Source organism: Kitasatospora sp. NPDC088779, from assembly GCF_040685395.1.
Classification (GTDB): domain Bacteria; phylum Actinomycetota; class Actinomycetes; order Streptomycetales; family Streptomycetaceae; genus Kitasatospora.
Genome location: NZ_JBFBHW010000056.1, coordinates 1 through 55499 on the forward strand (window position 1 = coordinate 1; position 55499 = coordinate 55499).

The window sequence follows — 55499 nt, forward strand, 5'->3', positions numbered from 1 at the left end:
GATGGTACTGCAGGGGGGACCCTGTGGGAGAGTAGGACGCCGCCGAACAATTATTCCGAAAAGACCCCCTCCCGTCCGGGAGGGGGTCTTTTTGCGTTTCCGCGGCTTTGGAACTTCAAGGCCTCAGAGCTGGAGCTTGAATCCGACGTGCGACGGGACGAAGCCGAGCTTCTCGTAGAAGCGGTGGGCGTCGGTGCGGGTCGCGTCGGAGGTGAGCTGGACGAGGTCGGCGCCGAGTTCGCGGGAACGCTCGATCGCCCACTGGATCAGTTCGGTGCCGAGGCCGCTGCCCCGCTCGTCGGCGTGGATGCGGACGGCCTCGATGACGGTCCGGGTGGAGCCCTTCCGGGAGATGCCGGGGATCACGGTCAGCTGCAGGGTGCCGACGGTCCGGCCGGCGCGCTCGGCGGCGACCAGGTGCTGGTGCGGGTCGCCGTCGACGCGGGCGAAGGCGGCACGGTACGGGGTGAGGTCGTCGGGGCTCTCGCGGGTGGCACCCAGGGCGTCGTCGGCGAGCATGGCCACTAGCGCCGGCAGGTCCTCTGCGGTGGCCCGGCGGATCGTCAGGTCAGTCATTGATCAGAGGATAGGCGCGCCCTGTTTCCCCGCACCTCCGCCGCCACTGCCCGTAGAGCCCCCTCAGGCCCCTTCTCGGGGGTGATTTGCCGTCACTCCCCGGGCTTGGCACTGGTGATGACGGCGAAGACGGCGCCGTGCGGGTCGTGGAACTGGGCGAGGCGGCCCACGCCGTGGACGTCCATGGCGCGAATCCGCACGGTGGCCCCGAGCTTGTCGGCGATGGCGAGGCTGGCGTCCACGTTGGGAACCTCGAAGTAGGGGAGCCAGTGCGAGGTGGTGCCGCGGGCGGTCTGTTCGGGGCCGAGCTGCATGATGCCGCCGTGGGCGTCGTCGCTGCCGGCGCCGGCGGGGGTGAGGACGGTGTAGGAGGTGCCTTCGAGCGGCACGTCCTGTTCCTGCCAGCTGAAGACGGTCCGGTAGAAGGTCTTGGCGCGTTCGGCGTCGACGCTGTAGCACTCGGCCCAGCAGAGGCTGCCCTCCTCGTTGACGACCTCCAGGCCGTGGGTGTCGTGCGGCTGCCAGACGGCGAACTCGGCGCCGGTCGGGTCGGTGTAGCCGGCCATCCGGCCCGCGGTGAAGACGTCGAAGGGGGTGAACCGGACGTGCCCGCCGGCCTGTTCGACGAGTTCGGTGGTGCGGTCGGCGTCGAGGGTGGCGAAGTACAGCGTCCAGGCGGGCAGGGAGCCCTCCTCGGCGAGCGGCCCGAGGGCGGCGACCGTCCGGCCGTCGAGCTGGAAGAAGCCGTACCCGCCGGCTTCGGGGCCGGCCGGGTCGAAGGTCCAGCCGAACAGGGCGGTGTAGAAGTCGACGGAAGCCCGGGTGTCGGGACTGCCCAGGTCGAGCCAGTCGGGGGAGCCGGGGCGGAAGGAGGTGTTGAGCATGGGCACTGCTCCTCGGACGGGGCCCGTACGGGCGCGATCGTGCCCCCCTGCCCGTCCCAGCCTGGCACCTCGGCGGGGGCGCTGCACGGCGGGGCGCTGCTCGGCAGGGGCCCGGAGGCGGTCCCGCCGCGGGGGTGGTCCGGCGCGGGTGCGGGCTTGTCGTGGCCGGGCGGTACGGTGCGTAACGAAAGGTCCACCCGTACCGGTCGAAGGGGGTTCCGGTGGCCAGGCAGGCGCAGTCGGGGCAGGAGGCGCCGCGCCAGCTCGCGCAGGTCGAGGGCGTGCTGGAGCGGATCACGTACGCCAACGAGGACACCGGTTACACGGTGGCCCGGGTGGACACCGGCAGGGGTGGGAACGACCTGCTGACGGTGGTGGGCGCGCTGCTGGGAGCCCAGGTGGGGGAGTCGCTGCGGCTGCACGGGCGGTGGGGCTCGCATCCGCAGTACGGACGGCAGTTCACGGTGGAGAACTACACGACGGTGCTGCCGGCGACGGTGCAGGGCATCCAGCGGTACCTGGGTTCGGGGCTGATCAAGGGGATCGGGCCGCGGTTCGCCGAGCGGATCGTGGAGCGCTTCGGGGTGGACACCCTGGAGGTGATCGAGAACGAGCCGGGCCGGCTGATCGAGGTGCCGGGGCTGGGGCCGAAGCGGACGAAGAAGATCGCGGCGGCCTGGGAGGAGCAGAAGGCCATCAAGGAGGTGATGGTCTTCCTCCAGGGGGTCGGGGTGTCGACCTCGCTCGCGGTGCGGATCTACAAGCAGTACGGCGACGCCTCGATCGGAGTGGTGAGGAACGAGCCGTACCGGCTGGCGTCGGACGTGTGGGGGATCGGCTTCCTGACGGCGGACCGGATCGCCCAGGCGGTGGGGATCCCGCACGACAGCCCGGAGCGGGTGAAGGCGGGGTTGCAGTACGCGCTGTCGCAGAGCAGCGACCAGGGGCACTGCTACCTGCCGGAGGAGCGGCTGATCGCGGACGGCGTGAAGCTGCTGCAGGTGGACGTGGGCCTGGTGATCGACTGCCTGGCGGAGCTGGTCGCGGCGGAGGGGGTGGTGCGGGAGTCGGTGCCGGGGGAGGCGGGCGAGGCGATCACCGCGGTGTACCTGGTGCCGTTCCACCGGGCGGAGATCTCGCTGGCCAACCAGCTGCTGCGGTTGCTGCGTTCGGATTCCGACCGGATGCCGTGGTTCGGCGGGGTGGACTGGCCGGTGGCGCTGGAGTGGCTGGCGAAGCGCACCGGGGCCGATCTCGCGCCGGAGCAGGAGCAAGCGGTGCGCCTGGCGCTGACCGAGCGGGTCGCGGTGCTGACGGGTGGTCCGGGCTGCGGCAAGTCGTTCACGGTGAAGTCGATCGTGACGCTGGCGCTGGCCAAGCGGGCGAAGGTGGTGCTGGCGGCGCCGACCGGGCGGGCGGCGAAGCGGCTGGCGGAGCTGACCGGGGCGGAGGCCTCGACGGTGCACCGGCTGCTGGAGCTGAAACCGGGCGGGGACGCCGCGTACGACCGGGACCGGCCGCTGGACGCCGATCTGGTGGTGGTGGACGAGGCCTCGATGCTGGATCTGATCCTGGCGAACAAGCTGGTCAAGGCGGTGCCGCCGGGGGCGCACCTGTTGTTCGTGGGGGACGTGGACCAGCTGCCGTCGGTGGGCGCCGGCGAGGTGTTGCGGGACCTGCTGGCGGAGGGCGGCCCGATCCCGTCGGTGCGGCTGACCAGGATCTTCCGGCAGGCCCAGCAGTCGGGGGTGGTGACGAACGCGCACCGGATCAACGAGGGGAGGCCGCCGCTGACGGACGGTCTGCCGGACTTCTTCCTGTTCGCGGAGGACGACGCGGAGCTGGCGGCCGGCCTGACGGTGGACGTGGTGGCGCGGCGGATCCCGCAGCGGTTCGGCTTCGACCCGCGGCGGGACGTCCAGGTGCTGGCGCCGATGCACCGGGGTCCGGCCGGGGCGGGGAACCTGAACACGCTGCTCCAGGGGGCGGTGACGCCGGCCCGGGAGGGGCTGGCGGAGCGGCGGTTCGGCGGGCGCACGTTCCGGGTGGGGGACAAGGTCACGCAGGTGCGCAACAACTACGACAAGGGGCGCAACGGGGTCTTCAACGGCACAGTGGGAGTGGTGACCGCCCTCAGCGTGGACGACCAGCGGTTGACGGTGCTCACCGACGAGGACGAGGAGGTGCCGTACGACTTCGACGAACTGGACGAGCTGGCCCACGCGTACGCGGTCACGATCCACCGCTCGCAGGGCAGCGAGTACCCGGTCGTGGTGATTCCGGTCACCATGTCCGCTTGGATGATGCTCCAGCGAAACCTGCTCTACACCGCTGTGACCAGGGCCAGGAAACTGGTGGTACTGGTGGGGTCACGGAAGGCGATCGCCCAGGCCGTGCGAACCGTCAGTGCAGGTCGACGGCATGCGGCGCTCGATCATCGACTGGCAACTGGATGATTATCCAACAGGATGGTTGCCTCTAATGTTCTCTTGACGTGAAGAGATTTACGGCAGAGCCTAGGGTGGTGCCGATCTTGTCCGGTTCGTACCGGCTGCGGCAGCAGGTTTTGTAGGGGCGGGCCCTTTCGGGCCACCCCGGGTGCGCGGCTGTCCTCCAGATGGGGGATGGTAGAGACAGTCAGGGCACCTTGGAAGAGGATTCATTTCGTCGGTGAGGAAGACGTGAGCGACAACTCGGTAGTACTGCGGTACCAGGACGGCGAGTACGAGTACCCCGTCGTCGAGAGCACTGCGGGCAACGCCGGCTTCGACATCTCGAAGCTGCTCCCGCAGACCGGCCTGGTCACCCTGGACAACGGCTTCGGTAACACCGCCGCGTACAAGTCCGCGATCACCTTCGTGGACGGTGACAACGGCATCCTGCGGTACCGCGGCTACCCGATCGAGCAGCTCGCAGGGCAGGGCGGCTTCATCGAGACCGCGTACCTCCTGATCAACGGTGAGCTGCCCAACGCGGTCCAGCTGGCCGAGTTCAACCGCGAGATCACCCAGCACACCCTGCTGCACGAGGACGTCAAGCGCTTCTTCCAGGGCTTCCCGCGGGACGCCCACCCGATGGCCATGCTGTCCTCGGTGGTCGGCGCGCTCTCCACGTTCTACCCGGAGAGCCACAACCCGTTCGACGCCGGCCAGCGCCACCTGTCGACCGTCCGCCTGCTCGCCAAGCTGCCGACGATCGCCGCCTACGCGTACAAGAAGGCGATGGGCCAGCCCTTCGTCTACCCGCGCAACGACCTGAGCTACGTCGAGAACCTCCTGCGGATGACCTTCGCCGTCCCCGCCGAGGACTACGAGCTCAACCCGGTGATCGTCAACGCCCTGGACAAGCTGCTCATCCTGCACGCGGACCACGAGCAGAACTGCTCGACCTCCACCGTGCGCCTGGTCGGCTCCAGCCACGCCAACCTGTTCGCCTCGATCTCGGCGGGCATCTCGGCGCTCTGGGGCCCGCTGCACGGCGGCGCCAACCAGGCCGTGCTGGAGATGCTGGAGAGCATCCAGAAGGACGGCGGCGACGTCGACGCGTTCATCACGAAGGTGAAGAACAAGGAAGCCGGCGTCAAGCTGATGGGCTTCGGCCACCGCGTCTACAAGGCCTTCGACCCGCGCGCCGCGCAGGTCAAGCTGCTCGCGCACGAGGTCCTCGGCCAGCTCGGCAAGAACGACGAGCTGCTGAACATCGCGCTCAAGCTGGAGGAGCACGCCCTCAAGGACGACTTCTTCATCTCGCGCAAGCTCTACCCGAACGTGGACTTCTACACCGGCCTGATCTACCGCGCCATGGGCTTCCCGACCAGCATGTTCACCGTGCTGTTCGCCCTCGGCCGGCTGCCGGGCTGGATCGCCCACTGGCACGAGATGATCAACGACCCGACCAGCCGGATCGGCCGTCCGCGCCAGATCTACACCGGCGTCGAGATCCGCGACTACGTCGCCCTCGGCGACCGCTGACGCTGCACCCGGAAGGGCCCGGCCGCCATCTGGCGGCCGGGCCCTTCCGCGTCCCCGTGCGGTGGGCCCGGGTGGGCGCCCGCGCGGGGACGGAACCGTACGGCGCACGACTCCGGGGCCGGGCCGAAGCCGGGGACGGCCGCTCAAAGCGTCCCTGACCCGCCGCAACCCCGGCGTCGTGCGCGAAGGCCGTCAAGGTCGACGACCGTCCCGGGGCCCGCCGGAGCCCCGTCGGCGGCAGTCGGTGGAAGCGCGGGGACGCATTGCCGTTCGTCGCGTCTCCGCCCATCGGAAAACTGCCGCACTACCAACCTAAGACGTATCAGGGTGCGAGAAGTTACGCCCGGGGGGTGTGAGCTGCCTCTCGCCACGCTCCGTGTGCACGTCGTGCCGAGCCCATATCACACGTTCCCGCGCGCGCGACGTCACCCTCCCCGCAGTCACGGCAACCGAGCGTGATAGGAATCGTGGCATTCCGGTACGGACCGTCCCGCACCCTCGCAGCGTGGCGGCGGAGCTGGGGAGGGAGTGCGCAGATGGCCAGGAACGTCGTTGTCACCGGCGGTGGCACGGGAATCGGGTACGAAGTCGCGCGGCGGTTCGCCGAGGCGGGCGAACGGGTCGTGATCGTGGGCCGCCGCCGCGCGGTCCTGGAGAAGGCCGCGGCGGACCTCGGGCCGAACGTCACCCCGCTGGTGTGCGATCTCGCCGACCCCGATGCCGTCGAGGCCGCGCTCGCCGAACTGCCCGAGCGGATCGACGTCCTGGTCAACAACGCCGGCAGCCGGGAGACCGTGATCGGCGCCGGGCCGCACGCCCTGCTGGCCCGCTGGCGCGGTGACTTCGAGCGCAACGTGCTGACCGTGGTGCTGCTCACCGAGTCGATCCGGGACCGGCTCACCCCCGGCGCCGGCCGGGTGGTCACCATCAGCTCGATCGCCGCCCTGCGCGGGGCCGGCTCGTTCGGCGCGGCGAAGGCCTCGCTGCACGCCTGGAACCACTTCCTGGCCGCCCAGTTGGGCACCTCCGGGATCACCGCCAACATCGTCGCGCCCGGGACGGTGGCCGGCACCGAGTTCTTCGGCCCCCGGCTGGACGAGGCCGAGGTCTCCCGCCGGGCGGCCCGCACCCTGCTGGGCCGGATCGGGGAGACCGGTGAGGTCGCGGCCGCGGTCTACTTCCTGGCCTCGCCCGAGGCCGGGTTCATCACCGGCGAGATCCTGCACTGCAACGGCGGCGAGCTGCTCGGGCGCTGACGCGTCGGCGCGTTGGCGCTGGGAAGGGTCCGGACCGGGCGGTCCGGGCCCTTCCGCGTCGCGTGGGCGGGTCAGGCGGGCTGGAAGCGGCGCAGGCGCAGGCTGTTGGTGACCACGAAGACCGAGGAGAAGGCCATCGCGGCCCCCGCGATCATCGGGTTGAGCAGCCCGGCGGCGGCCAGCGGGATCGCTGCCACGTTGTAGCCGAAGGCCCAGCACAGGTTGCCCTTGATGGTGCCGAGCGTGCGGCGGGAGAGCCGGATGGCGTCGGCCGCCGAGCGCAGGTCGCCGCGGACCAGGGTGAGGTCGCCGGCCTCGATCGCGGCGTCGGTGCCGGTGCCCATCGCCAGGCCCAGGTCGGCCTGGGCGAGGGCGGCCGCGTCGTTGACGCCGTCGCCGACCATCGCCACGACCCTGCCTTCGGCCTGGAGCCGCTTGACGGTGGCGACCTTGTCCTCGGGCAGCACCTCGGCGACCACGTCCGCCGGGGCGATGCCGACCTCGGCCGCGACGGCCTCGGCGACCGCCCGGTTGTCGCCGGTCAGCAGCACCGGACGCAGGCCCAGCGCGCGCAGCCGGGCGATCGCCTCGGCGCTGGTCGGCCTGACCGCGTCCGCGACCTCCAGGACGGCCCGGGCCTCGCCGTCCCAGCCCACCGCGATCGCGGTCCGCCCGGCCGCCTCGGCCGCGGCCTTGGCGCGGGCCAGGACGGGCGGCAGGTGCTGGGCCCGGTCGGCGAGCAGGGCCTCGCGCCCGGCCACCACCGCCCGGCCCTCGACGACGCCCTGCACGCCCCTTCCGGGGAGGTTGCGGAAGTCCTCGACCGGCGGCAGCGCGCCGGTCCGCTCCGCGGCGGCGGTGGCGATCGCGGCGGCGATCGGGTGCTCGGAGGCGTGCTCCAGGGCGCCGGCCAGGCGCAGCGCCTCGGTCTCGCCGACGCCCTCGGCGGTGTGCACGGCGAGCAGGGTCATCCGGCCGGTGGTGACGGTGCCGGTCTTGTCCAGGACGACGGTGTCGACCTTGCGGGTGGTCTCCAGTACTTCGGGGCCCTTGATCAGGATGCCCAGCTGGGCGCCGCGGCCGGTGCCGACCATGAGCGCGGTCGGGGTGGCCAGGCCCAGGGCGCACGGGCAGGCGATGATCAGCACGGCCACGGCGGCGGTGAACGCCTCGGTGGGGCTGTCGGCGGCCAGGAGCCAGCCGACCAGGGTGGCGAGCGCGAGCAGGATGACGACCGGGACGAAGACGGCGGAGATCCGGTCGGCGAGGCGCTGGGCGGCGGCCTTGCCGTTCTGGGCCTCTTCGACCAGTCGGGCCATCCGGGACAGCTGGGTGTCCGCGCCGATCCGGGTGGCCTCGACGACCAGCCGGCCGCCGGCGTTGACGGTGGCGCCGGTGACCTGGTCGCCGACGCCGACCTCGACCGGTACGGATTCGCCGGTGAGCATCGAGGCGTCCACCGCCGATCCGCCCTCGACCACCGTGCCGTCGGTGGCGATCTTCTCGCCCGGCCGGACCACGAACCGGTCGCCCACGGCCAGGCCGCCGACCGGGATCCGGACCTCGGCCCCGCCGCGCAGCACGGTGACGTCCTTGGCGCCGAGGTCGAGCAGGGCGTGCAGGGCGGCCCCGGCCCGGCGCTTGGAGCGGGCCTCCAGGTGGCGGCCGAGCAGGATCAGCACGGTGACGGCGGCGGCCGTCTCCAGGTAGAGGGTGGACGAGGCGTCGGTGTCGCCGATCGCCAGTGAGAAGTCGTGGTGCATGCCGGGCAGGCCCGCGTGGCCCCAGAACAGTGCCCAGAAGGACCAGCCGAAGGCGGCCAGGGTGCCGAGCGAGACCAGGGTGTCCATGGTCGCGGCGCCGTGCTTGAGGTTGGTCCAGGCGGCGCGGTGGAACGGCAGGCCGCCGTAGACCACGACCGGGCCGGTGAGGGCGAAGGCGAGCCACTGCCAGTTGGCGAACTGGAGGGCCGGGATCATCGACAGCATGACCACCGGGACGCTGAGGACGGCGCTGATCAGCAGTCGGTCGTACAGCGGGTCGGCGGTGTCGGTACCGGCACCGCTACTGACGTCGGCGTCGGCGCCGGTCGGGAGGGCGGGGGCCGGGGGCGGCGGGAGCTCGGCGGTGTAGCCGGTGCGCTCGACGGTGGCGATCAGGTCCTCGACCGTCACCCCGGGGCCGTAGTCGACCCGGGCCTTCTCGGTGGCGAGGTTGACGGTGGCTTCGACGCCGTCCATCCGGTTGAGCTTCTTCTCGATCCGGGTCGCGCAGGAGGCGCAGGTCATGCCGCCGATCGACAGCTCGACCCGGTCCCGGACCCCGGGGGTGCCCTGGACGCCGGGGGCGGTGGTGACCAGTTCGCTTCGCTCGCTCATGCGGATCGGCTCCTCGGCAGCTCCTCGGTGGGGGTGTACGGCGGGGTCCGCTGCCCGGGCCCCGCCGTACCGGGTGTGCAGGGAGGCCTAGGCGCTGCGGCCGACCAGTTCGTAGCCGGCCTCGTCGACGGCGCTGCGGACCTGGTCGTCGTCCAGCGGGGCGAGGGAGGAGACCGTCACGGTGCCGGCCTTGGAGTCGGCGGCGACCTCGGTGACGCCGGTGAGGGCGGAGAGCTCCTCGCTGATCGCCTTCTCGCAGTGGCCGCAGCTCATGCCGGTCACGGTGTAGGTGGTGGTGCTGGACATCCGGGCCTCCGGGAGGTGTGGCGCCCCGGGCGTCGGCCCGGGCTCTACTCTGACAACACCATACCCCTCAGGGGTATTTCCGGGAGGGGCGGGTGAAGTGGCGCGCGTCACGGACGCGTGCGCCGGTCGAGCGTATGCGCCGGACCGCCTCAGGCCGGGGAGGCCGGGAGCTGAGCCGGGATCGGCGCGCGCTCGCGCCGGATCAGCAGCCGCAGCCAGAGCAGCCCGCCCAAGGAGACCACGAGCAGTCCGGCCGTGTCGTAGAGGGTGTACAGGTGCACCTGCTCGCTGGTGGGATCGGGCATGTGGCCGAGCTCGAACAGCGCGCGCTGCCAGGAGCTCGCGGTGGTCTTGGCGACCAGCCAGACGGCGATGCCGCTCGTGCTGTCCCAGAGCGCGTGCAGCACCGATACGCCCAGGTAGGTGACGACGACCGGGGTGGTGAAGCGGAACCGCCCGCCGCGGCGCTCGCTGAACAGCACCCCGCCGATGATCGCCGTCCACAGGATGTGGCCGACCGGCGCGAGCACCCCGCGCAGGATCTCCGTCTCGACCAGGTCCTCGAGCGAGAGTCCCTGGATGCTCAGCACGGCGTTGAACGCGTACCCGGCGCTCTCGAACGCGGCGAACCCCGCGCCGACGGTGGCGCCGAGCACCAGCCCGTGCCGCAGCCCGCTGACCCGCAGCCGGCGGCTCACCATGACCAGGGCGGCCAGCTTGGCCGCCTCCTCGATCAGGCCGACGGTGACGTACATCCAGGCCGAGGGCGAGACCAGGTAGCTCTCCAGCACCGAGGCGCCCAGGACGCCGATGATGCCGCCGATGCCGAAGCAGGCGAAGAGCCGGTCCGGGCCGAGGTCGCCGGCGTAGCGCTCGTAGGCCCAGATCACCAGGGTGGCCGGGACCAGGAAGCTGCCGAGCAGCACGATCGTCGGGACGAGGTTGCTGTTCCCGGTGAGGAACGTGACGACGACGGTGGCGCCCCAGAGCAGCAGGCCGACGGCGAAGACCTTCAGCCAGTGGTCGGACGTGGCCGTCGTGCGGGCCGGGGCGTCGGAGATGCGGGGGGTGTTGCGGTAGCCGGACACCGGACGGGGCCTCCTCGGGGTAGCCGCTTTGGTCGAACTGTATGACAAATGGGGCATTTGGGGGCGATCGGGGCGCTCGTGCGGCGGGTCGGCGGACGCGGTGGACGGAAACGCGGTAGGCGGGCGGGTGGGCGCCGCGAACGTCCCTTATGTTCGGTATGTGTTCCCGACCCGCCGTGCCCAGTCCCCCTCGGCCCCCAGCGCCGCCGGGCTGCCGCCGGACCGGCGGCGCGGCGCCCTGCTGGCCGCCGACCTCCAGGACGTGCCGTTCTGGCGGCGCGCCAGCCCGGCGCTGCTCGCCGTGCTCCTGGTCGCACTCGCTGACCTCCTCTCCGGCAAGGACCGCTACCTGGCACCGCTGATGACCGTCGTCCCGGCCGCCGCCGCGCTCACCCTCAGACCGGGCGAACTGCTCGCCGTCTGCGCGCTCGGTCTGCTCGCGGTCTTCGGGCTCAGCCACTACGACCAGGTCGACAACATCAACGACGCACGCTTCCTTTACGGTGCGATGGTCAGCTACGCCGTGCTGACGGTCTTCTCCGCCTGGGTCGCCAAGATCCGGATGCGGCGCGCGGCGGCCTTCGCGGCCGTCAGCTCCGTCGCCGAGGCCGCCCAGCGGGCCCTGCTGCGGCTGCCCGGGCCGGCCGTCGGGCCGCTGCGGCTGGCCGTCCGGTACGTGTCGGCGGCCGACGCCTCACGGATCGGCGGGGACCTGTACTCGGTGCTGGAGACACCGCACGGCACCCGGGTCGCGGTCGGGGACGTCCGGGGCAAGGGGCTCTCCGCCGTGCAGACCGCGGCCGTGGTGCTGGGCGCGTTCCGGGAGGCCGCGTACGACGAGGCCGGGCTGCGGGGCGTCGCGGCGCGGATCGAGGCCAGCGTCGAGCGGCACGTCCCGGACGGGGAGTTCACCACCGCGCTGTTCGCGGAGTTCCGCACGCCCGGGGTGATGGAACTGCTGCAGTACGGGCACGTTCCGCCGATCCGGGTCGACGGCGACGGGCGGGCGCACGTGCTGGACGCCCCCGACCCCTGGGTGCCGCTCGGTCTCGGACGGCTGGCGACCGGCGAACCGGCCAGCTGGGACCAGCCGTTCGGGGCGGAGGACGTCCTGGTGCTCTGCACGGACGGGGTGGTCGAGGCGCGGCACCGCAAGAGCGGGGAGTTCTACCCGCTGGCGGAGCGGGTCGGGCCGCTGGTGCGGGGCGCCACACGGTCGGAAGGGGATCTGGAGGCGGCGGTGGGGCGGGTGTACGCGGACCTGCTCGCGCACACGGGCGGGGAACTGCGGGACGACGCCCTGCTGCTGCTGATCACCAGGACGGACGGCTGACGGCCAGGCGGCTGAGGGCCGGACGGCTGAGGGCCAGAGACCCTCTCTCCTCGCGCGGGCGCCCGCGCGAGGAGAGAGGGTCTCTCAGGATGCGGTGACGTCGGCGAGGGCGCGGAAGAGCAGGGCGGTGGAGGTGGCGCCCGGGTCCTGGTGGCCGATGCTGCGCTCGCCGAGGTAGGAGGCGCGGCCCTTGCGGGCCTGGAGGGGAACGGTGTCGCGGGCGCCCTGGTCGGCGGCGTCGGCGGCCGCCGACGCCGCCTCGGGGAGGGCGGCCCCGGCGCCGGCCGCGGCGCGGAAGGCGGCGACTGCCGGGGTGTAGGCGTCGACGATGGTCTTGTCCCCGGGCACGGCCTTGCCGAGGGCGCGGACGGCGTCCAGGCCGGCCGCCAGTGCCTCGGCGACGGCGGCCGGGCCGACGGGGTCGGCGGAGCCGGGCGGGGCGGGATCGGGCAGGGCGGCGCCGATGGCGCGGAAGGCCTTGCCGTAGAGCGGGCCGGAGGCGCCGCCGACCTTGGAGATCAGCGTGCTGCCCACCTTGGTGAGCACGGCGCCCGGGCCGGCCGGCTGGAGGCCGTCGAGGGCTGCCAGGGCGGCGGAGAAGCCGCGCCGGAGGTTGCTGCCGTGGTCGCCGTCGCCGATCGCCGAGTCCAGCTCGGTGAGCCGGTCCTGCTCCTTCTCGACGGCCGCGGCGATCGCGCGGACCCAGGCCTCGGCGAGGGGGGTGTCGAATTCCATGACGTCTCCCGGCTCAGGCCCGCTTGAGGGCGGGGGTGTCGACGGGCGCGTCCCACAGCTCCAGCAGCTGCGGGTCGACCTTGGTGAGGGTGAGCGAGAAGCCCGCCATGTCCAGGCTGGTGACGTAGTTGCCGACCAGGCTGCGGGCCACCGTGATGCCGCGCTCGGCGAGCCGGGCGGCGACCTCGCCGTAGGCGATGTACAGCTCCAGCAGGGGGGTCGCGCCGAGGCCGTTGAGCAGGGCGATCACCTCGTCACCCGGGGCCAGGTGGTGGTCGGCGAGGACGGTGTCGACCACCTCGGCGGCCAGCGCGCGGGCCGGGCGCAGCTTCTCGCGGCGGCGGCCGGGCTCGCCGTGGATGCCGACGCCGACCTCGATCTCGTCCTCGGGCAGGTCGAAGCCGGGCTTGCCGGCGGCCGGGGTGGTGGCCGCGGTGAGTGCGATGGCGAAGGAGCGGGAGGCGGCGTTGACCCGCTCGCCCAGGGCGGCCACCTCGTCGAGCGGGGCGCCGCGTTCGGCCAGCGCTCCGGTGGCCTTCTCGACCAGGACGGTCGCCCCGGTGCCGCGGCGGCCGGCCGTCCAGGTGGAGTCCTCGACCGCGACGTCGTCATCGATCAGGACGGTGCGGACCGCGAGGCCCTCCTCGGCGGCGAGTTCGGCGGCGAGCTCGAAGTTCATCACGTCGCCGGTGTAGTTCTTCACGATGAAGACGACGCCGGCGCCGCTCTCCACGGCCTTGGCGGCGGCCAGCATCTGGTCCGGTACCGGGGAGGTGAAGACCTCGCCGGGACAGGCGGCGTCCAGCATGCCGGGGCCGACGAAGCCGCCGTGCAGCGGCTCGTGGCCGGAGCCGCCGCCGGAGATCACCGCGACCTTGGGCCCGGCCGGGCGGGTGGCCCGGGTGATCACCCGGTTGGGGATGTCCACCGTCAGCTCGGGGTGGGCGGCGGCCACTCCGGCCAACGCGTCCTCCAGGACGCTCTCCGGGGTGTTGATCAGCTTCTTCAACGCTCTTCGCTCCCTTGTGCGGGTCGTCGGCCGTGGACGCTGCTGCCCCGACGCTACGCCAGACGGGGGCGGCGGGCACGGGGTGCGACACGCGGGATTCGAGTCACTCTCCCGGAGTAGCGGCGTCGGCCGCGGGGTCGGTCGTAGGGTCGGTCGCATGAGCGAACACGTGGGAATCGTCCTGGTCTCGCACAGCGCCCGACTGGCCGCCGGGCTGCGCGAGCTACTCGCCGAACTCGCCTCGGGCGGCGTGCGGGTGGTGTGCGCGGCGGGGACGGAGGACGGCGGGCTCGGCACCAGCTACGACCTGATCGCGCGGGCCGTCGCCGAGGCGGACGGCGGGGCGGGCGTGGTCGTGCTGCCGGATCTCGGCAGCTCGGTGCTGACCGCCGTCACGGTGCTGGAGGACGAGCCGCGCCCGGGCGTGCGGCTGGTGGACGCGCCGTTCGTGGAGGGCGCGGTGGCGGCCGCCGTCACCGCCTCGACCGGGGCGGCGCTGGCGGAGGTGGTCGCGGCGGCCGAGGAGGCCCGCTCGTTCCGGAAGCTGTGAGGCCGCAGCTGTGAGGCCGTTGTGGCGAGGCCGTCATGGTGAAGCCGTCGTGGCGAGGCCGCGGTCGTGAAGGCCACAGCGGTGATGCCGCGGCCGTGACGCCGGGGCGGCTACTTGGCGTCGGCGTAGCAGTCCACCACCGCCGTGGTGAGCGGGAAGCGGACCGGGGTGTCGCCGAACACCAGGCGGCGGGCCTCGTCGGCCGCCTCGGCGACCGCGGCGGCCACCTCGTCGGCGAGGTTGGCCGGGGTGTGCACGATCACCTCGTCGTGCTGGAAGAACACCAGGTGCGGGCGCTCCGCCGGGCCGGCCACCGGAAGCTCGCCCAGCCGGCGGCGCAGGGCGGCGAGCAGGGCGAGCGCCCAGTCGGCGGCGCTGGCCTGGATGACGAAGTTGCGGGTGAAGCGGCCGCGGGCGCGGGCCTGCCGGCCGCCGGCCTCGCCGGCCGTGTCGGGGGACTCGGTGAGGTCGAGGAACTCGGCGGAGGCGGGCGGGCAGACCCGGCCCAGCCGGGAGGCGACCACCCCGCCGTCCTCGCCGGTGCGGGCGGCGGCCTCGACGTAGCCCATCGCGGCGGGGTAGCGGTGGCGCAGGGTGTTCAGCAGCGGGCCGATGTCGCCGCTGGTCTGCCCGTACATGGCGCCGAGCAGGCCGAGCTTGGCCTTGTCGCGGTCGCCCTGGAAGGCGTTGGCGGCCAGCGCCTCGTACAGGTCGCCGCCGGCGGCGGTGCGGGCCAGCCCGGCGTCCTGGGAGAGGGCGGCGAGCACCCGGGGCTCCAGTTGGGCGGCGTCGGCGACGACCAGCAGCCAGCCCGGGTCGGCGACGACGGCGCGGCGCAGGATGCGCGGGATCTGCAGCGCGCCGCCGCCGCGGCTGGCCCAGCGCCCGGAGACCACGCCGCCGACCACGTACTCGGGCCGGAACCGGCCGCCGCGGGCCCAGGCGTCCTGCCAGGCCCAGCCGTGCGCGGCGTGGATGCGGGACAGCTCCTTGTAGCGGATCAGCAGCGCGGCGGCCGGGTGGGTGACGCCCTTGAGCTCCCAGGAGCGGGTGGAGCCGAGCTGGATGCCGTTCTCGGCGAAGGCGCGCAGCACCTGGGTGTGCGAGTCGGGGTTGAAGGGGCGCCCGCCGAGGGCCTGTTGGAGTTCGGCGGCGAGGTCGGCGAGCAGTCTCGGCTGGGCGCCGGGGACGGTCGGGCGGGGGCCGAGGAGTTCGGTGAGCAGCTGGTCGTGGACGTCGGCGCGCCAGGGCAGCCCGTCGTGCGCCATCTCGGCGGCGACCAGCGCGCCGGCGGACTCGGCGGCGACCAGCAGCCGGAACCGGTGCCGGGCGGCCGGGTCGGCGATCGCGGCGATCCGGCGCTGCTGCTCGGCGTGGACGGCGACGACGGCGGTCAGCGGGTCCGCGCCGGGCGGCAGTTGCAGCCGGTCGGGTGCGAACAGGGTGTCCTGCCCGTCGTCGGCCTCGGCGGAGCCGGGCTCGGGCAGGTCGTCCGGGACGGGCAGGCCGCGCAGCCGGGACCAGGCGGCGCCGAGCGAGCGCGGCGCGCCGAACCGGCCCTCGTGCGCCAGCAGCAGGGCCTCGACCAGGCGCAGGTCGTGGCAGCGGGCGAGCCGGTCGGGCAGCCGGGGCAGCAGCGGCGCGTAGGCGCTGTCGGTGGCGGCCCACACCCAGCGGGGCCCCGGCGCACCGCTTCCGGCGGCCTCCCGGGCGGCGACGGCGGCGGCGAGGTCGGGGACCTTCTCGGGCGGGCCGAGCGGGGTGCCGGCGTCGTCGAGCGGCTGGAGCCGGCCGCCGGGGCCGTGCGGGTCGGGGGCGAGGGCCGTCCTGGGTGCCACGGGGGCGTCTCCTCTCCGGCGCGCTGTTCTGGCGTGCGGGTACGGGCACGGGTGTGCGGTCGTTCGGGTGTCCGGGCTCGACGTTAACGGGTGGGTACGACAACGGGGGCGGGGGCGCATAGGCAGGGTGGGTGACACCGCGTAGGGTCGGCGAAATGACCGAGAACCCGTTCTTCAAGCCCAGCCCCCTGGTCTACGAACTGCCGCCCTTCGCCGAGATCCGGCCGGAGCACTTCCTGCCCGCGTACGAGCGCGGGATGGCGGAGCAGCTGGCCGAGATCGCGGCGATCACCGCGGATCCGCGGCCGCCGACGCCGGACAACACCCTGGTCGCCCTGGAGCGTTCCGGGGAGCTGCTGCGCCGGGTGGACGCGGTGTTCCGCAACCAGTCGGCCTCGGACACCAGCGAGCTGGTCGACGAGGTGGAGACCGAGGTGAGCCCGCTGCTGGCCGCGCACCACGACGCGATCCACCTGGACCGCGCCCTGTTCGCGCGGATCGAGGAGCTGTACGGGCGCCGCGCCGAGCTGGGTCTGGACCCGGAGTCGCTGCGGCTGCTGGAGACCCGGCACACCCGTTTCGTCCGCTCCGGCGCCCGGCTGGGCGAGGCCGAGCAGGCCCGGCTGCGCGAGCTGAACGCCGAACTCGCCGCGCTCGGCACGACGTTCCAGCAGAACGTCAACGCCGCCACCAAGGCCGCCGCGCTGGTCGTGGACGCGGCCGAGGAACTGGACGGGCTGTCCGCGGACGAGGTCGCCGCCGCTGCGGAGAACGCCCGGGTGCTCGGGTACGAGGGCCGGTTCGCGCTGTCCCTGAAGAGCACCTCCGGCCAGCCCGAACTGGCCCGGCTGACCGACCGGTCGGTGCGCGAGCGGCTGCTGGCGGCCTCGCTCGACCGGGGCCTGGCGGCCAACGGCCCGCTGGCGATCAGGATGGCCGGGCTGCGCGCCGAGCGGGCCGCGCTGCTGGGGCACCCGAGCCACGCCGCGTACGTGGTGGAGGACGAGACCGCAGGCACGGTGGAGGCGGTGTCCGGGCTGCTGGCCCGGCTGGTGGGTCCGGCGGTGGCCAATGCCCGCCGGGAGGCCGCCGAGCTGGCCAAACTGGCGGCGGCGGACGGGATCGAGGAGATCGCCGCGCACGACTGGGCGTACTACTCGGAGAAGGTCCGGCAGAGCTCCTACCAGGTGGACGCGGCGGTGCTGCGCCCGTACTTCGAGCTGGAGCGGGTGCTCCGGGACGGCGTGTTCTTCGCGGCGGGGCTGGCGTACGGGCTGACCTTCACCGAGCGGCCGGACCTGACGGCCCACCACCCGGACGCGCGGGTCTTCGAGGTGTTCGAGGAGGACGGCGGTTCGCTGGGCCTGTTCATCGGCGACTTCCACGCCCGGGCGTCCAAGCGCGGCGGTGCCTGGATGGACGAGCTGGTGAGCCAGTCGGGGCTGACCGGTCGGCGGCCGGTGGTGCTCAACAACCTGAACATCGCCCGCCCGGCGCCGGGCGAGCCGGTGCTGCTGGCCTGGGACGAGGTGCGCACGCTCTTCCACGAGTTCGGGCACGCGCTGCACGGGCTGTTCTCGGACGTGCGGTACCCGCTGTTCGCGGGCACCTCGGTGCCCCGGGACTTCGTCGAGTTCCCCTCGCAGGTCAACGAGATGTGGATGGTCCGGCCGGAGGTGCTGGCCAACTACGCGCGCCACCACGTGACCGGGGAGCCGCTGCCGGCCGATCTGGTCGAGCGGATGGTGGCGGCCGAGGGCTTCGGGGAGGGCTTCCGGACGGTGGAGTACCTCGCGGCGACGCTGCTGGACTGGGCCTGGCACACCGTGCCGCAGGGCCGGGAGATCGCGGACGCCGAGGAGTTCGAGGCACGGGCGCTGGCGGAGGCCGGGATCGCGGTGCCGGCGATCCCGCCGCGCTACCGGACGGCGTACTTCCAGCACGTCTTCGCCAGCGGCTACAGCGCCGGGTACTACGCGTACATCTGGTCGGAGGTGCTGGACGCCGACACCGTGCAGTGGTTCGAGGGCAACGGGCGCGCGGTGCGGGAGAGCGGCGAGCTGTTCCGGCGCGAGCTGCTGGCGCGCGGCTACGGCCGGGACCCGCTGGAGTCCTTCCGCGCGGTGGTCGGCCGGGCGCCGGAGACCGGTCCGCTGCTGGCGCGGCGGGGCCTGCTCTAGGCGCCTCCCGGGCGGCCCCGGTGGCGGTCAGCGCGGTGTGACCGTGACCGTCACCGGGGTGCCCGGGCGGGCGTGCGGGAGGCGGATCCGGACGGTGCCGGCCCGCCCGCCGGCCGGCTGCTCGACGTCGACGCGGGCGGCGGCGGGGGTGGCGGTGACCTCGGCGCCGTGCGGGAACGCCGCCGGGGGCAGGACGAGTTCGCTGCCGTGCCGGGTGCCGTCGGCGCTCCAGCGGACGGTGGCGGCGTCGGTGCGCACGTCCGTCCCGGCGACGGCCGCCGGGTACGGGCCGAAGGCGGGCTCGTCGCCGGGGGCGGGGCGCCCGGCCGGGTCGAGCGCGCAGTAGCCGCCGGTGCCGCGGCACCAGTACCACATGGTCCAGCCCTCGGCGAAGCCGTCCATCGCGGCGACCTGCCGGCGGACCAGCAGGGTGTTGCCCGGCCTGCGGGAGTCGGGCGGGCCCCATTCGCCGACCAGGACGGGCAGGCGGTGGGCGGCGGGGTAGGCGGTGACGGCGGCGGTGTAGCGCTCGACGAAGCCGTCGGCCGGGTCCCAGTCGGCGCCGTTCTCGACCGCGGTGTCGTAGAAGTGCGGTGCGTAGCCGAGCCGGGGCGGGCCGGGGCGCGGGTCGTCGAAGCCGGGCAGCCGGGTGGGCACGCCCTGGCCGACCAGGACGGTGGGTTCGACGAGCAGCCAGGCGCGATGGTCGACCCGGCGCACGGCGGCGATCAGGCGGCGGTACATGTCGGCGAGCCGGCCCTGTTCGAGGGCGGCGGAGGCGGTGGCGAGCACGGCCGGGTCGCTCGGGTCGCCGTCCACCGGGCCGAACGGCTCGTTGAACAGGTCGTAGCCCAGCAGCGAGCGGTGGCCGCGCAGTTCGAGGGCGAGCCGGGTGTAGAAGTCGGCCTGCCAGGCGCGCAGGTCGGGGTCGTCGTAGAGGTGGCGGAAGGCGGCCTGGACGGCGGGCTGGAAGTAGCCGGCGAACCAGTCGTTCGGGTCGGGGGTGAACGGCAGGCCGTCGTCCCGGGTGGCCCAGGGCGGGATGCCGCGGTCGCCGCCGCCGAACGCCGGCCCGTAGACGTCCTGGTGCAGGTCGATCAGGGCGAGCAGGCCGTACCGGTCGGCCCAGCCGAGGAGTTGGCGCAGCCGGTGCAGTTCGGCCGGGTCGAGGCGGCCGCGGACGGGCTCCAGCCTGTTCCAGGAGACCGCCACCCGGATCAGGGTGAAGCCCTGTGCGGCCAGGGACTTGAGGTCGGCCTCGGTGGTCTCGGCGTACTTGTCGAGGTTGAAGCCGCGCAGTTGGAGGCGGCGGCCCTGGGCGTCGGTGAAGGCGGTGCGGCCGTCGGGGCCGGTGGCCGTCGCGGTGGGGAACCGCGCGGGCGGGCCGGTGTGCGCGGCGGCGGGGGTGGCGGGGGCCGCGGTGAGGGCCGTGGTGGCGGCGAGCAGCAGGGCGGCGGCGGTGCGGCGCAGGCGCATCGGGACCTCGTACGGCGCGGGGGTGGGGGCCCGATGATGCCCGCGGTACCGCGTGTCGCACAAGGGCCTTGCGCGGAAGGGGAGTTCAGTCGGCGTCCGGGGTCGAGGCCGGGGTCGGGGCCGGGGTGGCGGGGGTGGGCAGGTCCGCGGCGGCGGCCAGGCGGCCCCAGAGCAGGTCGGCGAGCGCCTGCACCATGCGGGTGCGTGAGCAGGGTCTGGTCTCCAGCCACCAGTCGCCGGCCGCCAGCACCATGCCGGTGATGCCCCGACCCCAGGCCTCGGCGAGCAGCTCGCGGTCCGCGCCGAGGTCGACCTGGCTCTGCACGGCCCGGGTGATCTCTGCGGCGATCTGCCGCAGCGCGGGGGCGAGCGCGGTGCCGGCGCCGCTCGGGTCGCCCGGTTCGGGGTGGGTGAGCAGCCGGTAGACCTGCGGGCGGGCCTCGATCCCGGCCAGGTAGGTGTCCAGGACGTGTTCGACCCGGTCGCGGCGCTCCAGCGGTGCGGCGAGGGCGGCCCGGACGGCGGCCAGCAGGCCGCCGGTGTGGCGCTCGGTGAGGGCTGTGATCAGGCCGTTCCGGTCGCCGAAGTGGCGGTAGAGGATCGGTTTGGTGATGCCGGCCTCGGCGGCGATGGCGTTCATGCTGGCGGTCGGGCCGTCCCGCTGGATGACCCGGTCGGCGGCGTTGAGCAGCTGCTCGCGGCGGGGCTCTCGGGACATGTGCTGCTCCTCGGGGTCGGGGTCTGACCGGGCGTTGACACCAGTTACCAATCAGTAGCAGACTCCGACGATGTTACCCGAGGTAACCCCCCTGGTCGGCCGTACCCCTTCTTCGGAGGCAAGCACCATGAGCAGCACGTTCTCGCTGGACCCGGGCGCGGACCAGCTCGCCGTACGCGACTGGCTGCACGGCTTCGCCGCCGACGTCGTCCGCCCCGCCGCGGCCGAGTGGGACGAGCGCGAGGAGACCCCCTGGCCGATCATCCAGGAGGCCGCCAAGCTGGGCATCTACTCGCTGGACTTCTACGCCCAGCAGTACTTCGACCCCTCCGGCGTCGGCATCCCGATCGCCATGGAGGAGCTGTTCTGGGGCGACGCGGGCATCGGGCTGTCCATCGTCGGCACCACGCTGGCCGCCGTCGCGGTGCTCGCCAACGGCACCGACGAGCAGATCGGCACCTGGACCCCGCAGATGTTCGGCACCCCGGACGACCTCAAGGTGGCCGCGTTCTGCTCCTCCGAGCCCGACGCCGGCTCCGACGTCTCCGCGCTGCGCACCCGGGCGGTGTACGACGGGGCCAAGGACGAGTGGGTGCTCAACGGCACCAAGACCTGGGCCACCAACGGCGGGATCGCCGCCGTCCACGTCGTCGTCGCCACCGTCGACCCGGAGCTGGGGGCGAAGGGCCAGGCCTCCTTCGTCGTCCCGCCGGGCACCCCCGGACTGAGCCAGGGCCAGAAGTTCAAGAAGCACGGCATCCGCGCCTCGCACACCGCAGAGGTGGTGCTGGACGACGTCCGGGTGCCCGGCAGCTGCCTGCTCGGCGGCAAGGAGAAGCTGGACGAGCGGCTGGCCCGGGCCCGCGAGGGGGTCAAGCGCCCGGGGGGCAGGGGCAACGCGGCGATGGCCACCTTCGAGGCCTCCCGGCCGGCCGTCGGCGCGCAGGCGATCGGCATCGCCCGGGCCGCGTACGAGGTGGCGCTGGACTACGCGAGGACCCGCGAGCAGTTCGGCCGCCCGATCATCGACAACCAGGGCGTGGCCTTCCAGCTCGCCGACATGAAGACCCGGATCGACGCCTCCCGCCTGCTGGTGTGGCGGGCCTCCTGGATGGCGGCCAACAACCAGCCGTTCACCGCGGCCGAGGGCTCGATGTCCAAGCTGTACGCGGGCGAGACGGCCAAGTGGGTCACCGCGCAGGCGATGCAGATCCTCGGCGGCAACGGCTTCACCCGGGAGTACCCGGTGGAGCGGATGCACCGGGACAGCGCGATCTACTCGATCTTCGAGGGGACCAGCGAGATCCAGCGGCTGGTGATCGCGCGGGCGATCTCGGGGATGCCGATCCGCTGAGCCCGTCGAGCCCGTCGAGCCTGCTGAGCCCGCTGGGCTACCGGGCTGTCGGGCCGGCGGCCCGTCGGGCTACCGGGCCGCCCAGAAGGCGAGTCCGGCGGTGAGCGCGCCCACCGCCGCGCCGACGATGGTCTGCGCGGTGGTGTGGTCCCGCAGCACCACCCGGGACCAGCCGATCGCCGCGACCAGCGGGGCGAGCAGCAGCCACAGCGGGCCGAGCGCGATCCCGAGGCAGACCACCGCGCCGGCGGCGACGGCGGTGTGCACGGAGACCTTCCACCAGACGGTGATCACCAGGATCGGGACCAGCGAGGCGAACATCGCCAGCACCATCGCGGTCAGGTCGGCCGGGGCGTCCAGCCAGAGCATCACGGCGAAGCTGGTCGCGACCGAGCCCATGATGAACGGGATGACGGTCAGCCGGCGCTGCCGATGGCCGACGTGGCGGTCCTCCAGGGTGCCCTTGCGGATGCCGCGCTGGATGAACATGGTCGGGATGACGGCCGCGAACAGGGCCGCGAAGGCCGCCCAGCCGAGGCCCGTCCAGCCGTAGCGGATGACGCCCATCAGCGGGAGCATCGCGATGATGACGTTCTTCGGCTCGACGCCGTCGGTGACCCGGCGGGCCCAGGTCGTCCGGCTGGTGGGGGCGGTCGTGGCCTCGGTCGTCATCGGGGTGTGTGCTCCGGGTGCGCAAAGGGGTCGGCGTGAAGGGGCGGTGCGAGGGATCGGCGTGACGGGTCGGCGTGACGGGGGCGTCAGGGCGGGGGCGTCGGGACGGCCCGGCACCGATCGGATGATCGTACGCGAGCCCGTCCTCGCGGCCGGTGCCCGGACCCGGGGCCCGGTCCCGGTCGGAGTCGACGTCCGGTCCCGGTCGAAGTCGACGTCCGGACCTGGCGCCCGGCCCCGGTCAGAACCGCGCCGGGCGGCCCTCCAGGAAAGCGGCCAGCCCCTCGGACACGTCCGAGGTCTCCCGGGAACGGCGCTCCCAGGGCGCCAGCGCCTGTGCCGCCCGCTCGGCCGGGACGGCCAGCGCGGCCTTCACCGCGCCGATGGTCTGGGCCGAGCGCCGGGTCAGCAGCCGGGCGAACTCCAGTGCCGCGGCGTCCAGTTCGGCACCCGGCAGGACGCGCTCCGCCAGGCCCAGCGGCAGCGCGTCGCGGCCCGTCACCAACTCGCCGGAGAACAGCAGGTACTTGGCGCGGGCCGGGCCGACCAGCCGGGCCAGCCGCACGGTCGGTACCGCCGGGTAGACCACGCCGAGCTTGGCCGGGGTGATCCCCAGCCGGGCGTCCTCGGCGACGAACCGCAGGTCGCACGCGACGGCCAGCTGGCAGCCGCCGCCCACGCAGGCGCCCTGCACCACGGCGACGGTCGGGTGCGGGAAGGCCGCCAGCGCCTCCTCGGCGGCGACGTTGACCGCGTGGTAGGCGTCCGCGTGCTCCGGATCGCCGTACACCTCGGCGAGTTCGGCGATGTCCGCGCCCGCGCTGAAGGTGCCGCCGGCGCCGGTGACCAGCAGGGCGCGCACCCCCGGCTGCTCGGCGAGGCGCAGCAGCACCTTCGGCAGCGCCTGCCAGATCTCCAGGGTCACCGCGTTGCGCCGGTGCGGTCGGGCGAACTCCAGGACGGCGACGCCGTCCTCGCCGACGTACGCGTGCAGGCCCTCGGCGTGGGCTGGCAGGGCGGAGCGGTCCCGCGTGAGCAGCGGCTGGTCCATGCGCACCTCCGGGCGGTCGTGGTGCGCCCACTCTCTCAGGAGGCGACGGCGCAGTAGTCTCCGAGGCCGCCCTCGACCAGGGCGAAGGCGCGCGCGGCTCGGTCGAGGGCGCCGGGCAGGGCGGCCGCGGCGCGTTCGCCGGTCAGCATCCGGCGCTGGTTCTCGGTGGTCAGGGCCAGTCGGGCGGCGAGCAGTTGGGCGGCGGCGATCTGTGCGGTGAGCTCGTCGTGGGCCGGGTCCTGGGCGAGGAGTTCGGTGGTCAGCAGGCCCTGCGCGTGCCGGCCGAAGCCGGCGGTGGCGCGCATCGCCAGGGCCGGTGTGCGGTGGATCAGCCGGACCACGTCGAGCACGAGCGGTTCGTTGCTCAACCCGGTGGCCGGGTCGTGCTGCTCCAGCGCGGCGAGGTACTGCTCGCGCAGCGCCGCCACCGCCGAGGTGCCGGGGGCGCGTTCGCGGACCACCCGGGCCGGCTCGTCGAGGTGCTGCTCCATGGGGGCCATGACCAGGTCTTCCTTGGTGGGGAAGTAGTTGAAGACGGTCATCTTGGACACCTCGGCGGCGGCCGCGATCTCGGCCACCGAGACCTGGTCGAAGTCCCGCTCGGCGAACAGCCCGATGGCGGTGCGCCAGATCCGGATGCCGGTCTGGATCTTCTTGCGCTCGCGCAGCGGAAGGGCGTCGAGGTCGCGGTCGTCGTCGGGGCTGAAGCCGGTGTGCGTCGCCATGGTTCGACTGTACCAGGATCAAAGATCGACCAGGATAAAGATTGAGCCGAGCTTAAGAATTGACCAGGTATAAAAAAACTGCCATGGTGAGGACGTGCCGCCGGCCGCACCGGCCCGGCCCGAACTCCACCGACCCTGGGGGGACTTACCGATGGCACCCGCTGCCCTGATGACACCGGCCCAGCGCAACCTGGGCATGCTGCTCTGCCTGGTCACGATCGTGCTGGCCGTGCTCGACATGAACATCGTGTCCGCGGCCACCGTGCCGATCGTCCGGGAGCTCGACCCCGTCCACGGCATCGACCGACTGCCCTGGCTGATCAGCTCGTTCGCTCTCGCCGCGACCGCGCTGCTGCCGCTCTACGGCAAGCTCTGCGACCTGTACGGCGCCAAGCGCGTGCTGCTCGGCGCGGTCGGCACCTTCCTGGTCGGCTCGGCGCTCTGCGGGTTCGCGCAGTCGATGGGCCAGCTGATCGCCTTCCGGGCCGTCCAGGGCATCGGCGGCGGCGGGCTGATGAGCGTCACCATGGTGGTCATCGCCCACCTCAAGGACCCGGCCGAGCGCGGCAGCGGCAAGGGCGGCGCGATGGGCGGGGTCGTCGCGGGCATCGGCATGGCGGTCGGCCCGCTGATCGGGGCGCTGTTCACCGACCACCTCAGCTGGCGCTGGATCTTCTACATCAACCTGCCGCTCGGCCTGCTCGTCCTGGTCGGCACCGCCCTGGTGATCAAGCTGCCGCCGGCGGCCGGCCGCCGCAGCCTGGACTTCCTCGGTGCGGCCCTCGCCGCCGCCTTCGCGACCGGGCTGCTGCTGGTCACCGAGTGGGGCGGCAAGGACTACGCCTGGACCTCCCCGGTGATCCTCGGGCTCGTCGCCGCCACCCTGGCCGCGCTCGGCCTCTTCGTGTGGCGCCAGGCCACCGCCGCCGAGCCGGTGCTGCCGCTGTCGCTGTTCCGGATCAGCGTGGTGCGCCTCGGCTTCGCGATCCAGGGCCTGGTCGGGATGGGCATGACCGGCTCGATCGTCTACGTGATGCTCTACCTGCAGATCGCCCGCGGCATCGACCCCACCTCGGCCAGCCTCTACCTGATCCCGATGGCGGGCGGGATGACGGCGGTCGGCCTGCTGGCCGGCCGGCTCACCGCCCGCGGCCACGCGGAGCGCACCTTCCTGGTGGCCGGCGCGGGCTGTGCGGCGATCGCCCTGCTCCTGCTCGGCCTCAGCGGCCCGACCACCGGGCTCTGGGCGGTCTGCGGCGAACTCGTCCTGCTGGGCTTCGGGATGGGCCAGCTGATCGGCCAGCTGGTCACGGTGGTGCAGGAGTCCGTCCCCCGGCACCAGCTCGGCGTCGCGACCACCGGGATCCGCTTCTTCCAGACCCTCGGCAGTGCGCTCGGCGCGGCGCTCTTCGGCACCGTGCTGGCCCGGGCCTTCGCGGACGGCGAGCCCGGCCTGCCGCTCGGCGCCGTCCGGACGCTCGGCGGCGCGGCCCGCGAGCACGCGCTGCGCAGCTTCACGGACGCGGTCGACGTGGTGTTCCTGTCGGCCGGCGGCCTGCTGGTGCTGGTCCTGCTGCTCGCGCTGCGGGTGCCCAGGACGGTGGCGGCGGCGGAGCCGCCGGTGCTGGCGGCCTGAGGGGCCTGAGCGGCCTGAGGGGCTGGGGCCCGGGGGCGACGGCCCGGGGAGCGGCGGGGTCCGGTGGGACACGGGGGTGTCCACCGGACCCCGCCGCGTCCGGTCAGGCCCCGGGCGTCCACTCCGGGGCCAGGATCGACCAGATCTGCTTGTCGTGGCGGACCCCGTTGTGCGGGTACCACTCGCGCAGGGTGCCGTCCAGGGTCATGCCGACCCGCTCGGCGACGGCCCGGCTGCGGGCGTTGCCGGCGGAGCACCACCACTCGGCGCGGTGCAGGCCGCGGGTGGTGAAGGCGTAGTCGAGCAGCCGCCGGACGCCGGCGGTGATCAGTCCGCCGCCCTCGCCGGCGGGCTCGGTCCAGGCGCCGATCTCGCAGACGCCGCTCTGGGCGTTGAAGCTCACGAACATCACGCCGCCGACCAGCGTGCCGTCCCGCCAGATGCCGTAGATCCGGCCGCTGTCGGCGGCCTGCTGGTCGGCGTAGCGCTGGAGGGTGGCGCGGGCGGAGTCGAGGTCGGTGGAGCGGGTGGCCCAGGGGATCCACGGGTCGGTGTGGGCGCGGGCGCGGTCGATGTGGGCCAGGAACTCGGTCGCCTGCCACGGCTCCAGCGGGCGCAGTTCGGCGTTCTCGGCGAGCGGTACGGCAAACATGGGCTGGCCTTTCACGGGATGCACGGTTCACGGGATGCACGGTTCACGGGATGCGCGGTGTGCTGGGAACCATACATAACAAACGTTTGGTATGTACGATGACCCCCATGACACCGGCCCGTGGAGACCATGACGCCCGCCGCCTGGAAGTGTCCGAGGGCGTGTGGCGGGTGCTCTCCAGTCGCGGCTTCGAAGGGCTGACCCTGCGTGCCGTGGCCACCGAACTGGGCGCCTCCACCGGCCTGTTGACGCACTACTTCCCCAACAAACGGGCCCTGCTGAGCCACGCGCTGGACGAGCTCGACCGGCGCTCCGGCTCCCGGCCCCGGCGCACCGCCCCCGCCGACGGCACCCCGCCGCCGCCCCCCGGACTGGCCCGGCTGCGGGCCGCGCTGCTCGACGTCCTGCCGCTGGACGGGGCGGCGGTGGCCGGCAACCGGATCTGGGTCGGCTCCTGGGACGTCGCCCTGTCGGACCCCGCGCTCGCGGCCGCGCACGCGGGTCGCTACGCCCGCTCGCGCGAGGCCCTCGCGGTGCACGTCGCGGACGCTCAGCGGCTCGGGGAGCTCCCGGCCGGGGCCGACGCCGCCGCGCTCGCGACCGCCGCGCAGGCCTTCGCGCTCGGCCTGGTGGTGCAGGTGCTGTTCGCCCCGGCGGAGTTCCCGCCCGAGCGGCAGACCGCTCTGCTGGACGCCTACCTGGCCGGGCTCGCCACCGCCGGCTGACTCGCCACCGCCGGCAGGCTCGCCACCACCGGCCGAGCGGCTGGCTGGGTTCGCGATCACGGGCCGGGCGGCCGGCCGGGTTCGCGACCGAGCGGTTCCCGGCCGGGTCGGTGGGGCGGATCGTCCCCGGGGCGTGATTCGCCCGGAATTTCGGTTGTTCGGGTCTTCTCCCGCATCCGGTCCGTAGTGGCGGTCATCCGGATCGGCCGGTTATCGCAGTGGCCATGACACGGATAGTCACGGGTTAGGTGCGGTGGGTACGGGCAATCGGGCGGCGTGCGGACGGGATTTCCGGGAGCCCGTGGCGGCCGGGCAATGCGGCCGCCGGCCTGGCGGCCTGCGGGAATGGCGAGGTGGTGCCCCCAGCAGGATTCGAACCTGCGACCTACCGCTTAGAAGGCGGGTGCTCTATCCGCTGAGCTATGGGGGCGGGACGGGCTGCGCCCGGGCGGGCGTGACCGTGGCCGGGTCGGGCGACGAGCGCTGGGGGCGCGCGTGTCCGGCCCCGTACCGTGAGGGTGGGGGTGGGGGTCGGTGGGCCCTCGCCCTGTCGGGGACAGGATAAGGGTGCCCAGTTCCTCGGCCGAGTGTGACGACACCGCCGTTGGTGTGTCGGTTCGGTGGAGCGGTCCGATAATCGCAGGTGAACGCCGTGAGTGCAGCGGTCTGGGAGTGTTCCGAGCCGGACGTTGTGCAGTCGTTACGGGGCTGCCGCCCCACCCGTTATGGATTCGGCACGGAGAATGTGTCGTCACCGGTGCGGGTGGGGGGCCGTATTCGGCTTCCTCCGGTCGGATGACGTGCGCGGACGGTCGGCCGGCGCTGTTCCGGGGCGTGTCGGTTGGGGGCGACGAGCAGTCGGTTTGTTGTCATGGCCGCGATGAGATGGGCGCGAAGAGGTGCCGAAAGGCCGAAATTCACCCCTGCGAGTGACGTCGGTTTTCCGAGGCATCGAGTTGTCCACAGGATTTCAGAACTCTCTGGCGGGGATTTCCCGCGAAGCACACTCTCAACGCGCGCCGGTCGATTCCGTACGGTGCATCGGCGAGAACGGAGAGTGCGCTGTGAACGAGATGCAGGTGACGATCGTCGGCATTGTCGCGACGGAGGTGACCTACGGCGAAACGGGCAGCGGGGTGCCGATGGCCAAGTTCCGGCTCGGCTGCACCGAGCGCCGGTACGACCGGCAGCGCGAGTGCTGGGCGGACGGCGAGACGCAGTGGCTGACGGTGACGGCCTGGCGGGGGCTCGCGGTCAACCTGATCGGTTCGCTCGCCAAGGGGGATCCGGTGCTGGTGAGTGGTCGGCTGCGGCTGCGGGAGTGGATCGACGGCGAGGTGAAGCGCACCGGGGCCGAGATCGACGCCCGATCGGTCGGACACGACCTCACCCGTGGTACCTCGGCGTTCCGTTGGGCGGCGGGGGTGCGCGGGCAGCCGCCGGGCGCCGCCGGGCCGGCCGGGGCGCAGGCCGGCGGAGGGGTGGTGCCGGGGTGGATCGCCGACGCGCTGGAGGCGCGGAAGGCCTCGGCGGTGGCCTCGGCGCCGCGCCCGCCGGAGCCCCCGCCGCCGGTGCGGCCGGTGTCGGGTGGGGTGTCGGAGGCGGAGGCGGGGGAGCGGGGGCGGGTGGCCGAGGGGGAGCGGGGAGGTGGCGAGCAGGCTGCGCTGATCTGACGGGTCGATGACCTTAACTGTCGACAAATATGTTGATCGAGACTGTTGTTGCTCCCGCACGCGCAATCTCGCCCGGATAACGAAAAGTCGCGAGGAGATTCTGGCTGATCGTCAGCTTGTGTCGAAACTGAGGGGGTTGATAACGATCCAGATACGGAATCGTCCTGATTTCGCATGGGGGTTTCGGGGCCTGCGGGGCTCAATAGGATTCGTCTGGTTCATACCCGCAGCAGCGCCACAGGGGGCGCGCGCGGCACGGCAAGTCGGCGGGCTGTCCATCGGTGCGGCCCGGCCCGGAGGGATCCCAGATGTTCCAGAGGCAGGCGCGGAGTCTCCCCCGCATAACCACTGTCATGCTCACGACCAGCCTGGTGTTGGGCGGGGGCCTGTTCGCGGCCGGTGCGGCGGCCGCGGCGGACACCCCGGGTGCGGGCGTCAAGGCCGTCCTCCAGAACACGATGTTGGGCGAGAAGATCGACGTCGAGGGCAAGGGGACCGTCGACGGCGGTCTGTTCACCCTCAAGACGTCCAACGGCGAGATCCAGACCTACTGCATCGACTTCGACAACCCGGTCTACCTGGACAGCGCAGCGAAGTACCAGGAGTCGGACTGGAAGTCGAGCTCCCTCGGCGGCAAGAACAAGGTCGAGGCGGCCTCCAAGATCCGCTGGATCCTGGAGAACTCCTACCCGCAGGTCAAGGACCTGACGGCGCTCGGCAAGACCGTCGGCGTCGACGGCCTGACCGCCGAGGACGCCGCCGCGGGCACCCAGGCCGCGATCTGGAAGTTCTCGGACAACAAGAACGCCACCCCGCGCAACGCCAAGGCCAAGAAGCTGCGCGACTACCTGCTCGGCGACGCCAACAAGGGCATCGCCGCCGAGCCCAACCCCTCGTTGACCCTCAACCCGGACTCCGTCTCCGGCAAGTCCGGCAACAAGCTCGGCCCCTTCACCCTCAAGTCCAGCGCGGCCGAGGTGAAGCTCACCGTCACCGGTGACGCCGCCGACAAGGTCAAGGTGGTGGACAAGGACGGCAAGCCGGTCGGCGCCACCCTGACCGGTCCGATCAAGGACACCCAGCTGTTCCTGGACGTGCCGGCCGGCACCCCGGACGGCTCGGTCGCCCTCGCCGCCGCCGCCGACACCGTCGTGCCCAGCGGCCGGGTCTTCCTCAGCGAGGGCTACGACCCGAAGCGGCACAGCCAGAGCATGATCCTGGCCGGTTCCAGCAAGCTCAGCGTCTCCGCCGGCGCCAAGGCCACCTGGAAGCAGGGCGCGGGCGCGCTGGTCGACAGCACCGCCCAGGTCGAGTGCGAGAACAACGGCGTGCGCGTCACCGTCACCAACGGCGGTGACGAGGCCGCCACCGTCACGGTCAAGCCGGGCAAGCAGCTGACCGTCCAGCCGGGCAAGACCGAGAACGTGCTCGTCCCGGTCGCCGAGAAGGCCGCCTACGACATCAACGTCACCGGCCCGAACGGCTTCGCCAAGGAGTTCAAGGGCGTCCTGGACTGCAAGACCGGCGTGACCCCGCCGACCTCCGGCCCGTCGACCCCGGCCGCGACCGGCACCCCGAGCACCGCCCCGAGCACCGCCCCGACCGGCACCCCGAGTGGCACCCCGAGCCAGGCCGGCACCCCGTCGGCCGGTGCCAGCACCGCCGCCGGCGCGCACCCGAGCCCGGCCGCGACCAGCTCCGCCCCGGGCACCGGTGGCCTGGCCCAGACCGGTGCCAGTGACTCGACCCCGATCCTCGCCGCCGTCGCCGGTGGCCTGGTCCTGGCCGGTGGCGCCGCGGTCTTCGTCCTGCGCCGCCGTGGCCGCCACGGTCGCACCGCCGCCTGAACCGCCCCGCAGGCCCGGAGGCGCTGACCTCCTGAGGCCCTGACGGCACCCGGCCCGGCCCCCGCACCCGCTGCGGGGGCCGGGCCTTCGCCGTTCAACCCCGCGCTGCGGATACCCCCGTGGGGCACACCGGGCGTTCGGGGCTCCCGGCCGGGTGCGGCACAATGGAAGGCTGCAAGCCGAATACTCCCGACGACGCCGGAGCGATCTCACGTGGCGGAATACATCTACACGATGCGCAAGGTGCGCAAGGCGCACGGAGACAAGGTCATCCTTGACGACGTGACGCTCAGCTTCCTCCCCGGGGCGAAGATCGGCGTCGTGGGCCCCAACGGCGCGGGCAAGTCCACCGTGCTGAAGATGATGGCCGGCCTGGAGCACCCCTCCAACGGCGACGCCTTCCTCTCGCCCGGTTTCACCGTCGGCATGCTGCTCCAGGAGCCGCCGCTCGACGAGACCAAGACCGTCCTGGAGAACGTCGAGGACGGCGTCAAGGAGATCAAGGGGAAGCTCAACCGCTTCAACGAGATCGCCGAGCTGATGGCGACCGACTACTCGGACGCCCTGCTGGACGAGATGGGCAAGCTCCAGGAGGACCTGGACCACGCCAACGCGTGGGACCTGGAGGCCCAGCTGGAGCAGGCCATGGACGCGCTGGGCTGCCCGCCCGGCGACTGGCCGGTCACCAAGCTCTCCGGTGGCGAGAAGCGCCGCGTGGCGCTCTGCAAGCTGCTGCTGGAGTCCCCCGACCTGCTGCTCCTCGACGAGCCCACCAACCACCTGGACGCCGAGTCGGTGAACTGGCTGGAGCAGCACCTGGCCAAGTACCCCGGCACCGTCGTCGCCGTCACCCACGACCGGTACTTCCTGGACAACGTGGCCGGCTGGATCCTGGAGCTCGACCGCGGCCGCGCCATCGGCTACGAGGGCAACTACTCCACCTACCTGGAGTCCAAGCAGTCCCGCCTCAAGGTCGAGGGCCAGAAGGACGCCAAGCGCGCCAAGCGGCTCCGCGAGGAGCTGGAGTGGGTCCGCTCCAACGCCAAGGGCCGCCAGGCGAAGTCCAAGGCCCGTCTGGCCCGCTACGAGGAGATGGCGGCCGAGGCGGACAAGATGCGGAAGCTGGACTTCGAGGAGATCCAGATCCCGCCGGGCCCGCGTCTGGGCAGCATCGTCATCGAGGTGGAGAACCTCTCCAAGGCCTTCGGCGAGAAGATCCTGATCGACGACCTCAGCTTCACCCTGCCGCGCAACGGCATCGTCGGCATCATCGGCCCCAACGGCGCCGGCAAGACCACGCTGTTCAAGATGCTCCAGGACATGGAGACCCCGGACTCCGGCGTGGTCAAGGTCGGCGAGACCGTCAAGATCAGCTACGTCGACCAGAGCCGTGCCAACATCGACCCGAAGAAGACCCTCTGGGAGGTCGTCTCCGACGGTCTGGACTGGATCAACGTCGGCCAGGTCGAGATGCCGTCCCGCGCCTACGTGTCGGCCTTCGGCTTCAAGGGCCCGGACCAGCAGAAGCCGGCCGGCGTGCTGTCCGGCGGTGAGCGCAACCGCCTGAACCTGGCGCTCACCCTCAAGCAGGGCGGCAACCTGCTGCTCCTCGACGAGCCCACCAACGACCTCGACGTCGAGACGCTCTCCTCGCTGGAGAACGCCCTGCTGGAGTTCCCCGGCTGCGCCGTGGTCATCTCCCACGACCGCTGGTTCCTGGACCGGGTGGCCACCCACATCCTCGCCTACGAGGGCGAGAGCAAGTGGTTCTGGTTCGAGGGCAACTTCGAGTCGTACGAGAAGAACAAGATCGAGCGGCTCGGCGCCGACGCGGCCCGCCCGCACCGGGCCACGTACAAGAAGCTGACCCGCGGCTGACACCCAGCCGTCACGGCGGCCCGGCAGACTGCCCCTCGGGGCGGCCTGCCGGCCGCCGGCCCGCCGCCACCGCACGGCGGCGGGCGACCGGACGTCGAGGAGAACACCTGTGGCCCGCCACATCTACGCCTGCCCGCTGCGCTGGTCCGACATGGACGCGTTCGGCCACGTCAACAACGTGGTCTTCCTGCGCTACCTGGAGGAGGCCCGGATCGACTTCATGTTCACCCAGGCCGCCGAGGCCGGGGCGGGGGAGTTCGCGGGCGGCTCGGTGGTGGCCCGCCACGAGATCGACTACAAGCGCCCGCTGGTGCACCGGCCGGAGCCGGTCACCGTCGAGACCAGGGTGACCCGCATCGGCGGCGCCTCGCTGACCGTGTCCTACGAGATCAAGGACGTCGCCGAGGACGGCACCGAGACGGTGTACGTCCAGGCGTCCACCGTGGTCGTGCCCTACGACCTGGCGGAGGGCCGGCCGCGCCGGATCTCGCCCGTGGAGCGGGAGTTCCTGTCCCGCTTCATGGACGAGGAGCCCGCCGTAGTCGCCGCCTGAGCACCCACCTCCGACGATTCGAGCTGACCCGCGTTGACCATCACCGCCCGCCTCGCCCTCACCGACGCCGGGGAGGCCGCCGACCTCTCCGCGTTCCTGCTGCGCCTGCTGCGCTTCGACAGGGCGGCGGCCGTCCGGTTGCAGGCGGTGGCCCCGGCCGGGGAGGACGGCGTGCTGGCGGTCTTCGGCCGGCTGCCGCTGGGCGGTTCGGGCGCGCTGGCGATCCGCACCGCCCGGCTGACCGGGCCGGCCGAGCCGACCGATCTGACGGTCTCGGCGGGCCAGCTGCTGGACGGCGTGGACGCCGGGACGGGTGCCGTCGAGCTGCCCGCCCCGGTGACCGGACCGGCCTGGGCCGGGCTGCTGCCGCCGCGCACCGGCTGGCGGCCGGTCGGGGCGCCGCCGGCGGCCGAGGTGTACCCGGAACTGATGGCCGGGGTGCGGGAGTTCCGTGAGCGCAGCGAGGCCGTCCCGGCGCACCACCGCGGCCGTGCGGTGCTGGACGCGCTGGCCGACGAGATCTGGTCCCGCCCGGTCTCCGTGCTGCCGGAGCTGCCGCTGCGGGCGGTGCACGCGGCGTACGTGATCGGCTTCCTGAAGCCCGGGGCCCCGCTCACCGTGCACCGGGCGGGCGGCTGGCTGCGGCTGAGCGCCCCGGCCGGTTCGGTGGCGGTCCGGACGGCGGCCGCGCCCGGCGCGGGGCTGGGGCTCAGCGCGCTCCGGTAACCCAGCCCGGGGCTCAGCGCGCTCCGGTAACCCAGCCCGGGGCTCAGCCCGATCCGGTGACCGGGCCCGGCCCGGGGCTCAGCCCGGGGTGTTGATCATCGAGGCGGCGGCGTAGGTGAGGTATTCCCAGAGCTGCTGCTCGGCCTCGGCCGGCAGGGCCAGGTCGTCCACGGCGGCCCGCATGTTCCTGAGCCAGGCGTCGTGCGCGGCGCGGTCGACCTTGAACGGCACGTGCCGCATCCGCAGCCGGGGGTGGCCGCGCTGCTCGCTGTAGGTGCGCGGGCCGCCCCAGTACTGCATCAGGAACAGGGCCATCCGCTCCTCGGCCGGGCCGAGGTCCTCCTCGGGGTACATCGGCCGGAGCAACTCGTCCTCGGCGACGCCCTGGTAGAACCGGTGGACCAGTCGCCGGAAGGTCGGTTCGCCGCCGACCTGGTCGAAGAAGGTCTCCTCGCTGAACGTTCCTCGCCGGATCTCTTTCACCCGACCATGGTCGCAGACGCCGACGGGGTCGTACACCGGGACCAAAGGCGTACGACCCCGCAGGGCGTGTGTCGGGGCTCAGGCGACCGGGGCGGCGGTCACACGTCCTCCCACTTGAACAGCTTCCAGGCGACGCCGGTCAGCACGGCCGCGAAGAGCAGCAGCCCGCCCATGGTGGGCAGGGCGTCCATGACGCCGCCGCCGCGGGTCAGCACCGACTGGGCGGCCGTCACCAGGTAGCGCAGCGGCATGACCTTGGAGATGGTCTCCAGCCAGCCGGGCGCGCTGTCCAGCGGGATGAACGCGCCGGACAGGAAGGACATCGGCAGCACGATGATCTGCGAGATGCCGTTGGCCGCCTCCTCGGTCTTGGCGACCGAACCGGCCAGCAGGCCGATCGACATGAAGGCGAGCGTCGCGCAGGCCACCAGCGGGATGACCAGCCACCAGTTGCCGGTGAGCTTGAGCCCGAAGAAGTTGGTGGCGACCGTCAGGAAGACGGTGGTCTGGAGGAGCGAGGTCAGCAGCGAGACCAGGATCCTGGAGCTGATGACCGTGCCCGCACTCACCGGGGCCAGCCGCAGCCGGCGCAGCACCTTGCTCTTGCGCCACCCGACCAGGGTCAGCGCGGCACCGAACACCGCGCCGGTGGCGACGGCCCAGCCGAGCAGGCCGGGGGTGAGGAACTGGATCGGCTTGAGCGACTGGTCCTCTACCTGTTGGGCGTCCAGCACGTAGGCCGGCTTCTGGCCGGTGGCGGCCTGGTTGGCGCTCTGGACCACCGAGTTGACGATGCCCTGGAGCGCGCCGGCACGGACCGTGTCGGCGGCGCTGAAGCGCAGCTCGACCTTGCCGTCCGGGCCCTGCTCGATCATCGCGTCGAAGTCGCCCTTGCGGACCTTCTCCAGTGTGGCGGCCGCGTCGTCGGTCCTGGTGATGGTGAGGACCTTGTCCAGGTCGACCCGGCCCTCGCCCTGGATCGAGTCGAACAGCTTCACCGCGCCGACCTGCGCCACCTTGGCGTGCGGGCTGCCGGAGCCCTTGCCCACGGTGCCGAAGAACACCAGGAACACCAGCGGGAAGAGCAGGATGAAGAAGGTCGCGGTGCGGTCGCGCTTCATGCCGAGCAGCATCGCGCGGGACAGGCTCCAGAACGCGCTGACCCGTTCCCGCTCGGCGCTCGCGCCGCCGCTCGACCCGTCGCGCCGGGCGGGGGTCTTCGGCTCGGTGGACGTGCTGGCGGTCATGCGCGGTACTCCCGTCCGGTCAGCTGGAGGAAGACGTCCTCCAGGGTGGCGCCGCGCACTTCGAGGCCGCGCAGCGCGTTCTGCTCGGCCAGGACGCTCAGGACCGGGGCCGGGAGGCGGGTGGAGACGGAGAGCGAGACGCTGTCGTCCTCCAGGGCGGCGATGTCGGCGCCGGCCGTGGTGAGCAGGTCACGGGCGCGCTCGACGGACAGCTGGCCGGACGCGATGCTGATCCGGACGGTGTCGTCGATCTCGCGGATCAGCGTCGCCGGGGCGCCGGTGTGCAGGATCTTCCCGTGGTCCATGATCGAGACCCGGTCGCAGAGCACCTCGGCCTCGTCCAGGTAGTGGGTGGTCAGGACGACCGTGCGGCCCTCGCCGTTGATGTCCCGCAGGAGGTCCCAGAGGTTGCGCCGGGCCTGCGGGTCGAGGCCGGTGGTGGGCTCGTCCAGGAAGACGATCTCCGGGTCGTGGGCCAGCGCGCAGGCGATCGACAGGCGCTGCGCCTGACCGCCCGACATCTGGTCGGTCATGACGTCGGCCTTGTCGGTCAGGCCGACCCGCTCCAGCATCGCGTCGGCCCGCTTGGGGCCGACCCCGTAGAACGACGCGAAGGTGCGGATGGTCTCCCGGGCCGTCAGTTTCCGGAAGAAGGCGGAGGCCTGGAACTGCACGCCGATGCGCGGCAGCAGTTTCGGATTGCGCGGCCAGGGCGCCAGTCCCAGCAGCTCGACCCGGCCCTCGTCCGGCTTGCGGACGCCTTCCAGGATCTCCATCGTGGTGGTCTTCCCGGCGCCGTTGGGGCCCAGGATTCCATAGAATTCGCCGGCCTCGACGGTGAGGGACACCCCGTCGACGGCCTGCACGTCCCCGTACCGCTGACGGATGCCGTCGGCGGATATAGCTGCAGTCATGTGGCCTGAGCCTAGGGCTTGCGAAGGTCCCTGTGCACGTCGGTGGCGACGAATTTGTGGATCGTTTGAGGAATCGGGAACAAGCCGGGCCGGGCGGAAGTTGAATTCCGCCCGGCCCGGCCGGAGTTATTGCCGACGGCCTTTCAGGCGCGGTGCACCGTGATCGTCGTCCAGGCTCCGATGTGGATCCGGTCGCCGTCGTTCAGCGGCACGGCGGTGTGCGGGGCGATCGGCTCCGCGCCGCCGTTCACGGTGGTGCCGTTGGTCGAGTCCTGGTCCACCAGGACCCAGCTGCCGTCCGCCTGTTCGGCGAGCATCGCGTGCTGGTGCGAGGCGCCCGGGTCCTCCGGCGGCACCGACAGGTCGATCTCCGGCACGGTGCCGCGGTGCTGGCTGCGCCGCCCGATCCGCAGCTGGCCGCGGCCGGTCAGCGGGATGCGCCGCTCGGGGCAGTACGGCGGGAAGAACAGGCCGGCCGCCTCGGGGCCGCTGCGGGCCATCATCTCGGTGAAGTACTCGCGGTCGGCCGAGACCACCGCGATCCAGTTGGCCCGGAGCGGCTTCGCGGGGGCGGCCGTCGGTTGCGGCTGCTGGGGTTGCTGCGGCTGCTGCTGATGCGGCGGGGCGAGGTGGAACGAGGTGCCGAAGTCGCCGCCGCGGTTGTTCGGTCCGGGGGGCTCGGCGTACACCGGGCCGGAGTCCTCGCGGACGGGGGCCTCGGGGAACGCGCCCTCCGGCGTGGGCCCCTCCTGCCCGTTGGCGGGCAGGGAGGGAGGGTAGCCGTAGGTGTGCGCGGGGGCGGGGGCCTGCTGCGGGTGCTGGGGGTGCTGGGGGTGCTGCGGCTGTGGCTGCTGCGGGAGGGGCGGTTGGCCGTACGGCGGTTGGCCGAACGGCGGCTGGGTGGCCGGTGCGCCGCCGTACGCCGCCGGGATGTTCAGCGGCGGCGGCTGGCGGCGCGAGGGGGTGGAGAGTTCGTAGTCGTACCCGCACTCCTCGCAGAACCGTCCGGTCTGCGGGCTGCGGCAGATCGGGCAGACCGTCAGGCCCTCGGTCAGGTTGGGGTGGCCCTGGGCCGGTGGCGGCGGCATCGCGCCGGGCTGCGGCGGGACGCTCCCCGGCGGCATCGGCGGAGGCGACAGCGGCGCGCCGTAGGGCGTGCCGCGGTGGTCCGGGTGCCTGGACTGCTCGAACGAGTCGGGTGCCTCGGGCGAGGCGGGTGCCCCGGGCACCGGGTGGGAGCCGTACGCCCCCGGGTGGGCCCCGTGGGCCCCGTGGGCTCCCGGGTGGGCTCCGGGCGGCGTCGGGGCCGGCGGAGTCATCGGGAAGCCGCAGAAGTCGCACCAGTCCTCGGCCTGCGACTCGTGGCCCCTCGGGCAGATCGGCATCAGTTCCCCCTCACATCGAGCCGGCTTGGGGCGGCGTCGCACCGGGTCGTCGGCCCGGTCACGTCTTCAGCGGTCACTTCTTCACACGCACCGTCTTGGTCGACCGGGTCTCAAGGGTCATCGAGTCGGCCTCGCTCACGTTCTTACGGAACCGAACCGTACCCTCCTTCGGGTCCACCACGTCCACCACCTTCTGCAGCAGTTTGTAGGTGCCCTCGTTGCCGGTCGCGTGCGCGATCCGGACGGCGGCGCCCAGCTTGGACGTGGCGGTGTCGACGTCCCCGGCCCGGTGGGCCTCCAGGCCCTCCTGGATGGAGGAGGCCAGCTCGGCCTGCCCGGTGTAGTGGGCGACCTGCGGGCTGATCCGGGTGGAGGAGGCCAGGTCGTCGGTCCACACCGCCTTGACCAGGCCCTGGGAGAGCACCTCGGGGGTGCCGCTGCCGACCTGCGGGGGCAGCACCAGGCTGATCCGGGCGGCGAGCATCTCGTTGCCGATGGAGGCGGCCGGGACCTCGACGCAGACGTGGTAGTCGCGGCTCTCGTCGCCCCAGGAGCCGGTGGGGTAGTCGCCGGCCCGGGGGCCGGCCTCGGCGCGCCGGGCGGTGAGGTCCTCGACCGCGGGCGCGACCTGCTTGACGAACTTGACCGCGGCGTTGGCCGGGGTCCAGATCCGCAGCGCGACGTCGGCGACCTGCTTGCCCATGGCGCCGGCCATCATCGAGCGGAAGTCCTCGGCCAGGCCGGAGGGTTCGGCGACGATGTCGACGGTGCCGAGCAGCGCCGAGGAGATCTTGCGCAGCTCGTCGATCCGCCAGTCGGTGCCGACGCCGCGGCAGTCGGCGGTGAAGTGTCCGGTGACCCGCTCGATGGCGCGTTCCAGGTCGACCGCCGACTCGTGCTCGTTGTTGCCGTCGGTGAGCAGGACGGCGTGCCGGATGGCGATGTCGCGGCGGGTCAGGAAGAGCTTGTCGGCCTTGGCCAGCCAGGTGCCCATCGCGGTGCCGCCGGCGGCGGTGAGGCGGCGCAGGGACTCCTTGGCGTGGCCGCGGGTGGTGGCGGAGGCGGTGGCGAGGGTGCCGTCGCCGGGGTAGATGTCGCGGGCCTCGTGGGTGCCGGCGACCACGGCGAAGGCGGTGCCGTCGCGCAGCGCGTCGATGGCGGCGGCGGTGGCCTCGCGGGCGCCGTTGATCTTGGTCTTGGGGTAGTCCATCGAGCCCGAGCAGTCCACCAGGATCACCACGGCCGCGGCGGTGTCGGCGCTCTGCGGGCCGCCCGCGTCGGCGATGCCGAGCGGGCGGCCGCCGGAGGTGCCGCCGCCGGTCGCGGTGACCGTGACGATGGCGTTGACCTCGCGGGCGCCGTCGGCAAGGTACTCGTTCTGGAAGATCTCCACGTCGAACCTGGGCAGGTTCGGCTTCGCCAGTGTTGCCATGGGCCGGTGGCTCCCGTCGGAAGGGTCGTCGGTACGGATCGGTCGGTGGGGGCCGGCCGCGTCGGGGGCGGGCCGGCGGGCCGGGTGACCGCCGGGGTCGGCCCCGGGCGGGCGGCGTCCGGTCAGGCCGTCGGCGGGTGCGGCGGCTGCGGGGGGACGGTGGGTGCGGCGGGAGCGGTGGGCGGTGCGGGGGGCGCCGGCGGGGCGGCGGGGGGCAGCGGGGCGGCGGGGGAGCCGATCACCGGGAGGTCCGGCAGGGTCGGCTCGTAGTCCTCGTCCTCCTCGGCGGCGCGCCTGGCACCCGCCGCGGTGATCAGCGGCAGGTCGAGCGCGGTGGCGGTCCGGGGGTCGTCCTCGTCCTCGCCCTGGTCCTCGGCACCGGCACCGACGCCGGCAGCGGCGCCCGCGGCCGGCGGGTCGATCGGCAGGACGGCGACGGTGATGTTGTCGTGGCCGCCGGCGGCGATCGCGAACTTCACCAGGGTCTGTGCCGCCGCGAGCGGTTCGGTGCGGGCGTCCGGCCGGACGAAGTACGCCAGGTCGGTGGCGGCCTCGGCGTAGTTCCACAGCCCGTCGGTGCAGATCAGCAGCACCCCGGGGACGTGCGGCGTGAAGTCGAGGGTGTGCGGGACGACCTCCTCGGCGTCGGCGCCGAGCCACCCGGTGATCGCGTGGGCGCGCGGGTCGGCGTACGCCTCGGCCTCGCTCATCAGCCCGGCCTCGACCATCCGGGCCGCCCAGGAGTCGTCCTGGGTGAGCCGGAAGGGCTCGGCGCCGGCGCGGTCGTCCGGGATCCAGTAGGCGCGGGTGTCGCCGACCCAGCCGATGGTGATCCGGCCGCCGGAGGCTATGGCGCTGACGTAGGTGCAGGCGGGCGCGTTGAGGTCGGGCCGGGCGGGCCCGGGGCCGGCCTGGGCGAGGTCGGCGACGGCCCCGGCGGCGTCGGCGATGGCCTGGCGCATGGCGGCGGTGGGTTCGCGGCCCGCCTCCAGGGCGCTCAGCAGCGACTCGGAGGCGGCGTCGACGGCGGTCTCGGAGGCCTCGTCCGGCCGGTCGGAGGAGGAGACGCCGTCGCAGACCACGGCGACCACGACCGGCTCGCCGCCGGGCAGCGAGGTGGCGGCGATGGTGAAGGAGTCCTCGTTGCGGTGGTGGCGCACGCCGCGGTCGCTGACCCCGGCGACGCCCGCGAGGGACTTCTCCATGTGGTCGCGCGGGCGCGGCTGGGCGCCGCCGCACGCCTCGCAGTAGCCGTCCGCGGTGACCTGCGGCAGCCCGCAGTGCGCGCAGACCGGCCCGTGCTGGGGCGGGACGCCCTCGGCCCGGGCGGTGGCCCAGTTCGCGGGCATCGCGCCCGGGGCGGTCCGGCCGTCCCGGCTGGCGCCGCAGGCGCCGCAGTAGGCGTCCTCCGGCTCCAGCGGTTCGGAACAGCTCGGGCACACGGTCTGCTGCGGCATCGGCTACACCCACGTCCTGGGGCGGGCGCGGTTGGCCCGCTCCACCATCTCGATCCTGGTCTCGGCCCGGTCGGCCAACCGGGCGAGTACCCGGTAGGACTGTTCCAGGGCGAAGCGCAGTTCCCGCTCCACCGCAGGTCGTCCCAGCACCGTGGTGCCGCCGCCCTGCTGGGCGCCGGTCGAGCCCGCGGTGACCCAGCCGAGGGCGGCGCCGAGCAGTTCGACGGCCAGTTCCTCGCGGCGGCGGTCGTCCAGGCGCAGCGCGGTCAGCTGGTCGGAGCTGGCGCCGAGGTCGGCGGCGAGCGGGTCGGTGGCGGGCCGTTCGCGCAGCCGGGCGCGGACGGCCGCGATCCGGGCGGCGGTGTACTGGTTGGAGGTGGCCGGGACGGACTCCAGGACGCGGACGGCACCGGGCCGGTCGTCCTCGGCCAGCCGGACCCGGGCGAGCCCGAAGGCGGCGCTGAGGTAGGCCGGGTCGGTGGTCCAGACCAGTCGGTAGAACTCGGCGGCGTCGCCGCCGTCGCCGAGGAGCTCGGCGCAGATGGCGAGGGCCAGCTTGGGGGCGGCCTCGCCGGGGAAGGCGTCGTAGACCGCGTCGAAGGCCTCGGCGGCGGCGCGCAGCCCGGCCTCGTCGGGCGAAGCCGGGCCGTCCGGGCCGTCCGGCCCGTGCACGGCGCCGACGAGGGCGATCGAGCTGCCAGGGCCGTCCGGGCCGTCCGGCCCGTGCACGGCGCCGACCAGGGCGACCAGGCCGCGGTACCAGACGACCCGCCAGTCGTCCGGGTACTCCCGTTCCAGGGCGTCGAGGGCCTCCTCGGCGGCGGCGCGGCGGCCGAGTTCGAGGTGGGCGCGCAGTTCGCGCAGCCGCCGTTCGATGGAGAGGGCGGGCGCGCCGGACAGGGCGGCGAGCGCCTCCTCGGGGTCGGTGGCGAGCAGGGTGGCGAGGAAGCCGGCGTTGGGGTCGCCGGGGTCGACGCGCGGGACGGGCAGCGCGAGGGCGGCGGCGGCCGGGTCGAGGGCGGTCACCAGGAGCTGTCCGGGCTGCTCGGTGGGCATGACCAACTCGGTGTCCACGACGCGTAGTTCGGGGCCGAAGAGGGTGGACAGGGCGGGCCGGGCCCGGCCGTCCTGGAGGGCGAGGATCTCGCGCAGCACGCCGGTGAGCTGGTCGGCCATCTCGTCGGCGGAGGAGAACCTGCGGGCCGGGTCCGGGTCGGTGGCGCGGACCAGGAAGCGGTAGTACGACTCGTAGCGGGCGAAGACCTCGACGTCCTCGGGGCCGGGCAGGGTGTCCCGGTAGGTGGTGCTGTAGCCCTGGAAGTCGAAGGTGAGCACCGCGAGGGTGCGGGCCACGGTGTAGAGGTCGGAGGCGGGGGAGGGGCCGTGGGTGGCGATCTCCGGGGCCTGGTAGCCGACGGTGCCGTAGATCGGGCCGTCGTGGTCGAGGCGGCAGACGGCGCCCATGTCGATGATCTTGAGCGCGTCGCCGCTCTGGATCACGTTGTCGATCTTGAAGTCGCAGTAGATCAGGCCCCGGCTGTGCAGGTACCCGAGCGCGGGCAGTGCCTCCAGCGCGTACGCGATCGCCTGCTCGACGGGCAGCGGCTCGCGCCGGCCGTCCGGGGTGCGGCGGTCGTTGGCGATGTCCTTGAGCGACTTGCCGCCGACGTACTCCATCACGATGTAGCCGTCGGTGGAGCCGGAGCCGACGTCCAGGTGCTCGGCGAAGTTGATGATCCGGACGATGTTCGGGTGGTCCACCTCGGCCAGGAAGCGGCGCTCGGCGACGGCCACGGCGAGCGCGTCCTCGTCCCCGGTGTCCAGCAGGCCCTTCAGGACCACCCACTTGTCGTTGACCCGCCGGTCGATCGCCAGGTAGATCCAGCCGAGGCCGCCGTGCGCCAGGCAGCCCACCACCTCGTACTGCCCGCCGACCAGGTCGCCGCGGCGCAGCTTGGGCGTGAACGAGTACGGCGTGCCGCACTTGGTGCAGAAGCCGTCCGGGCGGCCCGGCCGGCCGTTCTTCTCCCGGCCCACCGGGGTCTCGCACTTGGAGCAGAACCGCTTGCGCTCCGGGACCTCCGGGTTCTCCAGCACCGCCAGCGACGGATCGGCCGTCTCGACGGTCGGCACCGTCACCAGGCCGGCGCCCAGCCGGTTGCGGGTGCCCGCGCTGACGCTGCCGCGGGTGCTGCGCACCGAGACCGAGCGGCTGCTGCCGGTGCGGGTCGAGCGGTGCGAGCGGGAGCGGCCGGACATCGAGCGGGCCGAGCCGGTGCGGGTCGAGCGGATCGAGCCGCTGCGCGCCGAGTCGGCGGAGAGCCGGGAGGACGGGACGTAGGGCTGGGTGACGCCGGTGTCGCCGCCGGGCGGGGTGAGGCCGCACTCGTCGCAGTAGCCGTCGGCGTCGATGGCGCCGGAGCAGTCCCTCGGGCAGGGCGCGCCGGGGCCGGCGGCCGGCGCCCCGGTGGCCTTGGAGGCCCCGGAAGCCCCGGAAGCCTTGGAGGACACCGCGGCCGGGGCGAGCCCGCACTCGTCGCAGTAGCCGTCCGCGTCGATCCCGCCGTTGCCGGAGCACTCCGGCCGTACGCACGTCCCGCCCATCAACCTCAGCCCCCCTGGACCTGTCCGTCGACCGGCGTGTGGCCGGTCGTCTCCTGTGCGGCCTCGGCCTGCGCCGGCCGCAGCGACTGCTGGAAGCGGGCCACCGCGGCGGCCGCCGCCCGCAGGTCGCAGGGCGCGCTCCACAGCAGCCAGCGCGCCTTCTCGTACCGCTCGATCACTTCCGGGTCCTCGGAGACCCGCAGCCGGGCGGCCATCGCCTTGTACGCGTCCAGCCGGCCGCGCAGTTCGGCGCGGACGGCCAGCGGCTGGGTCACCTCGGTGAGCGACTGCCGGGCCCGGGCCAGCTCCTTGGCGGCGGCGTCCTCCAGCGTGTCCAGCAGCGGCGCCAACCGGCCCCACTGGCCGCCCTGGCGCAACTCCAGTGCCGTCACGATCCGTTCGCGCAGCGCCGAGGCAGGCCCGGGCACCGCCGGGACGTCGCTGGAGGCTATCTTCGCCAGCACCTCGCCGCGCGCCCGGCGGGCCTCGGCCAGGGTGGCGTCGGCCCGCTGGAGCAGGTCGCCGACGCCCTGGAGGCGCTCCTCGGCGTCGTCGCGCAGCCGCAGCAGGTTCTCCAGTTCCAGCCGGACGCCGTCCAGCGCCCGCCCGGCCCGGTCGAACCGCTCGGTGTCCACCACCCCGGCGGGGGTGGCGAAGGCGCCGCCCTCCGGCACGGTGCCGCGCTGGGCGGGCACCCGGGCCGGGCGCCACAGCGCCAGCGGGTCCTCGCGCACCTCGGCGCGCAGCCCGGTGAGGTCGGCGTCCAGCCCGGCCAGGTCGTCGGCGAGCGGGTGGCCGCCGGCCCGCACGCCGAGCGAGGCGGCGAGGTTGCCCACCCGGTGGAGTTCGGCCAGCAGCAGGTCGATCCGGGCCGGCAGCGCCGACCAGACCGCGTCGGCGGCGCTGACCACCTCCAGCACGGTGGCGTACCAGGAGTTCATCCGGGTCATCAGCGTGTCCAGGCTGATCCGCTCGACCAGCCGGGCGGGCGCGCCGAGCAGCTGCGGGCCGTCCGGCAGCGCGCCGCCGGGGACGGTCACCGCGTCGCCGGTGAGCAGTTCGCTCAGCTCGGCGAGTTCGGGCGCGCCGGGCTTGGCCTTGCGGGCCCGTACCGCGCGCGCCGAGGCCAGTGCCTCCGCGTAGCGGTCGAACAGCGCCCAGAGCAGCGGCAGGCCCTTCCCGGCGACGGACCAGCGCTCCAGCGTGCGCCCGGCCAGTTCGGCGCCGTCGAGCAGCCGCAGGCCCGGATGGTCCTGGAGGGCGAGCAGCGCCGACTCGACCGCGTCCCGCTCCGCGCCGAGGCGCGCCAGCGCGCGGTCCACCTCCTCCCGGCTCAGTACCGGGCCAGCCGAAGCCGCCAACGCCGTGTCCTTCCTTCCTCGCGTGCGATCCCGACGTACCTGACGTGCGATCCCACGACATCCCCCGTGCCCACCACCGGTCTCCCCGTGGTGATCGTCCCGAACCCTAGCCGGTGGCCGTTCGGGCGGAGCGGGCGGTGGGCGTCAAGACCGCGTCAACGGCCTGCTGACGCCCGTGCGCCGCCCGGTGCGTCAGCGGGCCGGCCAGTACAGGCCGGGGTCCTTGGAGTTCTCGGGCAGGTAGGGCTGGACCCACTGCTCGAACGACTTCTGCCAGCCCTTGTCCTTGTCCGCGTAGTAGTCGGAGATCACCTGGTTGACCCGGGCGGTGAGGTCGGTGCTGTTCTGGCGCATCGCGACACCGATCGTCTCCGGCTGTTCGAAGCCGTCCACCACCTTCACCGTCTGGTCCTGCGCGGCCTGGCCGACCGCCAGTTCGTCGTCGGTCATGGTGGCGTCGACCTTGCCGAGCTGCATGCGGACCAGGCAGTCGAGCTGGTTGGTCACCAGGACGAGCTGCTTGGCGCTCTTCTTCGCGTTCAGCACGTCCTTGGCCACCGAGCCGTCCGCGGCGCAGACCGTCCTGCCGTTGATCGCCTCGTCGAGGTTCCTGGCCGTGGACGACCGGGGCACCAGGACCCGCTGCTTGATGTTGAAGTACGACCGGGAGAAGGCGACCTTCTTCAGGTTGGCGCAGCTGATCGTCATGGTGCGGACGATCAGGTCGACCTGGTTGCCCGTGAGGGCGTCGACCCGGCCGGCGGTCGACACCGGCTTGAGCACCACCTTGGCCGGGTCGCCCATGACGGCCGCGCCGATCGCCCTCGCGAGGTCGATGTCGAAGCCTTCGAGCTCACCGGTGTTCGGGTTGCGGGCGCCCCAGCGGTAGCTGTTCTGGTCCACGCCGATGATCAGGGTGCCCTTGGCCTTGATGGCCTTCACCGCCGGGCCGTCCACGGTGCTCGGCGGCACGGTGCTGGTCAGGTCGCAGGACTCGGCCTGGTCCTGCCCGGTCGACCGGACGGCCTGCGGTGCGCCCGTGGCGGACGCGGGCGCGGCGCCGGACGGCCCGCCCCCGCCGAGCACGGCCGCGCCGGCGGCCAGCAGCGCCAGCACGGCGGCCGGCCTGGTGCCTGCGGTTCTCCTGCGCATGTGTCCGTTCCCCCCTCTACCGGTACTCGGCCAGTCGGCGGCCCAGGCCGCGCAGTGCGGCGGCTGCGGCCACCACGCCGAGCAGCGCGGCCGCGAGGGCGGCGAGCCGGAGGTCGCCCTCGGTGCCCTTGGCGGAGCGCTCGAAGTGGTCCTGCTCGGTGGTGGCGGCCTGGTCGAGCGCCTTGTCGGTGGCCTTGAAGGCGCCGTCCGCGGTGTTCGCCTCGGCGGCCGGGTCCGCCGTCACGGTCGCCTGCAACGCGCCCTGGTAGTCGGCCTGCTGGGTCTCCAGGGTGTGCGCCGCGTCGTGCCGGGTGCGCCACGTCCCGTACTGCCGGTCGGCCTCGCCGATCTGCTGCCGGGCGTCCGCGGGGGCCAGGTCGAGGGCCTGGCGCAGCGAGCCGGAGTGCTGCTCCATCGGGACGTTCGCGGGCTCGCCCCCGGCGAGCTGCCGGGTGATCGTCGTCCACTGGTCCGCGTACGCGGTGGTGGAGCCGCGGGCGACGAGGTTCAGGTTCTCCGCCAGCCGGGCGGAAAGCACCTGCACCCGGGCGGTGTTGAGGGCCCGCAGCGGCTGCGCGCCCTGCTTCCAGCTCTGCTGGAGCGCGGCGTTGGTGGTCAGGCCGGTGACGGCCAGCCAGAGCGCCCCGGCCAGGACGGCGGCGGTGGCCCCGAGCAGGCCGGGGTTGAACACCCGGTTGGTGCGGCGGAACAGCGTCAGCTGCACCCAGACCAGCGCGCCGAGGGTGAGCACCCCCAGGCCGTACGCGGCCCACGGGCTGGACTTCGCCTCGGCGTAGTCCTTGTCCAGCTCGTCGTTCTCGATGGCGGTCAGCTCGGCGGCGCGCGGCAGCAGGGTGCCCTGCATCTGCTCGGAGGCGTACCGCAGGTAGGCGCCGCCGAGCGGCAGGCCCAGCCGGTTGTTCGCCCGCGCGGTCTCCACCAGGCCGGCGTAGACGGGGAGTTGCTCGCCCAGCTCGGTGAGCTTCTGGTACGCGGGGGAGCCGATGGTGGTCTGCGCGGCGGCCTTGGTGATCAGGTCGGTGGCCGAGGCCAGATCGCCCTCGTAGTCGCCGCGCACGGTCTTCGTCTCCGCCCCGGCGAGCAGGAAGCCGGTGGCCGCCGTGGTGTCGGCGCGGGCCAGTAGGCGGTGGATGTCGGCCGCGTCCTTGCTCAGCGGCTGGCTGTGCTGGACCACCCGGTCGGCGGCCTCCGCCTTGGTCTCCAACTGCCAGGCGGTCAGCGCGCCGAAGGCCACGGTCAGCACCGCGAGCACCGCCCCGGCCAGTCGCAGCCGGCCCGGCGCCGTCCGGGTGGCGTTCGCCAGCCGCGCCCGCAGGCCGGACAGGCCGCGCGGCGCGGGCCCGGCCGACGGCCGCCGGGCCGGCGCGGCGCCGGGTCCGGACACCGGGACGCCCCGGACGCCCGGCACGGCCGGTGCCGTGCCCGGCGGGCCGCTCGGCCGTGCCGGGACCACGGCGCCCGGTGCGCCGTTACCTACTGGTGTTGCCACCCGCCTCATCCTCCCCAGGGGTCGGGCCCGCTGTCCGGGGCCCGGCCGATGCCAGCAGTATGGCCGTGACTCCCCGTGGCCACACCCGAATTGCGCCGATCTTGAGCTTGCCCCGCGCGTGCCGCGTACGGGTCCCGCACGCTTCCGGGGCCCCCGCCGCCCGGCGGCCGGCGGTGAACCGTCCGACGCGGGATGCACCCTATGCGGTTCCTCGGACAGGCCGGAGCGGCGAGGTCCGGTTGCCGCGTCGGCGCTCGGGGAGCCGAGGACGGACCCCAAGGCCGGCGGCGGGGGCGGTCCCGCCGTGACGCCACCGGTCCCGGCTCGGTCGGTGCACCCGGTTTCGGCGGACACCCTCCGTACGATGGGCGGCATGCGCCTGCTTGGAACGATCACGCCCGACCGCCCGCTGCTCGTCGTCGCCGTGCGCGAGGAAGCCGCCCACCTCGACGACCGGCTGCCCGTCCTGCTCACCGGAATAGGGAAGATCAACGCCACCGCCGCGCTGGCCACCGTCCTCGCCCAGGGCGAGAAGCCGTCCGAGGTGATCAACCTCGGCACGGCCGGCGCGCTGCGCCCCGGCTGGGAGGGCACCCACCACGTCGTCCAGGTCATCCAGCACGACCTCGACACCCCGGCCCTGCTGGCGCTCACCGGCCGCAGCTACGGCGCCCCGCTGGTGGTCGGCAAGGGCGACGGGCCGGTGCTGGCCACCGGCGACCTCTTCGTCTCCGACCCGGCGGCCCGCGACCGGCTCGCCGAGCACGCCGACCTGGTCGACATGGAGGGCTACGCCGTCGCCGCCGTCGCCCACCGCTTCGGGGTGCCGGTGCGCCTGGTCAAGCACGTCAGCGACGAGGCCGGCGAGGGCGCGAGCCACACCTGGCGCGAGTCGGTCGACGCCTGCGCCCGCCACCTCGCCGACTGGGTCGTCGCGCAGGGCTGGTGACGGCGCGTCCCGGGGACGCGCGGCGCCGACCGGCGCGGGCGGGCGAGAGGGCGGTCGGCCTCCCTCTCGCCCGCCGCGTTCAGCCGCGGAACCTCGCCCGCCGCGTTCAGTCGCGGAACCTCGCCCGCCAGGTTCAGCCGCGGACCGTCGCCCGCCGCCTTCAGCCGCGGAACGCCGAGAGGTCCAGCGCCGCCAGCCGCTCCGGATCGGTGAGCACCTCGATCGCCGCGATCGCGCCGTCCACCACGGTGAACGCCATGACCGACAGCGGCCGCCCGCCCTCGCCGATCGCCACCGCGCCCGCGGCGCCGTTGACCAGCGCCGGGCGGGCGAACGGCGACAGCCCGCCCCACAGCACCGGCTGGTCGGCCACGGCGGTCGCGCCCGCCAGCACTACCGGGTGCCCGGCCCGCACCGCGCCGCCGTCCGAGCGCAGCACCACGCCCGGGGCGAGCACAGCCACCAGCGCGCCCAGGTCGCCGGCGCGGGCGGCCGCGAAGAAGCCGTCCACGGCGGCCCGCTGACGGCCCGGGTCCGGGTCGGGCGCCGGCGCCTGGTCCTGAACCCGGCGGCGGGCCCGGTCGGCCAGCCGGCGGGTCGCGGCCGCCGTCCGCTCGATCAGCGGGGCGATCTCGGCGAACGGCACCGCGAACAGGTCGTGCAGCACGAAGGCGACCCGCTCGGCCGGGGCCAGCGACTCCAGCACCACCATCAGCGCCAGGCCCACCGAGTCCCCGAGCAGCACCTCCTGCCCGGGGTCGGCCACCCCCTCGCGCCGCAGCAGCGGGTCCGGGATGCGCGTCGGGCCCGGCTCACCCGCCTCGGCCTCCGGCGGCTCCTCGCGGCGCAGCTCCCGGCCGCGCAGCAGGTTGAGGCAGACCCGCGAGACCACCGTGGTCAGCCAGCCGGGGAGGTTCTGCACGTCGGAGGCGTCGGTGCGGTCGTAGCGCAGCCAGGCCTCGTGGACGGCCTCCTCGGCCTCGCTCACCGAGCCGAGCATCCGGTACGCCACGGCCCGCAGCCGGGGCCGCTGCGCCTCGAACAGTGCGGCCCGCTCGTCCGGAGGTAATTTCTCGTCCACCGTGTCACATTCCTTCGCCGCTGGGGGTCAGAGCAACAGGAGCCACCCAACAACGGCTGCGCCGTGGAGATCAACTCCCCACCCGGGGCGAGTCGGAGACGAGGGCTGGCGAACACCCCCGATCGGCCGCCGTCGTGAGTGTCACCGCCGAGTTCTAGGCTGGCCGCCATGCCGACGACCCCGCTGCTCGACGTGATCCGCGCCAACCCCGCCGCCCTCGACTACCTGGCCTGGCCGGGCGACCTCAGCCTCGACCACTACCCGCACGTCGAGGAGGTGGTGCTCGCCTCCGGCGAGGCCCTGGAGCCGGTGGCCAAGGACGGCGCGGGCGGCACCTTCTTCCTGTGCGGGGAGGGCGGCGAGGAGCGTCCCGTCCTGTACGCCGACTCGGAGGGCGGCGCGGCGGTGCTGGCCGTCGGGCTGCCGGAGCTGGTCCGGCTGCTGCTGGCCGTGCCGTGGTGGCGGGACTGCCCGCGGCTGACGGTGGAGGAGAGCGCGGAGGCCGCGGAGGAGTACCTGGAGGACGAGCCCGGCCTGTACGCGGAGCGGGACGCGGCCGCCGCCGCGCTCGGCCTCGAAGTCCCGGGCGTGGCGGCGGCGTTGGCCCGGCTGCGGGAGGTCGCGGTCGGACTCGGGCCCGCGTACGTCCTGCTCAACGCCGAGGAGGGCGGCGCGTACGAGCCGTTGTTCCGGGCCTGAGCGGGTGGTCGTGCGGGTGGTCGTGCAGGCGGGTGGCATCAGCTATCCGGCCCCGGGCATACATGAAGGGTTGTCCGGCATCGGGTCGTGACGGCGGGAGACCGGCCCCGGATCCGACCGGGGGCGGCACGAGGAAAGAGGCGATCGTGGGCGAACTGGACGGCAGGACGGCACTGGTGACGGGCGGCTCGCGCGGGATCGGGCGGGCGGTGGCACAGCGGCTCGCCGCCGACGGGGCGCTGGTCGCGGTCCACTACGGCGGCAACGAGGCGGCCGCCGCGGAGAGCGTGGAGCTGATCGCCAAGGCCGGCGGCCGGGCGTTCGCGGTGCGGGCCCGGTTCGGCGAGAGCGGCGCGCTGGACCAGCTGTTCGAGGGCCTCGCCGCCGGGCTGGCGGAGCGCGGCGAGCCCGGTGGGGACGGCGGGGCAGGCCTGGACATCCTGGTCAACAACGCGGGCATCCACCTGGCCGGGTCGATCGGGCAGCTCACGGAGGAGGAGTTCGACCGGTTGATGGCGATCAACGTGCGCACGCCGATCTTCGTGATCCAGCGGGCGATTCCGCTGCTGCGGGACGGCGGGCGGATCGTCAACGTGGCCTCGGCGGCCACCCGGATCGGCTCCCCGGTGCAGATCGGCTACACCGTCAGCAAGACGGCGCTGGTGGCCCTCGCCGCACCGCTCGCCAACGAGCTCGGCCGGCGCGGAATCACCGTGAACACCGTCAACCCCGGCGTGATCCTCACCGACATGACGTCCCAGTGGACGGGCGTCCCCGAGGCGATGGCCGGGCTCGAATCGATCACCGCACTCGGCCGGATCGGCCAGCCGGAGGACGTCGCCGACGTGGTGGGCTTCCTGGCGGGCCCGCAGGGCCGCTGGGTGACCGGCCAGACCATCGACGCCTCCGGCGGCACCTTCCTCGGTCCGATCCCGCCCGCGTAATCCCTTGGGGTGTCGAAAGGTCGGCGGGGTGGCAGCCCTCAGCGCCGCCACCCCGTTCGCTTCTCGGCACGGAAGGTGGGGTTCATTGAGCCAAACCCCACCTTGGGGTGATGTGTTGAGGCAGCGTCAGAACGCCGACGGGGGCTGAAGGAGCAGATCGAGGACGGACGTCCAGTGCTCGTCGGGTGCGGTGACGATCACGTAGCCCTCCTGACCGGGGAGGCGGGGGATCAGGGCGCTGCGGCAGCCGTGGCTGTGGTGGATCTCGACGGGGACGGGCTCGCCGTCCAGGCGGATCTCGCCGGCGCTGATGGATTCGGGGTCGAGCGGGCCCAGGTGGTGGCGCGGGTCGATGCGGCCGGAGTTGCCGAGGAAGTTGAAGAGCTGTGATCCGGGGGTGGTCAGGGACTTCACCCGGAAGCCGTCGGGGACGGGCCGGGAGGTCTGGACGATCGCGATGAGCTCGCGTTTCAGGTGGTAGTTCAGATCGACGTGGCAGAGGTAGCCATCGCTGCCCATCCGCCCGAGGAGGACGAACCACTCGGGCGGCGCGTCGCGCAGGACGGCGATCCGCCCGCCCCACTCCTCGGCGGTCTCGCGGTCGGTGGGGATGTGGAACTTGCGCGGCTCGCTGCTGCGGAACACAGGGATCCCCCAACTGATCGGTGAAAAAAGGTTCTTGGGCCACCAGTAGACCCCGACATGCCCGCGCGCGAGTGAGTTCCCGCCCGGCGCCCGCCCGGGGTGGTCGTCCCATCCATCATGTTCCTCCGATCCCGTTGTCGACCTTCACGTAGGGTGCGATCAAGCGGTCCCCAAGCCGGGCTTCAGAAGCGGATCTTGGAGGCCATGGCCACATCCGCACACCCGAAGTCCCGGCCCATCGCCCGAAAGAGCTCGGCCGCGTGGTGACCGAACGGAGCCCAAGCGCCATGTCGGATACAACCTCCGCCGGCCCCGGCCCTCGTGAGGTCCTGGCCCGCTACCAGCGGGCGATGCTCGACAAGTCCGCAGACGACCTGGCCGATCTCTACACGGTCGACGCCGTCCACGAGTTCCCGTTCCTCTCCCCCGGTATGCCGGCGCGCTATGAGGGACGCGAAGAGGTCCGCGCGGGCTACCGAGCGGCCTGGGGGGCCAGCCCGGCGCAACCGCAGGAGATCCGCGAAGTCGCCGTACACGAGAGCACCGACCCCGAGGTGATCACCGTCGAGCAGGTCGTCACCGGGACCGTGACCACAACCGGCCGGACCTTCAGCATTCCCGGCCTCCTGGTGATCCGGGTCCGCAACGGCCGGATCGTGCACGTCCGCGACTACATGGACGGGCTCGGTGTGGCCCACGCGATGGACCGACTGGCCGCCTTGGTCACCAGCCTCAGCGACCGCCACTGAAACCCAGCGGCCAGGTGGCCAGCACCTTCGTCAGCGACGCCACGTCGTACACCGTGTCCGGGCCCGGTCGGGCGTCGCCGCACTCGGGGGCGACGACGCCGGAGGCCAGGTGGCCGGGCTCGGTGTCGTGGGTGCCGTGGGCGATGACGCCGCCGGGGACGGTGGTGTCGGCGGTCATCAGGTCCAGGCACTCGCGCAACTCGGCGAGCGCGGTCGGGTTCCACGGCACGGTGAGGGTCATGGCCGCTCCTGGTGGACAGTCAGCTGGTCTCCGGGAGCGGCCAACTTCGGCAGTGGACTGCTGCATCCGTGCCGCAGGTGGTACGTGCCTCGGATCGTAGAGGCGCCGTCGGCCGCCAGGCGCCGGCTGATCGGCGTGGCGGGCTGGTCAGCGTGCTGCTGGGGCCGGGTTCAGATCGGCAGGTCCCAGCCCGGCCCGGTCTCGCTGCCGATCCAGACGCGCTGCCCGGAGGGGGAGACGGTGATGCCGAACTCCTCCTGGTGGGGTTCGCCGGCTGCCCGCCAGGTCTCGACGGCCTGTTCGACCCGGTCCCAGAGGGGCAGTGGGCCGCGTTGGATCACGGTCCATCCGCCGCCGTCGGGGTCCGGCGTGGTCCGGGCCTGGGAGCCGGTGGCTACGTCGGAGAGGATCTGGTGGCCGTCCGCGCCCATGCGTTCGGCGGAGGGGGCGGCGAGTTGGGCGATCCAGCTGCCGGTCCAGGTGCCGATGACCGCGGGGTCGATGCGGGTCGGCCGCTCGGCGCCGGGCAGCAGGGCCAGGCTCGGGCGGGGCGGCCGGTCGTGCGGGCGGGCGATCATGAAGCTGGTGTGGCCGGGCAGGAACCGGCCGGTGGCGCTGCCGGGGCCGGTGACGGTGAGCAGGGCGAGGCCGGAGGCGTAGCTCCAGCCGGAGAGCGTGACGAGGATCTTGCCGCCGGGCTTCACCTGGTGCAGCCAGGGCAGGGGGAGGTAGCGGACCGCGCAGGTGGCGATGAGCCGGTCGTAGTCGCCGCCGTCGGGGTCCCCCCGAAGGCCGTCGCCGACGATCAGCCGGGGGGCGTAGCCGGTGGCCTTGAGCGCGGATGCGGCGGCCTCGGCCACCACCGGGTCGTATTCGATGCTGGTGAGGTGGGTGTCCCCGAGGCGGTGCGCGCCGAGGGCGGTCGAATAGCCGGTGCCGGTGCCGACCTCCAGGACACGGTGCCCGGCCCTGGTGTCGAGCTGGTGCCACATGCGCAGGACGAGGGAGGGGAGGGTGGACGAGGAGGTGGGCGAGCCGGGGACCGGGGCGCCGTCGACGTCGCGGGGGCGGGTCCGGCCGTCCAGCTGGGTGATCAACGTCCGGTCGGTGTAGATCCCGGCGAGCCACCCGGGCGAGGTGTCGAGCACCGCCCGGTAGCCGGTCGGTGAACTGCCCGGTACGGCCTCGAAGTAGGCGCCCGCGAAGGCCTCGCGCGGGACGGCCTCGGCGGCCTCGCGCCACGCCGGGTCGGTGAGCGCACCGTCCGAGGCGAGCCGGTCGACGAGGGCTGCGCGCAACTCGGTGGACTGGTTCACGGGTTGGGTCCCTTCTCTAGCTGGTTGGCGATGGCCTGGGCGATGGCGTCCGTCACCTGCTCGGGTTGCCAGGCCCATTGGCCGTTCGGGTTGCACTCCAGGAACTGCCAGGAGCCGTCGGGTGTCACGGCGAAGTCGAATGCGCCGTACACGAGGCGGAAGTCGGCGAGGTAGCCGGCGATGGACCGCGCGACGGGCGGGGGGACCGTGACCGGCGTGCAGGACATCAGGTTCTGCCGGCGCCGCCAGTCGAGGTCCGGGCTGGCGATCCGGAGCCCGAACAGCCGGTCGCCGACGGCCGTCACCCGGGCGTCGAACGCCTTCACCACCGTGGCCTGGAACAGGTGGGGGCAGACGGCGACCGCGTCGGTGATCTCGCGGGGTTCCACCTCCCGCACCCACACCGTCCGGGGCGTTCCGTTCACGGTGTACGACGTGTTCCACAGCGGTTTGTAGACGACCCCGCCGGTGTGCTGGGCAGCAAAGGCGCGCGCCTCCGCCGGGTCGTTCGTGATCAGGGTGTCCGGGAGCGTGAACCCGAGCCGCTGCGCGCTGGCCAGTTGCGCCGGTTTGTACTCCGCGGCCCGATTGTGCCAGGGGTGGTTGACGTAGTGCGCCCCCGGAAGGGAGGCGAGGATGCCCCCGGCACCCCACAGGGACTGCGTGGCGGCGAAGCGCCGGTCCTGGCCGTGCAGTTCGGGCGGTCCCTCGTAAGGGGAGGGACGTCGGACCCAGACCGAGCGCACGTGGGTCAGGTCGAGTTCCCGGCTCGGGGTGCGCAGGGTGCCCCGTCGGCCGCCCGTGCGGTACGCGGCGGTCAGCGAGGCACCCGTGTGCAGGTCGGTGCCGGGGTCGAGGCGAAGCACGCGAACGCGGCGCTGCGCGAGGATGCGCAGGACCACGTCGGTGGTCACGTCGTGAGGGTTGGTCAGCACCAGCACCGACCCGCGTTGGTGGGTCATCAGCCGGCGCTCTGGTCCTGGTCGTAGGACTCGGTGGTGTCCGAGTCGGTGGACCCGCCCGGTCCGGCCCCGTCACCGGGCCTGGTCGTGGTGGGCGTGAGGCCGCTGGTGCTGGTGCCGTGAGCGCCGAACTCGACCGTGCGGCCGCTGCCGTCCACGATCACGGCGATCTGCGTGTCGGGGTCGATGACGGGGGTGCCCGAGGGGACCGTGGTGGTCTCCGGGAAGGGGCGCATCCTGGTCGTGCCCCACGGCGGGGCGAGGGTGTGTGCCATCTGGCGTCTCCGTTTCGGTGTGTCGGTGTGTCGGTGTGTCCGGTGTGTCCGGTGTGTTGCGGGGCCGCGCCGGGACGGACGGCGGAGATCGGCCTGTTCGACGCCCGATGCTCCTGTAACGCGCTGGCGGGTCGAGGGTGTTGGGGCGGCGCGTCAGCATGGCGTGGCGGCCTTGGCGCGGGTGCGGCAGTGGGTGAGGGCGGGTTTAAGGCGGGGGTCGGGGTTGGGGGTGGTGGTGAGGAGTTCGCCGGCGGTGGTGAGGGTGGTCCAGTAGTGGGTGGGGTCGCCGGTGGTGGGGTGGGG

48 protein-coding genes and 1 tRNA gene are annotated in these 55499 nt (G+C 73.4%); 18 read left to right on the plus strand and 31 right to left on the minus strand.

The genetic code is table 11. The features are described from left to right. Positions 1-123: 123 nt before the first annotated feature. Entirely contained in the window at positions 124-576 is a 453-nt protein-coding gene (locus tag AB0P03_RS34355) for a GNAT family N-acetyltransferase (RefSeq protein WP_363588566.1), read from the minus strand. A 92-nt stretch (positions 577-668) separates the two neighbouring features. Further along, positions 669-1460, minus strand: a complete 792-nt coding sequence (locus AB0P03_RS34360) for a VOC family protein (RefSeq protein ID WP_363632512.1) — start codon at positions 1458-1460, stop codon at positions 669-671. Positions 1461-1681: 221 nt separating this feature from the next. Here AB0P03_RS34360 and AB0P03_RS34365 point away from each other — a divergent pair, with 221 nt between their 5' ends. From AB0P03_RS34365 to AB0P03_RS34375, 3 genes are all read left to right on the plus strand, one after another. Continuing rightward, entirely contained in the window at positions 1682-3916 is a 2235-nt protein-coding gene (locus tag AB0P03_RS34365) for an ATP-dependent RecD-like DNA helicase (protein WP_363588570.1), read from the plus strand. A gap of 225 nt (positions 3917-4141) precedes the next feature. Continuing rightward, on the plus strand, positions 4142-5431 hold the full coding sequence (locus AB0P03_RS34370) for a citrate synthase (RefSeq protein WP_363632513.1): 1290 nt from the start codon (positions 4142-4144) through the stop codon (positions 5429-5431). A gap of 536 nt (positions 5432-5967) precedes the next feature. Continuing rightward, on the plus strand, positions 5968-6687 hold the full coding sequence (locus AB0P03_RS34375) for an SDR family oxidoreductase (RefSeq protein ID WP_063349393.1): 720 nt from the start codon (positions 5968-5970) through the stop codon (positions 6685-6687). A 71-nt stretch (positions 6688-6758) separates the two neighbouring features. Here AB0P03_RS34375 and AB0P03_RS34380 read toward each other — a convergent pair whose 3' ends face one another. The 3 genes from AB0P03_RS34380 to AB0P03_RS34390 all read right to left on the minus strand — a co-directional run bounded on the left by AB0P03_RS34380 (position 6759) and on the right by AB0P03_RS34390 (position 10459). Further along, on the minus strand, positions 6759-9065 hold the full coding sequence (locus tag AB0P03_RS34380; protein WP_363632516.1) for a heavy metal translocating P-type ATPase: 2307 nt from the start codon (positions 9063-9065) through the stop codon (positions 6759-6761). Between the two features lie 87 nt (positions 9066-9152). Further along, positions 9153-9482, minus strand: a complete 330-nt coding sequence (locus tag AB0P03_RS34385) for a heavy-metal-associated domain-containing protein (RefSeq protein ID WP_363588576.1) — start codon at positions 9480-9482, stop codon at positions 9153-9155. Between the two features lie 38 nt (positions 9483-9520). Then, positions 9521-10459, minus strand: a complete 939-nt coding sequence (locus AB0P03_RS34390) for a PrsW family glutamic-type intramembrane protease (RefSeq protein WP_363588578.1) — start codon at positions 10457-10459, stop codon at positions 9521-9523. 160 nt (positions 10460-10619) lie between these two features. Here AB0P03_RS34390 and AB0P03_RS34395 point away from each other — a divergent pair, with 160 nt between their 5' ends. Continuing rightward, positions 10620-11792 carry a PP2C family protein-serine/threonine phosphatase gene (locus AB0P03_RS34395; protein WP_363588580.1) on the plus strand — a complete coding sequence of 391 codons (1173 nt, stop codon included), beginning with the start codon at positions 10620-10622 and terminating at the stop codon, positions 11790-11792. Between the two features lie 84 nt (positions 11793-11876). Here the strand turns inward: AB0P03_RS34395 and dhaL are convergent, their stop codons facing one another. Both dhaL and dhaK read right to left on the minus strand, forming a co-directional pair. Beyond that, entirely contained in the window at positions 11877-12527 is a 651-nt protein-coding gene (gene dhaL, locus AB0P03_RS34400; RefSeq protein WP_363588582.1) for a dihydroxyacetone kinase subunit DhaL, read from the minus strand. A gap of 13 nt (positions 12528-12540) precedes the next feature. Further along, positions 12541-13536 (minus strand): dihydroxyacetone kinase subunit DhaK, encoded by a 996-nt coding sequence (gene dhaK / locus AB0P03_RS34405; protein WP_363588584.1) that lies wholly within the window; start codon positions 13534-13536, stop codon positions 12541-12543. Between the two features lie 157 nt (positions 13537-13693). On the opposite strand from dhaK, the gene dhaM reads away from it, so the two are divergent. Continuing rightward, positions 13694-14086: a dihydroxyacetone kinase phosphoryl donor subunit DhaM gene (dhaM, locus tag AB0P03_RS34410; protein ID WP_363588586.1), complete on the plus strand. Its 393-nt coding sequence runs from the start codon at positions 13694-13696 to the stop codon at positions 14084-14086. Positions 14087-14196: 110 nt separating this feature from the next. Here dhaM and AB0P03_RS34415 read toward each other — a convergent pair whose 3' ends face one another. Continuing rightward, entirely contained in the window at positions 14197-15924 is a 1728-nt protein-coding gene (locus tag AB0P03_RS34415; protein ID WP_363618829.1) for a bifunctional 3'-5' exonuclease/DNA polymerase, read from the minus strand. A 155-nt stretch (positions 15925-16079) separates the two neighbouring features. On the opposite strand from AB0P03_RS34415, the gene AB0P03_RS34420 reads away from it, so the two are divergent. Continuing rightward, positions 16080-18104 (plus strand): M3 family metallopeptidase, encoded by a 2025-nt coding sequence (locus AB0P03_RS34420; RefSeq protein WP_363588590.1) that lies wholly within the window; start codon positions 16080-16082, stop codon positions 18102-18104. A 27-nt stretch (positions 18105-18131) separates the two neighbouring features. Here the strand turns inward: AB0P03_RS34420 and AB0P03_RS34425 are convergent, their stop codons facing one another. Then, positions 18132-19580 carry a cellulase family glycosylhydrolase gene (locus AB0P03_RS34425; protein WP_363588592.1) on the minus strand — a complete coding sequence of 483 codons (1449 nt, stop codon included), beginning with the start codon at positions 19578-19580 and terminating at the stop codon, positions 18132-18134. Between the two features lie 85 nt (positions 19581-19665). After that, complete coding sequence (locus tag AB0P03_RS34430) at positions 19666-20298, minus strand: TetR/AcrR family transcriptional regulator (protein ID WP_363588594.1); 633 nt, start codon at positions 20296-20298, stop codon at positions 19666-19668. Positions 20299-20425: 127 nt separating this feature from the next. Between AB0P03_RS34430 and AB0P03_RS34435 the strand changes: the two genes are divergently transcribed. Next, the gene (locus AB0P03_RS34435; protein WP_363588595.1) at positions 20426-21652 is read left to right on the plus strand and encodes an acyl-CoA dehydrogenase family protein; all 1227 of its coding nucleotides are present in this window, start codon (positions 20426-20428) and stop codon (positions 21650-21652) included. A gap of 69 nt (positions 21653-21721) precedes the next feature. Here AB0P03_RS34435 and AB0P03_RS34440 read toward each other — a convergent pair whose 3' ends face one another. The 3 genes from AB0P03_RS34440 to AB0P03_RS34450 form a co-directional block, all read right to left on the minus strand. Continuing rightward, positions 21722-22324: a hypothetical protein gene (locus AB0P03_RS34440; protein WP_363588597.1), complete on the minus strand. Its 603-nt coding sequence runs from the start codon at positions 22322-22324 to the stop codon at positions 21722-21724. 241 nt (positions 22325-22565) lie between these two features. Further along, positions 22566-23375 carry an enoyl-CoA hydratase/isomerase family protein gene (locus tag AB0P03_RS34445; RefSeq protein WP_363588599.1) on the minus strand — a complete coding sequence of 270 codons (810 nt, stop codon included), beginning with the start codon at positions 23373-23375 and terminating at the stop codon, positions 22566-22568. A gap of 35 nt (positions 23376-23410) precedes the next feature. Further along, the gene (locus AB0P03_RS34450) at positions 23411-24100 is read right to left on the minus strand and encodes a TetR family transcriptional regulator (RefSeq protein WP_363588601.1); all 690 of its coding nucleotides are present in this window, start codon (positions 24098-24100) and stop codon (positions 23411-23413) included. A 151-nt stretch (positions 24101-24251) separates the two neighbouring features. Here AB0P03_RS34450 and AB0P03_RS34455 point away from each other — a divergent pair, with 151 nt between their 5' ends. Then, the gene (locus AB0P03_RS34455) at positions 24252-25736 is read left to right on the plus strand and encodes an MFS transporter (RefSeq protein WP_363588603.1); all 1485 of its coding nucleotides are present in this window, start codon (positions 24252-24254) and stop codon (positions 25734-25736) included. A gap of 103 nt (positions 25737-25839) precedes the next feature. On the opposite strand, the gene AB0P03_RS34460 is transcribed toward AB0P03_RS34455, so the two are convergent. Then, positions 25840-26388, minus strand: a complete 549-nt coding sequence (locus tag AB0P03_RS34460; RefSeq protein ID WP_363588605.1) for a GNAT family protein — start codon at positions 26386-26388, stop codon at positions 25840-25842. 107 nt (positions 26389-26495) lie between these two features. On the opposite strand from AB0P03_RS34460, the gene AB0P03_RS34465 reads away from it, so the two are divergent. Then, positions 26496-27113 (plus strand): TetR/AcrR family transcriptional regulator, encoded by a 618-nt coding sequence (locus tag AB0P03_RS34465; protein WP_363632517.1) that lies wholly within the window; start codon positions 26496-26498, stop codon positions 27111-27113. Between the two features lie 354 nt (positions 27114-27467). Here AB0P03_RS34465 and AB0P03_RS34470 read toward each other — a convergent pair. After that, positions 27468-27543: transfer RNA gene (locus AB0P03_RS34470), tRNA-Arg, on the minus strand. A gap of 643 nt (positions 27544-28186) precedes the next feature. Between AB0P03_RS34470 and AB0P03_RS34475 the strand changes: the two genes are divergently transcribed. The 5 genes from AB0P03_RS34475 (at position 28187) to AB0P03_RS34495 (ending at position 33790) form a co-directional block, all read left to right on the plus strand. After that, the gene (locus AB0P03_RS34475; protein ID WP_363632539.1) at positions 28187-28786 is read left to right on the plus strand and encodes a single-stranded DNA-binding protein; all 600 of its coding nucleotides are present in this window, start codon (positions 28187-28189) and stop codon (positions 28784-28786) included. Between the two features lie 353 nt (positions 28787-29139). Continuing rightward, a complete protein-coding gene (locus tag AB0P03_RS34480; RefSeq protein ID WP_363632518.1) occupies positions 29140-30633 on the plus strand; it encodes a Cys-Gln thioester bond-forming surface protein in 1494 nt (497 codons plus the stop codon). A 213-nt stretch (positions 30634-30846) separates the two neighbouring features. Next, positions 30847-32511, plus strand: coding sequence for an energy-dependent translational throttle protein EttA (ettA, locus tag AB0P03_RS34485; protein ID WP_079135893.1), 1665 nt, complete (start codon positions 30847-30849; stop codon positions 32509-32511). Between the two features lie 109 nt (positions 32512-32620). Beyond that, a complete protein-coding gene (locus AB0P03_RS34490; protein ID WP_063349408.1) occupies positions 32621-33064 on the plus strand; it encodes a thioesterase family protein in 444 nt (147 codons plus the stop codon). Positions 33065-33097: 33 nt separating this feature from the next. Then, positions 33098-33790, plus strand: coding sequence for a hypothetical protein (locus tag AB0P03_RS34495; protein ID WP_363632519.1), 693 nt, complete (start codon positions 33098-33100; stop codon positions 33788-33790). A gap of 78 nt (positions 33791-33868) precedes the next feature. On the opposite strand, the gene AB0P03_RS34500 is transcribed toward AB0P03_RS34495, so the two are convergent. The 10 genes from AB0P03_RS34500 to AB0P03_RS34545 form a co-directional block, all read right to left on the minus strand. After that, positions 33869-34273 carry a globin gene (locus AB0P03_RS34500; protein ID WP_363588615.1) on the minus strand — a complete coding sequence of 135 codons (405 nt, stop codon included), beginning with the start codon at positions 34271-34273 and terminating at the stop codon, positions 33869-33871. 98 nt (positions 34274-34371) lie between these two features. Then, positions 34372-35520: an ABC transporter permease gene (locus AB0P03_RS34505; RefSeq protein WP_363588617.1), complete on the minus strand. Its 1149-nt coding sequence runs from the start codon at positions 35518-35520 to the stop codon at positions 34372-34374. After that, positions 35517-36434 (minus strand): ABC transporter ATP-binding protein, encoded by a 918-nt coding sequence (locus AB0P03_RS34510; protein WP_363588618.1) that lies wholly within the window; start codon positions 36432-36434, stop codon positions 35517-35519. The genes AB0P03_RS34505 and AB0P03_RS34510 overlap by 4 nt, the downstream gene beginning before the upstream one ends. Positions 36435-36577: 143 nt before the next feature. Next, positions 36578-37819 carry an FHA domain-containing protein gene (locus AB0P03_RS34515; RefSeq protein WP_363632521.1) on the minus strand — a complete coding sequence of 414 codons (1242 nt, stop codon included), beginning with the start codon at positions 37817-37819 and terminating at the stop codon, positions 36578-36580. Between the two features lie 73 nt (positions 37820-37892). After that, entirely contained in the window at positions 37893-39251 is a 1359-nt protein-coding gene (locus AB0P03_RS34520; RefSeq protein ID WP_063349411.1) for a VWA domain-containing protein, read from the minus strand. Between the two features lie 122 nt (positions 39252-39373). Then, positions 39374-40708: a protein phosphatase 2C domain-containing protein gene (locus AB0P03_RS34525; protein WP_363632523.1), complete on the minus strand. Its 1335-nt coding sequence runs from the start codon at positions 40706-40708 to the stop codon at positions 39374-39376. A gap of 3 nt (positions 40709-40711) precedes the next feature. After that, on the minus strand, positions 40712-43312 hold the full coding sequence (locus AB0P03_RS34530; protein WP_363632525.1) for a tetratricopeptide repeat protein: 2601 nt from the start codon (positions 43310-43312) through the stop codon (positions 40712-40714). Between the two features lie 5 nt (positions 43313-43317). Continuing rightward, entirely contained in the window at positions 43318-44673 is a 1356-nt protein-coding gene (locus AB0P03_RS34535; RefSeq protein ID WP_363588622.1) for a hypothetical protein, read from the minus strand. Between the two features lie 192 nt (positions 44674-44865). Beyond that, entirely contained in the window at positions 44866-45825 is a 960-nt protein-coding gene (locus AB0P03_RS34540; RefSeq protein ID WP_363632526.1) for a transporter substrate-binding domain-containing protein, read from the minus strand. Between the two features lie 16 nt (positions 45826-45841). Further along, positions 45842-47335: a hypothetical protein gene (locus tag AB0P03_RS34545; RefSeq protein WP_363632528.1), complete on the minus strand. Its 1494-nt coding sequence runs from the start codon at positions 47333-47335 to the stop codon at positions 45842-45844. A gap of 373 nt (positions 47336-47708) precedes the next feature. Between AB0P03_RS34545 and AB0P03_RS34550 the strand changes: the two genes are divergently transcribed. Continuing rightward, a complete protein-coding gene (locus AB0P03_RS34550; protein ID WP_244293463.1) occupies positions 47709-48284 on the plus strand; it encodes a nucleosidase in 576 nt (191 codons plus the stop codon). 160 nt (positions 48285-48444) lie between these two features. Here AB0P03_RS34550 and AB0P03_RS34555 read toward each other — a convergent pair whose 3' ends face one another. Further along, a complete protein-coding gene (locus AB0P03_RS34555) occupies positions 48445-49365 on the minus strand; it encodes a sigma-70 family RNA polymerase sigma factor (protein ID WP_363632530.1) in 921 nt (306 codons plus the stop codon). Between the two features lie 168 nt (positions 49366-49533). Here AB0P03_RS34555 and AB0P03_RS34560 point away from each other — a divergent pair, with 168 nt between their 5' ends. Then, positions 49534-50064 carry a hypothetical protein gene (locus AB0P03_RS34560; RefSeq protein WP_363588629.1) on the plus strand — a complete coding sequence of 177 codons (531 nt, stop codon included), beginning with the start codon at positions 49534-49536 and terminating at the stop codon, positions 50062-50064. A 146-nt stretch (positions 50065-50210) separates the two neighbouring features. Continuing rightward, the gene (locus tag AB0P03_RS34565) at positions 50211-51008 is read left to right on the plus strand and encodes an SDR family oxidoreductase (RefSeq protein WP_363632532.1); all 798 of its coding nucleotides are present in this window, start codon (positions 50211-50213) and stop codon (positions 51006-51008) included. A 126-nt stretch (positions 51009-51134) separates the two neighbouring features. Here the strand turns inward: AB0P03_RS34565 and AB0P03_RS34570 are convergent, their stop codons facing one another. Further along, the gene (locus AB0P03_RS34570; RefSeq protein ID WP_363588633.1) at positions 51135-51653 is read right to left on the minus strand and encodes a hypothetical protein; all 519 of its coding nucleotides are present in this window, start codon (positions 51651-51653) and stop codon (positions 51135-51137) included. 287 nt (positions 51654-51940) lie between these two features. Between AB0P03_RS34570 and AB0P03_RS34575 the strand changes: the two genes are divergently transcribed. Continuing rightward, positions 51941-52402, plus strand: a complete 462-nt coding sequence (locus tag AB0P03_RS34575) for a nuclear transport factor 2 family protein (RefSeq protein ID WP_363632533.1) — start codon at positions 51941-51943, stop codon at positions 52400-52402. On the opposite strand, the gene AB0P03_RS34580 is transcribed toward AB0P03_RS34575, so the two are convergent. The 4 genes from AB0P03_RS34580 to tgmA all read right to left on the minus strand — a co-directional run bounded on the left by AB0P03_RS34580 (position 52386) and on the right by tgmA (position 55196). After that, positions 52386-52643: a hypothetical protein gene (locus AB0P03_RS34580; RefSeq protein WP_363632534.1), complete on the minus strand. Its 258-nt coding sequence runs from the start codon at positions 52641-52643 to the stop codon at positions 52386-52388. The two genes, AB0P03_RS34575 and AB0P03_RS34580, sit on opposite strands and share 17 nt — an antisense overlap. A 170-nt stretch (positions 52644-52813) precedes the next feature. Next, positions 52814-53959: an ATP-grasp peptide maturase system methyltransferase gene (gene tgmC, locus AB0P03_RS34585; RefSeq protein ID WP_363632536.1), complete on the minus strand. Its 1146-nt coding sequence runs from the start codon at positions 53957-53959 to the stop codon at positions 52814-52816. Further along, positions 53956-54921, minus strand: a complete 966-nt coding sequence (gene tgmB / locus AB0P03_RS34590) for an ATP-grasp ribosomal peptide maturase (RefSeq protein WP_363632537.1) — start codon at positions 54919-54921, stop codon at positions 53956-53958. The genes tgmC and tgmB overlap by 4 nt, the downstream gene beginning before the upstream one ends. Continuing rightward, entirely contained in the window at positions 54921-55196 is a 276-nt protein-coding gene (gene tgmA, locus AB0P03_RS34595; RefSeq protein ID WP_363588642.1) for a putative ATP-grasp-modified RiPP, read from the minus strand. Before tgmA ends, tgmB begins: the two co-directional genes overlap by 1 nt. Positions 55197-55499: the final 303 nt, after the last annotated feature.

Excerpts from the sequence above, each read along its gene's own strand:
- AB0P03_RS34450 (WP_363588601.1), bottom strand. The coding sequence starts at position 24,100 with ATGGCGACGCACACCGGCTTCAGCCCCGACGACGACCGCGACCTCGAC.
- AB0P03_RS34420 (WP_363588590.1), top strand. The coding sequence starts at position 16,080 with ATGACCGAGAACCCGTTCTTCAAGCCCAGCCCCCTGGTCTACGAACTG.
- AB0P03_RS34455 (WP_363588603.1), top strand. The coding sequence starts at position 24,252 with ATGGCACCCGCTGCCCTGATGACACCGGCCCAGCGCAACCTGGGCATG.
- AB0P03_RS34465 (WP_363632517.1), top strand. The coding sequence starts at position 26,496 with ATGACACCGGCCCGTGGAGACCATGACGCCCGCCGCCTGGAAGTGTCC.
- AB0P03_RS34355 (WP_363588566.1), bottom strand. The coding sequence starts at position 576 with ATGACTGACCTGACGATCCGCCGGGCCACCGCAGAGGACCTGCCGGCG.
- tgmB (WP_363632537.1), bottom strand. The coding sequence starts at position 54,921 with ATGACCCACCAACGCGGGTCGGTGCTGGTGCTGACCAACCCTCACGAC.
- AB0P03_RS34440 (WP_363588597.1), bottom strand. The coding sequence starts at position 22,324 with ATGACGACCGAGGCCACGACCGCCCCCACCAGCCGGACGACCTGGGCC.
- AB0P03_RS34520 (WP_063349411.1), bottom strand. The coding sequence starts at position 39,251 with ATGGCAACACTGGCGAAGCCGAACCTGCCCAGGTTCGACGTGGAGATC.
- AB0P03_RS34445 (WP_363588599.1), bottom strand. The coding sequence starts at position 23,375 with ATGGACCAGCCGCTGCTCACGCGGGACCGCTCCGCCCTGCCAGCCCAC.
- AB0P03_RS34525 (WP_363632523.1), bottom strand. The coding sequence starts at position 40,708 with ATGCCGCAGCAGACCGTGTGCCCGAGCTGTTCCGAACCGCTGGAGCCG.
- AB0P03_RS34430 (WP_363588594.1), bottom strand. The coding sequence starts at position 20,298 with ATGTCCCGAGAGCCCCGCCGCGAGCAGCTGCTCAACGCCGCCGACCGG.
- AB0P03_RS34580 (WP_363632534.1), bottom strand. The coding sequence starts at position 52,643 with ATGACCCTCACCGTGCCGTGGAACCCGACCGCGCTCGCCGAGTTGCGC.
- AB0P03_RS34375 (WP_063349393.1), top strand. The coding sequence starts at position 5,968 with ATGGCCAGGAACGTCGTTGTCACCGGCGGTGGCACGGGAATCGGGTAC.
- AB0P03_RS34530 (WP_363632525.1), bottom strand. The coding sequence starts at position 43,312 with ATGGGCGGGACGTGCGTACGGCCGGAGTGCTCCGGCAACGGCGGGATC.
- AB0P03_RS34505 (WP_363588617.1), bottom strand. The coding sequence starts at position 35,520 with ATGACCGCCAGCACGTCCACCGAGCCGAAGACCCCCGCCCGGCGCGAC.
- AB0P03_RS34550 (WP_244293463.1), top strand. The coding sequence starts at position 47,709 with ATGCGCCTGCTTGGAACGATCACGCCCGACCGCCCGCTGCTCGTCGTC.
- AB0P03_RS34480 (WP_363632518.1), top strand. The coding sequence starts at position 29,140 with ATGCTCACGACCAGCCTGGTGTTGGGCGGGGGCCTGTTCGCGGCCGGT.
- AB0P03_RS34575 (WP_363632533.1), top strand. The coding sequence starts at position 51,941 with ATGTCGGATACAACCTCCGCCGGCCCCGGCCCTCGTGAGGTCCTGGCC.
- AB0P03_RS34510 (WP_363588618.1), bottom strand. The coding sequence starts at position 36,434 with ATGACTGCAGCTATATCCGCCGACGGCATCCGTCAGCGGTACGGGGAC.
- AB0P03_RS34425 (WP_363588592.1), bottom strand. The coding sequence starts at position 19,580 with ATGCGCCTGCGCCGCACCGCCGCCGCCCTGCTGCTCGCCGCCACCACG.
- AB0P03_RS34540 (WP_363632526.1), bottom strand. The coding sequence starts at position 45,825 with ATGCGCAGGAGAACCGCAGGCACCAGGCCGGCCGCCGTGCTGGCGCTG.
- AB0P03_RS34460 (WP_363588605.1), bottom strand. The coding sequence starts at position 26,388 with ATGTTTGCCGTACCGCTCGCCGAGAACGCCGAACTGCGCCCGCTGGAG.
- dhaM (WP_363588586.1), top strand. The coding sequence starts at position 13,694 with ATGAGCGAACACGTGGGAATCGTCCTGGTCTCGCACAGCGCCCGACTG.
- AB0P03_RS34380 (WP_363632516.1), bottom strand. The coding sequence starts at position 9,065 with ATGAGCGAGCGAAGCGAACTGGTCACCACCGCCCCCGGCGTCCAGGGC.
- AB0P03_RS34515 (WP_363632521.1), bottom strand. The coding sequence starts at position 37,819 with ATGCCGATCTGCCCGAGGGGCCACGAGTCGCAGGCCGAGGACTGGTGC.
- tgmA (WP_363588642.1), bottom strand. The coding sequence starts at position 55,196 with ATGGCACACACCCTCGCCCCGCCGTGGGGCACGACCAGGATGCGCCCC.
- AB0P03_RS34360 (WP_363632512.1), bottom strand. The coding sequence starts at position 1,460 with ATGCTCAACACCTCCTTCCGCCCCGGCTCCCCCGACTGGCTCGACCTG.
- AB0P03_RS34475 (WP_363632539.1), top strand. The coding sequence starts at position 28,187 with ATGCAGGTGACGATCGTCGGCATTGTCGCGACGGAGGTGACCTACGGC.
- dhaL (WP_363588582.1), bottom strand. The coding sequence starts at position 12,527 with ATGGAATTCGACACCCCCCTCGCCGAGGCCTGGGTCCGCGCGATCGCC.
- AB0P03_RS34560 (WP_363588629.1), top strand. The coding sequence starts at position 49,534 with ATGCCGACGACCCCGCTGCTCGACGTGATCCGCGCCAACCCCGCCGCC.
- AB0P03_RS34435 (WP_363588595.1), top strand. The coding sequence starts at position 20,426 with ATGAGCAGCACGTTCTCGCTGGACCCGGGCGCGGACCAGCTCGCCGTA.